50 protein-coding genes and 1 tRNA gene are annotated in these 45,471 nt (G+C 34.5%); 27 read left to right on the top strand and 24 right to left on the bottom strand.

Annotated elements, in window-relative coordinates; all coding sequences use genetic code 11:
• The 5 genes from JJQ98_RS07745 to JJQ98_RS07725 all read right to left on the bottom strand — a co-directional run.
• The coding region (locus JJQ98_RS07745; RefSeq protein WP_210670809.1) for an Arm DNA-binding domain-containing protein at positions 1-277 on the bottom strand (277 nt) is incomplete at its 3' end.
• Positions 278-456: 179 nt separating this feature from the next.
• A tRNA-Ser gene (locus tag JJQ98_RS07740) sits at positions 457-544 on the bottom strand.
• A 63-nt stretch (positions 545-607) separates the two neighbouring features.
• Entirely contained in the window at positions 608-1,354 is a 747-nt protein-coding gene (locus JJQ98_RS07735; RefSeq protein WP_151105136.1) for a fumarate reductase iron-sulfur subunit, read from the bottom strand.
• Entirely contained in the window at positions 1,351-3,324 is a 1,974-nt protein-coding gene (locus tag JJQ98_RS07730; RefSeq protein WP_054195823.1) for a fumarate reductase flavoprotein subunit, read from the bottom strand. Before JJQ98_RS07730 ends, JJQ98_RS07735 begins: the two co-directional genes overlap by 4 nt.
• Positions 3,325-3,332: 8 nt before the next feature.
• Complete coding sequence (locus tag JJQ98_RS07725) at positions 3,333-4,061, bottom strand: fumarate reductase cytochrome b subunit (protein ID WP_040500211.1); 729 nt, start codon at positions 4,059-4,061, stop codon at positions 3,333-3,335.
• Between the two features lie 206 nt (positions 4,062-4,267).
• Here JJQ98_RS07725 and JJQ98_RS07720 point away from each other — a divergent pair, with 206 nt between their 5' ends.
• The 3 genes from JJQ98_RS07720 (at position 4,268) to JJQ98_RS07710 (ending at position 6,442) form a co-directional block, all read left to right on the top strand.
• Positions 4,268-4,513, top strand: a complete 246-nt coding sequence (locus tag JJQ98_RS07720) for a NifU family protein (RefSeq protein ID WP_005023498.1) — start codon at positions 4,268-4,270, stop codon at positions 4,511-4,513.
• Between the two features lie 70 nt (positions 4,514-4,583).
• Complete coding sequence (locus tag JJQ98_RS07715; RefSeq protein WP_247596722.1) at positions 4,584-5,129, top strand: hypothetical protein; 546 nt, start codon at positions 4,584-4,586, stop codon at positions 5,127-5,129.
• Positions 5,129-6,442 (top strand): UDP-N-acetylmuramoyl-L-alanyl-D-glutamate--2,6-diaminopimelate ligase, encoded by a 1,314-nt coding sequence (locus JJQ98_RS07710; RefSeq protein WP_151105138.1) that lies wholly within the window; start codon positions 5,129-5,131, stop codon positions 6,440-6,442. Before JJQ98_RS07715 ends, JJQ98_RS07710 begins: the two co-directional genes overlap by 1 nt.
• Positions 6,443-6,447: 5 nt before the next feature.
• Here JJQ98_RS07710 and JJQ98_RS07705 read toward each other — a convergent pair whose 3' ends face one another.
• Together JJQ98_RS07705 and JJQ98_RS07700 are read right to left on the bottom strand one after the other, a co-directional pair.
• The gene (locus tag JJQ98_RS07705) at positions 6,448-7,707 is read right to left on the bottom strand and encodes a glutamate-5-semialdehyde dehydrogenase (RefSeq protein WP_151105139.1); all 1,260 of its coding nucleotides are present in this window, start codon (positions 7,705-7,707) and stop codon (positions 6,448-6,450) included.
• Positions 7,707-9,848, bottom strand: coding sequence for an RNA degradosome polyphosphate kinase (locus tag JJQ98_RS07700; protein ID WP_281728930.1), 2,142 nt, complete (start codon positions 9,846-9,848; stop codon positions 7,707-7,709). Before JJQ98_RS07700 ends, JJQ98_RS07705 begins: the two co-directional genes overlap by 1 nt.
• Before the next feature lie 146 nt (positions 9,849-9,994).
• On the opposite strand from JJQ98_RS07700, the gene JJQ98_RS07695 reads away from it, so the two are divergent.
• From JJQ98_RS07695 to JJQ98_RS07675, 5 genes are all read left to right on the top strand, one after another.
• On the top strand, positions 9,995-10,696 hold the full coding sequence (locus JJQ98_RS07695) for a toxin-antitoxin system YwqK family antitoxin (protein ID WP_151105141.1): 702 nt from the start codon (positions 9,995-9,997) through the stop codon (positions 10,694-10,696).
• Positions 10,697-10,776: 80 nt separating this feature from the next.
• Positions 10,777-10,965, top strand: coding sequence for a hypothetical protein (locus tag JJQ98_RS07690; RefSeq protein ID WP_151105142.1), 189 nt, complete (start codon positions 10,777-10,779; stop codon positions 10,963-10,965).
• A 57-nt stretch (positions 10,966-11,022) separates the two neighbouring features.
• Complete coding sequence (locus JJQ98_RS07685) at positions 11,023-11,211, top strand: hypothetical protein (RefSeq protein WP_151105143.1); 189 nt, start codon at positions 11,023-11,025, stop codon at positions 11,209-11,211.
• 57 nt (positions 11,212-11,268) lie between these two features.
• Positions 11,269-12,087, top strand: coding sequence for a DarT ssDNA thymidine ADP-ribosyltransferase family protein (locus JJQ98_RS07680; RefSeq protein WP_151105144.1), 819 nt, complete (start codon positions 11,269-11,271; stop codon positions 12,085-12,087).
• Positions 12,088-12,153: 66 nt separating this feature from the next.
• Positions 12,154-12,954, top strand: coding sequence for a DarT1-associated NADAR antitoxin family protein (locus JJQ98_RS07675; RefSeq protein WP_151105145.1), 801 nt, complete (start codon positions 12,154-12,156; stop codon positions 12,952-12,954).
• A 35-nt stretch (positions 12,955-12,989) separates the two neighbouring features.
• Here JJQ98_RS07675 and rplS read toward each other — a convergent pair whose 3' ends face one another.
• The 6 genes from rplS to ffh form a co-directional block, all read right to left on the bottom strand.
• A complete protein-coding gene (gene rplS, locus JJQ98_RS07670) occupies positions 12,990-13,346 on the bottom strand; it encodes a 50S ribosomal protein L19 (RefSeq protein ID WP_005023483.1) in 357 nt (118 codons plus the stop codon).
• Positions 13,336-14,040 (bottom strand): tRNA (guanosine(37)-N1)-methyltransferase TrmD, encoded by a 705-nt coding sequence (gene trmD, locus JJQ98_RS07665; RefSeq protein ID WP_005023480.1) that lies wholly within the window; start codon positions 14,038-14,040, stop codon positions 13,336-13,338. The genes rplS and trmD overlap by 11 nt, the downstream gene beginning before the upstream one ends.
• Positions 14,040-14,591, bottom strand: a complete 552-nt coding sequence (rimM, locus tag JJQ98_RS07660) for a ribosome maturation factor RimM (protein WP_054198631.1) — start codon at positions 14,589-14,591, stop codon at positions 14,040-14,042. Before rimM ends, trmD begins: the two co-directional genes overlap by 1 nt.
• Positions 14,591-14,830, bottom strand: coding sequence for a KH domain-containing protein (locus tag JJQ98_RS07655; protein ID WP_005023473.1), 240 nt, complete (start codon positions 14,828-14,830; stop codon positions 14,591-14,593). The genes rimM and JJQ98_RS07655 overlap by 1 nt, the downstream gene beginning before the upstream one ends.
• On the bottom strand, positions 14,830-15,057 hold the full coding sequence (rpsP, locus tag JJQ98_RS07650; protein ID WP_040500204.1) for a 30S ribosomal protein S16: 228 nt from the start codon (positions 15,055-15,057) through the stop codon (positions 14,830-14,832). Before rpsP ends, JJQ98_RS07655 begins: the two co-directional genes overlap by 1 nt.
• Positions 15,058-15,157: 100 nt before the next feature.
• Complete coding sequence (gene ffh, locus JJQ98_RS07645; RefSeq protein WP_005023469.1) at positions 15,158-16,498, bottom strand: signal recognition particle protein; 1,341 nt, start codon at positions 16,496-16,498, stop codon at positions 15,158-15,160.
• Between the two features lie 361 nt (positions 16,499-16,859).
• Between ffh and JJQ98_RS07640 the strand changes: the two genes are divergently transcribed.
• The 3 genes from JJQ98_RS07640 (at position 16,860) to polA (ending at position 21,038) form a co-directional block, all read left to right on the top strand.
• Positions 16,860-17,261 (top strand): Fur family transcriptional regulator, encoded by a 402-nt coding sequence (locus JJQ98_RS07640; protein ID WP_151105146.1) that lies wholly within the window; start codon positions 16,860-16,862, stop codon positions 17,259-17,261.
• 334 nt (positions 17,262-17,595) lie between these two features.
• Positions 17,596-18,333, top strand: a complete 738-nt coding sequence (locus tag JJQ98_RS07635) for a TerC family protein (RefSeq protein WP_005023460.1) — start codon at positions 17,596-17,598, stop codon at positions 18,331-18,333.
• A 17-nt stretch (positions 18,334-18,350) separates the two neighbouring features.
• Complete coding sequence (gene polA, locus JJQ98_RS07630; protein ID WP_151105147.1) at positions 18,351-21,038, top strand: DNA polymerase I; 2,688 nt, start codon at positions 18,351-18,353, stop codon at positions 21,036-21,038.
• A 5-nt stretch (positions 21,039-21,043) separates the two neighbouring features.
• On the opposite strand, the gene JJQ98_RS07625 is transcribed toward polA, so the two are convergent.
• The 5 genes from JJQ98_RS07625 to JJQ98_RS07605 are packed head-to-tail and all read right to left on the bottom strand — an operon-like array spanning position 21,044 to position 27,011.
• Complete coding sequence (locus tag JJQ98_RS07625; RefSeq protein ID WP_238320782.1) at positions 21,044-21,598, bottom strand: thermonuclease family protein; 555 nt, start codon at positions 21,596-21,598, stop codon at positions 21,044-21,046.
• Positions 21,595-23,145: a dipeptide ABC transporter ATP-binding protein gene (locus tag JJQ98_RS07620; RefSeq protein WP_151105148.1), complete on the bottom strand. Its 1,551-nt coding sequence runs from the start codon at positions 23,143-23,145 to the stop codon at positions 21,595-21,597. The genes JJQ98_RS07625 and JJQ98_RS07620 overlap by 4 nt, the downstream gene beginning before the upstream one ends.
• The gene (locus JJQ98_RS07615) at positions 23,132-24,151 is read right to left on the bottom strand and encodes an ABC transporter permease (protein ID WP_151105149.1); all 1,020 of its coding nucleotides are present in this window, start codon (positions 24,149-24,151) and stop codon (positions 23,132-23,134) included. The genes JJQ98_RS07620 and JJQ98_RS07615 overlap by 14 nt, the downstream gene beginning before the upstream one ends.
• Before the next feature lies 1 nt (position 24,152).
• Entirely contained in the window at positions 24,153-25,190 is a 1,038-nt protein-coding gene (locus JJQ98_RS07610; RefSeq protein ID WP_005023449.1) for a microcin C ABC transporter permease YejB, read from the bottom strand.
• A 9-nt stretch (positions 25,191-25,199) separates the two neighbouring features.
• Positions 25,200-27,011 (bottom strand): extracellular solute-binding protein, encoded by a 1,812-nt coding sequence (locus tag JJQ98_RS07605; RefSeq protein ID WP_054195813.1) that lies wholly within the window; start codon positions 27,009-27,011, stop codon positions 25,200-25,202.
• A gap of 127 nt (positions 27,012-27,138) precedes the next feature.
• Between JJQ98_RS07605 and JJQ98_RS07600 the strand changes: the two genes are divergently transcribed.
• Complete coding sequence (locus tag JJQ98_RS07600; protein WP_065830701.1) at positions 27,139-27,687, top strand: hypothetical protein; 549 nt, start codon at positions 27,139-27,141, stop codon at positions 27,685-27,687.
• A 77-nt stretch (positions 27,688-27,764) separates the two neighbouring features.
• Here JJQ98_RS07600 and JJQ98_RS07595 read toward each other — a convergent pair whose 3' ends face one another.
• Both JJQ98_RS07595 and dnaJ read right to left on the bottom strand, forming a co-directional pair.
• On the bottom strand, positions 27,765-29,108 hold the full coding sequence (locus tag JJQ98_RS07595; RefSeq protein ID WP_151105150.1) for an SLC13 family permease: 1,344 nt from the start codon (positions 29,106-29,108) through the stop codon (positions 27,765-27,767).
• A 23-nt stretch (positions 29,109-29,131) separates the two neighbouring features.
• The gene (dnaJ, locus tag JJQ98_RS07590) at positions 29,132-30,241 is read right to left on the bottom strand and encodes a molecular chaperone DnaJ (protein WP_151105151.1); all 1,110 of its coding nucleotides are present in this window, start codon (positions 30,239-30,241) and stop codon (positions 29,132-29,134) included.
• Between the two features lie 137 nt (positions 30,242-30,378).
• On the opposite strand from dnaJ, the gene recR reads away from it, so the two are divergent.
• From recR to JJQ98_RS07570, 4 genes are read left to right on the top strand one after another with little or no spacing between them, the layout of a single operon-like run.
• Positions 30,379-30,951, top strand: a complete 573-nt coding sequence (gene recR / locus JJQ98_RS07585) for a recombination mediator RecR (RefSeq protein WP_005023439.1) — start codon at positions 30,379-30,381, stop codon at positions 30,949-30,951.
• Between the two features lie 16 nt (positions 30,952-30,967).
• The gene (locus JJQ98_RS07580) at positions 30,968-32,170 is read left to right on the top strand and encodes a potassium/proton antiporter (protein WP_179853921.1); all 1,203 of its coding nucleotides are present in this window, start codon (positions 30,968-30,970) and stop codon (positions 32,168-32,170) included.
• 57 nt (positions 32,171-32,227) lie between these two features.
• On the top strand, positions 32,228-32,902 hold the full coding sequence (locus JJQ98_RS07575; protein WP_060661902.1) for a hypothetical protein: 675 nt from the start codon (positions 32,228-32,230) through the stop codon (positions 32,900-32,902).
• 5 nt (positions 32,903-32,907) lie between these two features.
• Positions 32,908-33,657 carry a TIGR02757 family protein gene (locus tag JJQ98_RS07570; protein WP_065826635.1) on the top strand — a complete coding sequence of 250 codons (750 nt, stop codon included), beginning with the start codon at positions 32,908-32,910 and terminating at the stop codon, positions 33,655-33,657.
• Here JJQ98_RS07570 and flgK read toward each other — a convergent pair.
• The 4 genes from flgK to JJQ98_RS07550 are packed head-to-tail and all read right to left on the bottom strand — an operon-like array spanning position 33,654 to position 36,477.
• Complete coding sequence (gene flgK / locus JJQ98_RS07565; protein ID WP_054198621.1) at positions 33,654-35,483, bottom strand: flagellar hook-associated protein FlgK; 1,830 nt, start codon at positions 35,481-35,483, stop codon at positions 33,654-33,656. The genes JJQ98_RS07570 and flgK overlap by 4 nt on opposite strands.
• A gap of 16 nt (positions 35,484-35,499) precedes the next feature.
• The gene (locus JJQ98_RS07560; RefSeq protein ID WP_054195808.1) at positions 35,500-35,955 is read right to left on the bottom strand and encodes a hypothetical protein; all 456 of its coding nucleotides are present in this window, start codon (positions 35,953-35,955) and stop codon (positions 35,500-35,502) included.
• A 29-nt stretch (positions 35,956-35,984) separates the two neighbouring features.
• Positions 35,985-36,230, bottom strand: a complete 246-nt coding sequence (locus JJQ98_RS07555; RefSeq protein ID WP_005023428.1) for a flagellar biosynthesis anti-sigma factor FlgM — start codon at positions 36,228-36,230, stop codon at positions 35,985-35,987.
• 52 nt (positions 36,231-36,282) lie between these two features.
• Positions 36,283-36,477 (bottom strand): hypothetical protein, encoded by a 195-nt coding sequence (locus JJQ98_RS07550; RefSeq protein WP_005023426.1) that lies wholly within the window; start codon positions 36,475-36,477, stop codon positions 36,283-36,285.
• Between the two features lie 189 nt (positions 36,478-36,666).
• On the opposite strand from JJQ98_RS07550, the gene JJQ98_RS07545 reads away from it, so the two are divergent.
• The 11 genes from JJQ98_RS07545 (at position 36,667) to leuC (ending at position 45,380) form a co-directional block, all read left to right on the top strand.
• Complete coding sequence (locus JJQ98_RS07545; protein ID WP_104719634.1) at positions 36,667-37,899, top strand: peptidoglycan DD-metalloendopeptidase family protein; 1,233 nt, start codon at positions 36,667-36,669, stop codon at positions 37,897-37,899.
• Positions 37,874-38,485 (top strand): NUDIX hydrolase, encoded by a 612-nt coding sequence (locus JJQ98_RS07540; RefSeq protein ID WP_005023420.1) that lies wholly within the window; start codon positions 37,874-37,876, stop codon positions 38,483-38,485. Before JJQ98_RS07545 ends, JJQ98_RS07540 begins: the two co-directional genes overlap by 26 nt.
• Positions 38,475-39,134 carry a hypothetical protein gene (locus JJQ98_RS07535; protein ID WP_005023418.1) on the top strand — a complete coding sequence of 220 codons (660 nt, stop codon included), beginning with the start codon at positions 38,475-38,477 and terminating at the stop codon, positions 39,132-39,134. Before JJQ98_RS07540 ends, JJQ98_RS07535 begins: the two co-directional genes overlap by 11 nt.
• Complete coding sequence (gene lpxB, locus JJQ98_RS07530; RefSeq protein ID WP_151105152.1) at positions 39,127-40,260, top strand: lipid-A-disaccharide synthase; 1,134 nt, start codon at positions 39,127-39,129, stop codon at positions 40,258-40,260. The genes JJQ98_RS07535 and lpxB overlap by 8 nt, the downstream gene beginning before the upstream one ends.
• Before the next feature lie 79 nt (positions 40,261-40,339).
• Entirely contained in the window at positions 40,340-40,810 is a 471-nt protein-coding gene (greA, locus tag JJQ98_RS07525; RefSeq protein WP_151105157.1) for a transcription elongation factor GreA, read from the top strand.
• An 8-nt stretch (positions 40,811-40,818) separates the two neighbouring features.
• A complete protein-coding gene (dut, locus tag JJQ98_RS07520) occupies positions 40,819-41,250 on the top strand; it encodes a dUTP diphosphatase (protein ID WP_005023412.1) in 432 nt (143 codons plus the stop codon).
• An 11-nt stretch (positions 41,251-41,261) separates the two neighbouring features.
• The gene (locus tag JJQ98_RS07515; protein ID WP_151105153.1) at positions 41,262-41,852 is read left to right on the top strand and encodes a tetratricopeptide repeat protein; all 591 of its coding nucleotides are present in this window, start codon (positions 41,262-41,264) and stop codon (positions 41,850-41,852) included.
• Entirely contained in the window at positions 41,842-42,852 is a 1,011-nt protein-coding gene (locus JJQ98_RS07510) for a hypothetical protein (protein ID WP_060661898.1), read from the top strand. The genes JJQ98_RS07515 and JJQ98_RS07510 overlap by 11 nt, the downstream gene beginning before the upstream one ends.
• A gap of 4 nt (positions 42,853-42,856) precedes the next feature.
• Positions 42,857-43,495 carry a type III pantothenate kinase gene (locus JJQ98_RS07505; RefSeq protein ID WP_005023406.1) on the top strand — a complete coding sequence of 213 codons (639 nt, stop codon included), beginning with the start codon at positions 42,857-42,859 and terminating at the stop codon, positions 43,493-43,495.
• Complete coding sequence (gene hisG, locus JJQ98_RS07500) at positions 43,492-44,109, top strand: ATP phosphoribosyltransferase (RefSeq protein WP_005023405.1); 618 nt, start codon at positions 43,492-43,494, stop codon at positions 44,107-44,109. The genes JJQ98_RS07505 and hisG overlap by 4 nt, the downstream gene beginning before the upstream one ends.
• Positions 44,110-44,111: 2 nt before the next feature.
• A complete protein-coding gene (gene leuC / locus JJQ98_RS07495; RefSeq protein ID WP_060663417.1) occupies positions 44,112-45,380 on the top strand; it encodes a 3-isopropylmalate dehydratase large subunit in 1,269 nt (422 codons plus the stop codon).
• Positions 45,381-45,471: the final 91 nt, after the last annotated feature.

Below are 45,471 nucleotides of genomic sequence, written 5' to 3'. Positions count from 1 at the left end.
TATTAGCACTATTGATTTGTAGATTTTCGCCTCTTTCTAACTTTAAATTTAATTCACTTGCTTTTGCTCTTGCTTCTGCTAAAGAGATTGCAGGGTATTTACCTAAACTGATATTATATATTTTGCCATTCTTTTTGTATCTATAATAAAAAGAAATACTGCCACCTTTTTTGTTTGGCGATACATTGGCATAATGATTTTTTACCAAAGAATCTTTGTGATAATCCTGCTTGTCTTTTGGAAGTGCTTTGAGTTGCCTGTCATTAGTGAATTGCATAATGTATCCTTTTATGTATACCGCAAAATTTTTTATGTATACTATCATATATACTTTTGATATAACATAAAGGCAAATCAATAGAAATCACTAGGAATAGATAGGATAGATTAAACATCGTATTTTACGCAGTTTGTGGAATAAATGGAAACAAAAATAAAAGGATAGAAAAGTAGTTCTGGCAGAGAGGAAGGGATTCGAACCCTCGAAGGCTTGCACCTTACACGCGTTCCAGGCGTGCTCCTTCAACCACTCGGACACCTCTCTAAAGCTGGAATTTTATCCTAATAAAAATAAGAAAGCATTGAATCCCAAAAGGGATTCTAAAAATTATTTTGCAGTTGCCATTTTTCTTCTTAAATAAGCAATTTTGCTTTGTAGTGGTAGATTTTTGGGGCAAACATCATGGCAAGCAAGTAAGCTCATACAACCAAAAACACCATTGTCATCACCTATTAATTCATAATAATCAGCATCTGTGCGTTCATCATGTGGGTCAAGCATAAATCGAACAACCCGATTTAATCCCGCCGCCCCTACGAAATCTTCACGCATTAGTTTAGTTCCACAAGATGCAATGCAGCAACCACATTCAATACATCTATCAAGCTCAAAAACTTCTTGTGCTACTTCAGGCTCTACGCGTTCTTCGAGCTGGCTCATATGTTCTTCGCTTTTTTCTTGTGCATGAATCCAGCTCTCTACTCGCTTGCTCATACCATTAAACCAATTTCCGGTATCTACGGATAAATCTTTGATGAGTTTAAATGCAGGAAGTGGCATAAGTGTGATAATGCCATCAGGAAAATCTTTGGTCAAAGTTCTGCAAGCAAGTCTTGGGCGTCCATTAATCATCATTCCACAACTTCCACAAATTCCCGCACGGCATACAAAATCAAAACTCAAATCTGGATCAAATTGCTCTTTAATCATATTTAAAACAATAAAAATTGTCATAGAATGTGCTTCTTGCAATTTATATTCCACAAAATGTGGTTTTGAGATTGCACTATTTGGATCAAATTTTAGTACCCTAATTGTCAATGTTCTGTTGCTATTCTCTACTGCTCCACTCATTGTTTATCTCCTATTCTTTGGTTGCGTGCTTTGTAATATGATTGTAATTCAAATGGCATCAATGCTTCTTGAATCTCATAGCGATCTTTGCCTTCTGCTTCCATTTTTGTGCGAATATTATCGATTTCTTCTTGTCTTTTTAGACTTTCTGGATTTTCAATAATCATTCCCTTAGCTCCGTATCCTCGGAATCCCGGTGCAATTTCCATTGTAGAAATATCTAATGGTTCATAAGTAATGGTTGGCAAGGTTTGATTTGGATCTTCCCAAGAAGTTAAGGTGCGTTTTAACCAATTTAAATCATCGCGTTTAGGGAAATCTTCTCTACTATGTGCTCCACGGGATTCTGTTCTATCTAATGCGCCTTTAGCAACACATAATGCGATTTTTAGCATTTTTGGGACACGATAAGCTTCTTCTAATTCTGGATTTGCGTGCATTCTTTTGGTTTTAATGCTGATATTTTTTGAGCGAATATAGAGCTTTTCTAACTCATCAACAGCTTCTTGCAAATGTTTTCCATCTCGGAAGATTCCTACTTTATCTCCCATTATTTCTTTCATTTTGTTTTTGATTTCAAAAACATTCTCTCCATTTTCTTTGGCAAGAATATCTTCAAGATACTTTTGCTCTTTTTGCAAAAATTCTTCTACAAGTTTGGTTTCAATATCTGCATAAGTTTGTTGGCAACTTTCTGCAAAATAATCACCGATAATCATACCACTTACCACCGCTTCGCTGACTGAATTTCCGCCAAGGCGGTTAAAGCCATGCAAATCCCAACAAGCAGCTTCACCAGCAGAGAAAAGCCCCTTTAATGCACTTTCGCCTTTGTGGTTGGTTCGGATACCTCCCATAGAATAGTGTTGCATTGGTTTAACAGGAGCCCATTTTTCTGCAGGATCAATCCCCGCAAAACATTCACAAATTTCTTGCACATCTCTTAAATTTGTCTCAATGTGTTGGCGTCCCAAAATCGAAATATCTAGCCACAAGTGTTCTCCATAGGGAGATTTTACACCTTTGCCCTCACGGATTCTTTGAATCATTCTACGAGAAACAACATCGCGACTTGCTAATTCTTTTTTTTCTGGCTCATAATCGGGCATAAAGCGATATCCATCAACATCACGCAAGATTCCACCATCACCACGACAACCTTCAGTAAGCAAGATTCCACTTGGGAAAAGTGCAGTTGGATGGAATTGTACTGCTTCCATATTGCCAAGTTTTGCGACACCTGTTTCAAGAGCAATCGCAGTTCCTGTTCCTTCACAAATCACAGCATTTGTAGTATCTTTGTAGATTCTTCCATAACCACCAGTTGCGATGAGAGTTCCTTTTGCGACATAGGCAATTAATTCTCCTGTGATTAAGTCTCTAACTATTGATCCATAGCATCGACCATCTTTGTGAATAATCGCAATTGCTTCTTTTCTGTCGTGGATTTCTACATTGTGCTTTAATGCTTCATTTGCCACTGCAAAAAGCATTGTATGCCCTGTGGCATCAGCTGTGTAGCAAGTTCTCCACTTTTTAGTCCCTCCAAAATCTCTTGAGTGAATTAACCCATGTCTAAAATCTTCTTCGGTGATAGTTGTTTTTTGGGCATTGATAACTGCAGTTCTATCCCCTTTTTTGATTCTTGTCCAAGGCACTCCCCAAGCCGCTAATTGTCTAATAGCCTTTGGTGCGGTTGTTACAAACATTCTTGCTACTTTTTGATCGCACCCCCAATCGCTTCCTTTTACGGTATCAGCAAAGTGTAAATCTTCATTATCCCCATCGCTCATTTTGGAGTTACCAAGACTTGCTTGCATACCGCCTTGTGCTGCTGCTGAGTGACTTCTTTTGACTGGAATAAGACTTAAAACGATTGTGCTTAATCCTTTTTCTTGACAGGCTACTGCAGCTCTAAGACCTGCTAATCCTCCACCAATTACTAATGAATCACAATATACTATTTTCATAAAAACTCCTATAAACTTTTTCCAAGAGCAATCCAAGTGAAATCTGCAATAAATGCAATTACCCCAAGAATAATAAATACTGAAAATACTGCGATTTTCACATTTCTTCTTTTAATGTTGCTTTTTGCAGTTGTTGAAGCTTCAAGCGGAATCCATTTGATAATCACGCGATATAAACCAATGCTTGCATGCAATACCATTACTACAAGTAAAACAAGATAAAATTCTGCTAAGTTTCCTTCTACAAATCTTGCTGCTGAAGTTAAAGCATTAATATCGGTAGAATTGAAGAGAATAGTGACTAAATGCGCACTACCCAAGAAAAATAACGCAAAACCCGTGAGGAATTGTATCCACCAAAGTGTAGTATCGCAATGTTTCATTAAAGATTTATGAGTCTTAAAAATCATTAATTGTTGAAAATTTGCTGGAAACTTTCTCATTGCCAAAAATGCGTGAGCTACGAAAAATGCACTGATGATAATAACAACAAATGTTGTAAGCAGTGGAATACCTTTGCCAAAAATCAATGAACCTTCACTAAAGGCAACCACGGCATTAAACGCATCAACACCAAAAAGGATTGAGGAAGTAAAACACATATGAAATAAAATAAAAATCGCTAAAACTAGCCCTGTAATACTCTGCCACATATCCCAACGCGCAGGATTCTTCCTTTTTTTTCTTTCTGAAGTTATTTTTAGATAACTTTGAATCACTACTTCATCATTTTGCATAAAATCCTCCTATTAAAGTAGTAAATATACTAAGCGCTTTCCGCACAAACTCCCTTCCTTTATGTAATCCAAATTTGCATTATAAAACAATAATGAATAAAATTCCATAAATATTGCAAATTTTTAATAATTAGTAGAAAATAATCTAAACTTAAGAATTAATAGAATATAAAACATAAAAAAACCAAAAGTGCAAGGAGAAGGCAATGTTTGTCTTTAGTGACCAAGAGCTTTTAAAGCCTGTGGAGATGGTAATAGAAAAGGTTCGCCCTATGTTAATTAATGATGGCGGGAATGTTACATTGCTAAAAATAGAAAATGGAAAGGTTTATGTGCGATTAGAGGGTGCCTGTAAGGGCTGTCCTAGTAGTTCCCAAACATTAAAATTTGGGATTGAAAGGGCATTGAAAAATGAGATTCACCCCGATATTGAATTAATCAATGTAGGCTAAAATGGATTTGACTAAACAATTTTTAAAATTTCTAAAAAAAGCAAATGATTTTTTTCAAAAAGGGAAGTATTTGGAATGTCTTGAGGCTTGTTCTTTGGCTAATGGAATCCTTCAAGGGATTCAAGAAGATTCTAGCATTCCTGTAAAAAAACTCTCATTTTTGCAAATGCTAACTTTGCTTGCAGATATGGCATTAGAGCACCAAGAAGAAGCTAGGGCTTTGTATGAATATTATCAAGTGATTAAAAAAACAAAAAACGCTCCAAAAGAGATTATTAAAATGATTGAAAATTGCGATAGGGATGTGCTGATGCTCAATCTTGCAATTCAAAGAATTCAAGAAGCAGATATTGATAAAAATGATGGAATCTTATACAAAGATTTTCAAAAAGTTGTGAATAATGTTGGATTTAAAGAGGCTTTTGAGGATTTGATGTTTAGCACAAAAATTATTTTTACAAATAAGGGAGATTTTTTGTTTTTTATGCAAAATCTTATTGATTATGGGTTTCAAGATATTGCAATTAATTATTTTGAAAATATTGGAAATATTCTTTTTTTGGACAGGGATTTTCTAAAAATTTATAAACGAATTTTGAAATCTGGAGAATGTTGATGAAAATTGCTCTTAAGGGTGCAAGTGATTTTAAGTTTTTGAGTGATGATTCAAGGGAAAATCCAAAAGATTGTGCCTTTTTGGTTACTCAAAGTTCGCAAAAATATTTTCAACAAGCCAAAGATAATGGTTTTGAGATTTTTATCACCCCGCAAGATTTGAAAAAATATTTGGATTTGAATCTCAAATTAATTGGCATTACGGGCACAAATGGCAAGACCACAACAGCAGCAATGATATATTCTATTCTTTTGGATATGGGTTATAAAGTTGGCTTATTGGGGACAAGAGGATTTTTTGTCAATGGCATTCAAAAGCGTCAAAAAGGGCTTACAACGCCATCTTTGCTGGAAGTTTATACAGCTATTAATGAAGCAAGGCAAGAAGATTGCGAATTTTTTGTAATGGAAGTTAGCTCTCATGCTATCGTGCAAAATAGAATTGAGGGCTTAGAGTTTGCTTTGAGGATTCTTACAAATATTACAAGCGATCATCTTGATTATCATAAAACATTAGAAAATTATATTGCTACCAAAAATTCCTTTTTTGCTACTCCAAAAGATGAAAAACTTATCAATAAAGATGAGAAAAATGCTCAATATTCTTTGCAAAATACAATGACTTATGGAATTGAATCTAATGCAACTTTTCACATTAAAGCTTATAGTCTAAAAGGGGGAATCACAGCACAAATTGCTTATGGCAAGGAAGAAGCTATGCTAAATGCCTATCTTTTTGGCAAACATAATCTTTATAACGCCCTTGCTGCTATTGGTGCAGTGAAAATACTCACCAAATCACCTCTCCAGATGATTGCAGACAAATTAGAAAATTTTGGCGGAGTTTTGGGGAGAATGCAGGTTGTGAATGAAAAACCCTTGATTATTGTTGATTTTGCACATACACAAGATGGAATGGAGCAGGTTTTTCAATCTTTTTTGCACCAAAAAATTGTAGTTATCTTTGGTGCTGGGGGCGATAGGGATAAGACAAAACGACCTAAAATGGGGTATTGTGCAAGTAAATACGCAAGTAAAATTTATATTACAAGCGATAATCCGCGTAGTGAAAATCCAAAAACGATTATGCAAGAAATTCTCAATGGAATCCCTAAAGATAAACAATCAAAAGTATTCTTAGAAGAGAATCGTGCCCTAGCCATTCAGAGAGCTATTAAAGAGCTTTGTGATGATGAGGTGCTATTGGTGCTTGGTAAGGGCGATGAGAAATATCAAATCATTGGAGATGAAATGTTGCATTTTGATGATGTTGAAGAGATACAAAAATCCCTTCAATTGTATTTTAAGCAATAATAAGTTTATTTCCTTATTTGTCCATTGCCTCGAATTTTGTATTTGTAGCTTGTAAGAGAATCTACTCCCATTGGACCTCTTGCGTGGAGTTTTGAAGTCGAGATGCCAACTTCTGCCCCATAGCCAAACTCTCCCCCATCGCTAAAACGCGTAGAGGCATTGACATAAACACACGCACTATCAATTTTGTTTAAAAATTCCTCTGCTATGCTATAATCCTCGCATAAAATAGCCTCACTATGCCCACTTCCAAAAGTTTGTATGTGTTGGATTGCCTCTTGTAAATCTTGCACGATTCTAAGATTTAAAATGTTTTCATTGTATTCAATATGATAGGATTCTAGCGGGATTAATTGGCATTCTATATTGTTTTGACTTAGAATCTCACATGCTTTCTTGCAGCCTTTGAGAATGGTATCTTTTTGCTTGAGTGCTTGAGCGACTTTGGGCAAAAATTCCTCTGCAAAGCTAGAATCAATAAGCAAAGTTTCACAAGCATTGCAGGTGCTGGGGCGTGAAGTTTTTGCATTAATGATTATTTCAATGGATTGTTCTATTTTGCAACTATGGTGAGCAAAAATATGGCAAACTCCCTTATCGTGCTTGATAATAGGGACTTTGGCATATTGACTAACAAAAGAAATCAATCCTTCTCCACCGCGTGGAATGAGTAAATCTACATATTCTTTAGCCTCCAACAGCTCTTTTAACTCTTCTCTATTTTTCATACTAGGCAGCAAAACAATCGCTTCTTGTGGAAGGTTGTATGTTTGTAAAACTTGAGAGAAAATTTCCACAATAGCTTCATTAGAGTTTTGTGCTTCTTTGCCCCCTTTTAAGATACATACATTGCCACTTTTGAAGCAAAGCCCAGCAGTATCACTTGTAACATTTGGTCTTGATTCATAAATAATTGCTATTAAGCCAAGTGGAACGCTTACTTTTTGTATCTCTAAACCACTTGCATTGCAAAAACCACTTAAGATTCTATTCAAAGGGTCTGGAAAATCTGCAATTTCTCTTAAGGAATTTGCCATATCAACAATGCGTTTTTCATTGAGCATTAACCGCTCTAGCATAGCGGAATTGAGATTGTATTGTTTGGCGTTTTTTAAATCTTTTTGGTTTGCTTCTAGGATTTTTAGGGTTTTGTTTTCTAAATTTCTTGCACAATCTCTTAAGAAATTTTGCCTTATTGTGTGTGGGAGCTGGGAGAGAATGTTTTTTGCTTCTTTGGCTTTTTTCAAAGTTTCATAAAGTTTCATCAGTTCTCCCTAAACATTCTTCGTGCGAGTTTTTTGGCTTTTACTTCCTCTTCTTCTCGTTTTAATGAAGTGTAAGTTGCGTTAGTGTAGTCCTCTAAGATTTTTTGGCTATTGATTTTTTTGCCATCAATAGGGCTTAATTTTTTATATTCTCCATTGCTTTGAAGTTCGTGTGCTTGAGAATTGTCTTCACTTTGGAGGCGAATTATGCCAAAAAGTTTATCTGCGAGATTTTTTTCAAATACCGGTGTCATTAATTCCACTCTGCGTTCCAAATTTCTAGGCATTAAATCTGCACTTGCAAAGTAGATTTGTGGAGTTGCATTTTTGAAATAATAAATACGGGCGTGTTCTAAATATTTCCCCACAATAGAAACGACGCGGATATTTTCACTCACTCCCTTGATGCCTGGTTTCAAACAACAAATTCCACGCACGATTAAATCAATCTTAACTCCAGCATTAGAAGCCTCATAAAGTGCCAAAATAACATCGGTATCCACGATAGAATTTGCTTTTAGGATAATTCTTCCCTCACTTCCCATTTTAGCCTCATTAGCGATTAATTCTAAAATCTTTGGTTTGATTTGCAAGGGTGCTGCAAGAAGCGTGTTGAGCTTGGATTTGTGTGAGAATCCAGAGAGGTTGTGAAAAAACTTGATTGCATCTTGGGTAAATTCTTTTTTGGAAGTCATATAGCTAATGTCTGTGTAGATTTTGGCGGTGCTTGGATTATAATTGCCCGTGCTTAAATGCACATATTCACGCAATTCTTTGTCTTCTTTTTTGATTACAAGTGCGATTTTGGCATGGACTTTTAGCCCGGGGACTCCATAGATTACATGTGCGCCAGCTGATTCTAGGGCTTTTGCCCAATGTAGATTGTTTTCTTCATCAAATCTTGCTTTTAGCTCTACTAGGGCAGTTACTTGCTTGCCATTTTCGGCTGCTTCAATGAGTGCTTTTACAATGGGTGAATTTTTGCCTACACGATAAAGTGTCATGCGAATAGAAAATACATCGGGATTTTTGGCGGCATTTTGGATAAAGCTGACAATGGGGTCAAAACTCTCATAAGGTTGGAATGAAAGAATATCTTGTGTATCTAAAATAGAAAAAATATTTACATTAGAATCTAAGGGCGGTAGAATCTTTGGCGTGTAGTTTGGAAATGTAAGTTGGGCGAAATTTTTGTTCCCCACAATTTCCCATAGAATGCTTGAATTCATCGGCACTTCGCATTCATAAATATCTTCAGGAGAAACGCGGATATAATTTGTAATAAATTTTTTGAGTTCATTATCTGAAGTTTTGCCGATTTCTAAGCGGATAATCTCTCCCTTTCTACGAGATTTTAAGCCCTCTGTCATCAAAGCTAAGAAGTCATCGCCTTCTTCCTCTTCTATTTCAATATCTGCATTTCTTGTCACCCTAAAAGCAGTCCAGCTTAGCACGCGAAAACCCGGAAATAATTCACTTGTAAATTCTGCTACAATGCTATCTGTCAAAACATAAATATCCCCAAGCTTGATAAATCCCGGAAGCATTCTTGAGATTCTTGTCATACCAAATTTGATTTCATTTGGATTATCAAGGCTTTGAAGTTTTAATGCCAAAACATAGCTAAGATTATTGAGGTGCGGGAATGGGTGAGTGGCATCTACAGCAATAGGCACTACGATGGGATAGAGGTGATTCATAAAATAAGTTTGCAATTCTTTTTTTTGGGATTCTTCAACTTCCTCATAATTTTTGATACAAAGCCCGAGTTTTTTTAGCTCACTAATGATTTCAAAATAGCAAGATTCCAAAAGCTTTTTTTCATTTTTCAAATAAGTCCGAATCTCATCTAACTGCTCTTTTGGAGTTAGCCTATCTGCCCCGCTTTCTGTGATTCTAGCGGCATATAGTCGCTTCAATCCAGCAACACGCACCATATAAAATTCATCGAGGTTTGTCCCATAAATGGCGATGAATTTTAGACGCTCTAGAAGTGGATTTTCTTTGTTTTGGGCTTCGCTTAAAACTCTAGTGTTGAATCGCAACCAAGAAAGTTCGCGGTTAATGAAGTTGGAAGGTTGATTCAAAGGATTTGTCATTTTTGTCCTTATTTGGAAGTTTTTATAATTATACCTTAGCATTGTAAAAATATCCAAAAGATTTTTGATGAAAGTTTTGAAAATTATCTTGGGGGTGATTTAAGCAAATCTTAATGGGGGGGGGGGGGCAGAATTATAAACTTGATTTCATGCTGTTTGTTTGAAACAAAACCAATGAAGGAGATTTGATGGAAATTATTTTGGCGTTAGCACTTTTTGTAGGGGTTATAGTATGGGCTATTGGTAGCAATAATGCGGATAAAAAAGTGACAATTAAAAAAGAATATTATCCAAAGGGGAGATTAAAAACTGAAACCCCCTATAAAGATGGAAAAATCAATGGAATTGCAAAGGCTTATTATGAAAGTGGAAAATTACTATTGGAAAAACCTTATAAAGATGACAAAGCAAATGGAATTGCAAAAATTTATTATGAAAGTGGAGGATTACTACTGGAAACACCTTATAAAGATGACAAAGCAAATGGAATTGCAAAACTTTATTATGAAAATGGAAAATTAAAAGAGGAAACTTCTTTTGTAGATGGTAAAAAAAATGGAATTGCAAAAATTTATTATGAAAATGGAAAACTACAAAGGGAAATCCCCTACAAAGATGGTAAAAAAAATGGAATTGCAAAAATTTATTATAAAAATGGAAAAATAGATCAGGAAGCCACTTTTGTAGATGATAAAGCAAATGGAATTCAAAAACTTTATGATGAAAATGGAAAAATACAACAGGAAGCTACTTTTGTAGATGACAAAATAAATGGAATTGTAAAAGTTTATGATGAAAATGAAAATTTAAAAGTTTATGATGAAAATGGAAAGTTAAAAAGCGAGACAGGTTATAAATATGATTTGGAAGTTTGGAGTAAAGATTACTGATTTGAGTAGTGATTGACCAAAATATCCAAGCAAGGCAAATGGAATCGCAAAATAATATTAAAAAAATCAAAGGAGTTGTTATGGAATTTTTAATCTTGGTGGTTGGTGTTATTGTCGCATTATATGTTTTAAATCTTAGTATTATTAAGAAGTTTCGACGCAATCTTAGCAATGACATTGAAAGGTCTATCATGAAAAACTATAAGCCCTTTACCGACGAAGAAAAGAAAAGATGGCAAGAGATTTTGAAAGAGATTGACGATAGATAAAAAATCGTAAAAAATATTTAGGGAATTTTATACAAAACTTTAATCAAAGGAGTTGTTATGGAATTTTTAATCTTGGTAGTTGGTGTTATTGTTGCATTATATGTTTTAAATCTTAGTATTATTAAGAAGTTTCGACGCAATCTTCGCAATGACATTGAAAGGTCTATTATGAAGAGCTATAAACCCAAAACCGATGCTGAAAAGAAAAGGTGGCAAGAGATTTTGAAAGAGATTGACGATAGATAAAAAATCGTAAAAAATATTTAGGGAATTTTATACAAAACTTTAATCAAAGGAGTTGTTATGGAATTTTTAATCTTAGTGGTTGTTGTTATTGTTGCGTTGTATATTTTTAATCTTGGTGGCGTTAAGCAGCACAGACGCAATCTTCAAGATGAAATTGAGAAGAGTTTAGATAAAAGCTATAAGCCCTTTACTGCCGAAGAAAAGAAAAGATGGCAAGAGATTTTAAAAGATATTGAAGCGGATAAGAGAAATAAAAACTATCGTAAAAATGAAGAGCAAGAAGCCTATCATAAAAAGGACAATTTAAAAGAGAAAGCTTTTGATGGGGTGCCACAAACTAACTATTATCCAGAAATTAAGAGGTTTTTGGAGAAAAGAGGGATAAAATACCTCGTGCATTTTACTGATGCGGCTAATATCTCTTCTATCAAAAGGAATGGTTTGCTTAGTAGAGCCTTTTTGCAAAGAAGAGGAATGGAATTTAGATTTAATGATAATGCGAGATGGGATAAGAGATTGGATTATATTTCCCTCTCTATTACAAATCCCAATAATTATGTTTATCAAAGCTTTGTGAAGAAGGGAAGTATCCAAAGGGGAGCGTTTATTTATATCGATGCTAGTATCCTTTATAAAGAAAGCAATGATAGGCTTTATTGTGTAACCAACGCTGCTTCTACTAAATGTCCAAAAGGTAGGACATTATCGGATTTAGAGCGAATGTTTGATGATGTGGTGTATTTTGAGACAACAAGAGGAAAGCAACAGGTAAAAAGATATAATAAAGCAGCCAATGAGCCAACCTATGAGCAAGCAGAGATATTGTATCAAGGATCAATAGATCCAAAATATATCATACGCATTGAGTATTCTTAGCCTATGAATGATGATTTGGATGATATTCCTTTCTAGTAGCGTTAGAAAATAAAAGGAGATAATGCAATGAGCAGACAAAAAAAGCAACCAAGAAGCAAAAAGCTTTGTTTTATTAATCAAGCTAATGGAGTTTTGGAAAAGGAATTTGAGTTTGATTATTTTGGTGGATTTGCAATAGGGCAAAAACAGAAGTGTATTTGTTCTCTACACGATGAAATTCTCAAACAATACCCTAATTCCAATATTTTGGAAGTTTCTACAAAATCTCCCAATAAAGAGCTAGGGTTTCAACTTAGTGCCTTTAATCTCACTTTGCAAGGCGTTTGTATCGAGGATATTTTTCAAACTGCAAAAGTTTTTGTCAATAGTGATGGCTATTGTGAAGGATTTGATGAAATCAAAGAAAGAATATTCAATGATGAAATAAGGCTAGATGCAACCAATAAAACCGATAAAGAAAAGGCAAAAAAGATTTATCAACAGCTAAAAGCGAGTGGTTTTTGGGATACAAAATCAAAAAGGGATTTAAATAAGCTTTATTTGATGCTTTATCCACAATCCCAGTTGGATTATTTTGATTACAAAGGCAAGCAATATCCCAATGAGCCTAAAACCTTGTTTTATGATTACATTTATATCCAAGCATTGAGAGAGCACAAAATAGATTTATCAAAATACAATGTTTTTACTGATATTGAGTTTGGCAAAAATTCAATCAACTGCCAAGCAAGAAGTTGTGCATTGTATAATTATCTTATTCAAAATGGTGAATTAGAGCATTATCTTGGAGTAATGGAAAATATAGAAACACAAGATAATAAAAAAGAAATAGAGAAACTTTATAAGGAAGTTTTTGTATTGATGTGAAGCTTGAAGTAAAAATGAAAGCAGAAGCTAAGAGATTATTTTCTAATCTCTTTAATCCTTGCAGATTTTCCGCTTCTAGTGCGTAGATAATAGAGTTTTGCACGTCTAACACGACCGATTTTAAGCACCTTGATACTATCAATACTTTCTGAATAAATAGGGAAAATTCTCTCAACTCCAACGCCATTAGCACCGATTTTTCTAATCGTAAAAGTCTTGCCTGTGCCAACCCCGCGTAAAGAAATACAAATCCCTTCGAAATTTTGGATTCTTGTTTTGTCGCCTTCTGAAATACGAATCCCAACCCTCAAAGTATCTCCAGCTTTAAATTGTGGAATCTCTTTTCCTGCCATTTGTGCATCTTCAAAATGTTGAATGTATTTATTTCTCATTTTTTAACCTTTGTTTGTATTGCCAATAGAGGTCTAATCTATGGAATCTAGTTTTTGCCTCTGATGCTTTTAATTTTAAGTCGCAAATTTTAGCATGATTTCCCTTTGAATACTCTGAAGGAATACTTAAATTTTTAAAAATATGAGGTTTGACAAAATTTGGCGCTTCAAGCAAAAAATCTTCATAACTCTCGCCCTTTAGAGATTCGCTATTGCCAAGCACCCCATTAATTTGCCTTGCAATGCTATCACACAAACAAAGTGCCGCAAGCTCACCACCTGTCAAAATAAAATCCCCTATGCTAAAAACTTCATTTGCATAAAGCTCAATCAATCTTTCATCAAATCCTTCATAACGCCCACAAACAAAAACAATATGCTCTTTTTTTGCCAAACGCCTAGAATCTTTGTGGTTAAAATTTTTCCCACAAGGTGTTAAAAAGATAATATGTGCTTTGGAATCTTGATTTTTGATAGATTCTAATGTATCACTCAATGCAAAAGGCTCTAGCACAAGCCCAGCACCTCCACCAACTTGATAATCATCAACTTTCAAAAATCGATTTTTGCTAAAATCTCTTGGATTTATGTATCCAACAGAAATTTTTTGATTTTTTATAGCACGGCACAAAATCGAATCGCTAAAATACGATTCTAATAAATGCGGAAATAGGCTCACAAAAGAAAAGTGCATTAGCTATTTTCCAAAATTTCTTTACAAAAATTTGTATGGATTATCTTGGGGGTTGTGTGGATATCCACTTCTTTGATATAGCGTTTTTCATAAGGCACTAGAAAGCTTTTTGGGAATCCTTTGGCTTGTAAATCGTGGCTAGTTTTTATTGATAAGAAATCTTTTTGCCCAAATCTTTCTATTTCGCATACTTCCCCCAAAATTTCTTCTGATTCAAGTATTTTGCTCCCTATAATCTCAAACCAAAAAAATTCATCTTCTTTTAATTTGCAATGTTCTTTGGTGAAATCTTGTGTTGTGTAGAGTATGAGGTTTGTGAATTGTTTTGCGATTTCTCTTGAATTAATTTGAGTAAATTTTATGCGAGAGTTTTCTTTGTTGTAGGATTGTATTGTCAAATCACCTATTTGCGAAAAATAAGTATCGCCCACTTTCAAAACTTCGGGAAAGTCTGTTAATAAATGCAAAAGGACTTCCCCTTTTACACCTACTGGGCGACCAATTTTTGCGACACTTACCCAATCTTTTTGTATTTTGTGTTTTTGAAGCATTATTCGGGTTTTACAATCACTCTGTATGAATTCCCATCTTTTGCTTTTAAACCAGAAATAATGGTTTTAATGGCACTAATCATTTTGCCATCTTTTCCGATTAATCTTCCAGCATCTTGTGCAGAAGAGATAATCTCTATTTCATAAAAATTTGTGTCCAATTCTTTTTTATGAATTTGTATTTTTTCAGGTTCATTGACAATTTTTTTGACATATAATTCAACGAATTTTTCAACCATTATTTTGTGATTGCCTGCACTCTTTCGCTCATTTTTGCACCAACGCTTGTCCAATATTTCAAACGCTCTGCATCAAATTTCACAGTTGAAGGTTCTGTCAAAGGATTGTAATAGCCAATAGATTCAATCCAACCCCCATCTCTTTTTTTTCTACTATCTGTTACTACGATTCGATAAAATGGTTTTTTCTTGCGTCCCATTTTTGTTAGACGAATAACTGTTGCCATAAGCAAACTCCTTAAAATAAATCTAATTTTACAGACATAAATCTGTCTAAAAATGAAATTTTATTCTTTTTTAGACAAACTTATGCTTAAAGAGAAAAGATTATCTCTTTAAACCTCCCATTCTCGCATCTTTCATCAAAGCCATTAGGTCGCTCATTCCGCCTTTTGATGAGAATCTTTTCGCCATTTTTGCGGCATTTTCAAATTGTTTTAAGAATCGATTCACATCACTTACATCAACCCCAGCTCCAAGTGCTATGCGTTTTTTGCGACTACCATTTAATAAATCGGGATTTTCTCTCTCTTTGGGCGTCATTGAATTTACCATTGCTCTTATTTGTTTGATTTCTTTGGAATTGTCCAAATCAACATCTTTTAAAGCACCAGCCATATTTCCAAGCCCCGGAAGCATTGAAATGATAGATTGCATAGAGCCAATTTTTTTGATATTGTCCATTTGTGCTAGAAAATCATTGAAGGTGAATTTACCCTTTTTGATTTTTTTGGAAATATCTTTTGCTTCTTTTTCACTGATAATCGCTGCTGTTTTTTCGGCTAGTGAATGAATATCTCCAGCCCCCATAAGCCTACCAACGATTCTTTGGGGGATAAAAACTTCCAAATCAGGAATCTTCTCTCCCACCCCAATAAAACGCAATGGAATTCCGAGTTGATGTGCGATAGAAAGAGCGATTCCGCCTTTGCTATCTCCATCAAATTTGCTTAAAATCACTCCGCTTAAATCCATTTTTTCATGGAAAATCGCAGCACTTTTCACACCATCTTGCCCACTTAGGCTATCTACAACATAAAAAATTTCATTAGGTTGGATAGAATCTTTAATCCCTTGTAATTCCTGCATTAAATCTTCATCAATAGCCAAGCGTCCCGCACTATCTACAATTAATACATCATAAAGCCCAGAAATAGCCTTTTCTTTAGCAGCTATTGCAATTTCAATAGGGCTTTTATTTTCTTCATAGAAAAAATCCACTTCTACTTGCAAACTTAATTGTCTAAGCTGCTCAACTGCCGCTAATCTTTGCAAATCACACGCAGCTAGCAAAACTTTTTTTTGTTTGTTTTTGAGGTAGTTTGCTAGTTTTGCTGTGGTTGTGGTTTTACCACTTCCTTGCAAACCAGCCATTAGGACAATTGTTGGGGGTTTGGGAGCAAAAATAAAACCATAATTTCCCGGTGCGGTTAAGATATGTGTTAAAGATTCTTTTAATGCGTTTAAAAAATTTTCCTTTCCAATTCCGGCTAATTTTGTTTTTTGTTCTATTTCTTCTAAAAGAGATTTTAGAACTTTGTAATGAACATCAGATTTTAAAAGAGTTTTTTTTAATTCATCTAATGCTCTTTTTAAGGCTTTTTCATCATCTTGAAAGCGAATTTTGTTAATCGCACTTTGAAAACTTTCTGTAATTGCACCAAACAAGTTTTTATCCTTAAGAAATCAAATTGGTAAATTTTATAAAATTTTTTGGCTTAGATTCTATAAAATTTTAACTTTAAATACAATAAAAACTTTTATCAAATAAGACAATTTTGGGCTATATTTAAAGTTTTGTTTGCTTTGATGGATTAGGTTTGCGTATTTTAGAAAACAGCAAAATTTTAATTCATTTAAAGAAATAATTTTATTGACAAAAAAATATTTTATTGTAAAATAAAAATTTAGTTAATAAAAGTTATCCTAAATAATTATAGGAGCTTCTGTTTTGAAAAATGTATAGAATCTTGAGTGTTTAGAGGCTCTTATAGTTTTTGGGAGTTAAAATATTTAAAGGAATTTATTGATGTTTGAAGAAGTTTTGAAGCAAAATAATTTAAAAATCACTCCACAACGCGTTGCAATTTTGAAAGAAATCAAAAAAAGTGGGCATATTAGTATTGAAGAAATTTATGAAAATATCAAAGAGATTCATCCTTCAATTTCCCTAGCAACAATTTATAAAAATCTTACTTCTATGCAAGAGGCTCATATTGTCGATGAAGTTAAACTTCCCAACCAAAAACAACGCTATGAGCTTGTCAAACAACCTCATATACATCTTATTTGCGAGAAATGCGGAAGTATTATGGATATACATTTTGATAATTCTATTGAAAGACTTAAAAAAGAATGTGAAGAGCAAACTTATTATAAAGTCAAGGATACTTCTATAGCTTTGCTTGGTGTTTGTCCAAAATGCCAGTGATTTGGTTTTTGTATGACTTTGGCTTTGTTGCCATGAAGATTGGTAGCAGAGAAAGCTTGATTTTGTAGTTTTGTAAAATTAGATTATAAAACAATATAATGGCATATAAATTTGAGATTTAGAAATGTATAGAGTATCTAAAACTTATTTTTGAGTGCTAATTAATGCTTTTGTAAAATTTAAAAATTTAGAAAACATTGAGTATAATAACGCCCAAAATTTTAATGTAGCATTTGTTTGTTGAGCGAAGAATAACTTAAGAAAAGTTATTTAGGACTCAACAAAAGCTTTGGAAGTTTGATTTTGCATCATAAAATTAATAAAGGAATAGTAAATGTTTGAATGGATTTTTAGTGCTGAGATGTGGATAGCCTTAGCGACTTTAATTGGGCTAGAAATAGTGCTTGGGATTGACAATATTATTTTTATTGCGATTTTGGTTGGTAGGCTTCCAAAAGAACAAAGACAGAAAGCTAGAATCTTTGGTTTGAGTTTGGCAATGATTACGCGTTTATTGTTGTTGCTTTCTTTGTTTTGGATTATGAAACTAACTACCCCATTATTTAGTGTGTTTTCTCAAGAGATTTCTGGACGAGATATTATTTTGATTTTGGGGGGATTGTTTTTGATAGCAAAATCCACATTGGAGATTCATCATGATATTGATAATGCTGGGGAAAAAAGTGATGAAGATATACTAAAAGAAGGTGCAAAGAGAGGGTTTTTTAGTGTGCTTATTCAAATTGCTATTTTAGATATTGTATTTTCATTGGATTCTGTAATTACAGCAGTTGGTATGGTAAGCAATATCGAGATTATGATGATTGCGGTAATTGTTGCTGTTGGCGTAATGATGATAGCAAGTAAAAGCATTTCAGAATTTGTAGATGAGAATCCTACTATAAAGATTTTGGCATTAGCATTTTTGATTTTGGTGGGAGTTACTTTGGTGGCTGAGGGCTTAGAGTTTCATATTTCCAAAGGTTATATTTATTTTGCTATGGCGTTTTCTTTGGGGGTTGAATCTATCAATATTTACATTAAGAAAAAGCGTTTGCAAATCAAAGGATAATTAATTTTTGGAGAAATATGAGAACTTTAACGATTATTGATACTTTTGGATTTTTATTTCGTAGTTATTTTGCATTACCGCCACTCAAAAATCATGAGGGGTTTCCCACTGGTCTTTTGACGGGATTTGCAAAGCTAATTATGCAACTTCATAGAGATTATCCTAAGGATTATTTGGTTTTTGCCTTGGATTCCAAAGGCGAAAATTTCCGCAAACAAATTGATCCTCTTTATAAGGCAAATCGCCCAGAAATGCCACAAGATTTGAAGCTCCAACTTGAAGTGGCGATTAAATGGGTTGAAGATATGGGGTTTAAAAATATTAGCATTGAAGGATATGAGGCAGATGATGTGATTGCCTCTATCAATAAACAAGCTAATCAATTAAAAGTTAATGTAAGAATTATTAGCCACGATAAAGATCTTTATCAGCTTATTGATAGAGATACCTTTTTGTTTAATCCTTCCAAAAAAGAGGAGATTAGGGAAGAGGAATGTATAGAAAAATATGGGGTTAGTCCTAGCCAGTTTGTGGATTATCAAAGTATCGTTGGAGATAGTGTTGATAATGTCCCGGGTGTCAAAGGTGTGGGTGCAAAAGGTGCAGCGAGTTTATTGGGGGCTTATCAAACTTTAGATGGAATCTATGAAAACATTGAAAAAATCCCGCAAAAGCGCATAAGAGAATTATTGCTTGCTTCCAAAGAAGATGCCTATCGCAGTAGAGAGCTTGTGCGATTGAGAGATGATTTATTGGGAGATTTTGATTTGAGCAAATGTGAAATGCCTCAAGATTGCCCATTGTTGAATATTTTAGATTCGCTAAAACACTATGATTTAAATAGCATTTTAAAAAAACTCCATAAAAATCCCATTACCAAAAAGAAAATAGTCCAAAAACAGAGTATGCAAGAAAATACGCAGGAAAAACAATTTATTTATAAATCCCATTTGATTAATACTGATGAAAAATTAAGAGAACTTTTATCCACATTTACGCCAGAAGATATTTTTTCTTTTGATACTGAAACGACTTCTTTGGAAGTAAGGAGTGCAAAGATTGTTGGATTTTCCTTTAGTGTCAATGGAGTGGATTCTTATTATGTCCCTATTGCTCACAATTATTTGGGAGTTGAAGAGCAGGTTAGTTATGAATGTGCTAAAGAATTTATTGAATATATTTTTGGCTGTAAATATGTGATTGGGCATAATCTTAAATACGACCTTGAAATTTTAAAGACTAATTTTGATTTTGTTTTGCAAGATTTTTCCAAAATCCGAGATAGTATGCTTTTGGCGTGGCTTTTGCAAAGTGACGCATTGTGCAATTTGGATTTTTTGATGAAAAAATATTTTAATCATGAGATGATACATTATAAGGATATTGTGCATAAAAAAGAAAATTTTTCTCAAATTTTGATTCAATATGCTTGCGAATATGCAAGTGAAGATGCAGCGGCTTGCTACCAGCTGTATTTTAAGCTTAAGGGATTAGTGGATGAAAGGTTGATGGAGATTGCTAAAAATGTAGAATTTCCATTCATCCAAAGTTTAATGAATATGGAATTGATAGGCATTAAGATTGATTTGGAGTTTTTTCAAGAATTGATTTTGGAATCAAGAGAGAGGTTGCATCAAATCTCTGAAGAAGTTTTTGCTTTAGCTAATAAGCGATTTAATCTCAATTCGCCTCAACAGCTTGCAACGATACTTTTTGAAGAGCTTAATTTGCAAGCAGGCAAAAAAACAAAATCCGGCTTTAGCACCTCTGAATCGGTTTTAAATTCGCTTTATGATACGCATCCAATTATTCCAAAGATTCTTGAATATAGGGAATTTTTTAAGCTTTATAGCACTTACATTGAGCCTTTGAGCGAGCATGCAAAAGCGGATTTGCAACATAGAATCTACACTTCTTTTATGCAAACAGGAACGAGCACTGGGCGTTTGAGCTCTAAAAATCCAAATTTGCAAAATATTCCAGTCAAAACAGCACAAGGGAGACGTATAAGGAGGGGATTTATCGCAAAAGAAAATCACCTTCTTGTTAGCTTAGATTACTCGCAAATTGAATTGCGTCTTTTGGCGCATTTTTCAGAAGATGAAGCCATGATTGAAGCTTTTTTGAAAGATGCAGATATTCATTTGGAAACTGCCAAAAAGATTTTTGGTGAAGATATGGCACAAGAAAAACGCGCAATTGCAAAAAGTATCAATTTTGGTTTGATTTATGGAATGGGTCCAAAAAAGCTTTCAGAAACATTGAAAATTACTTTTCAAGAGGCAAAAACTTATATCCAAAATTATTTTACTTCATTTCCGACAGTTAAGGAGTTTTTGAAGAATCAAGAAGAGTTTATTTTGGAGAATGGATATTCTAAAACATTGCTTGGAAGAATGAGGAAATTTGATTTTGAGGGAGTGCAAGAGTATCAAAAAGCGGCTTTTTTGAGGGAGGGAATCAATGCGATTTTTCAAGGGAGTGCAGCAGATATTATTAAAATGGCAATGAATGCTATTACAAAGGCTAATTTAGAATCTAAGCTATTATTGCAAGTGCATGATGAGCTGATTTTTGAAGCACCCAAAGAGATAGCAAAAAAAGAATCCGAGGAAATTGCAAAGATTATGGAAAATATCACAACTTTGAAAGTCCCTTTAAAATGCACTATTAGCATAGGCGAGAATTGGGGAGAGCTAAAGTAAAATTCCTATTTTTGGGATTCTTGTGCAATTTGCCTTAGAGTGCTTTTGAGGCATTCCATTTCTTGATTCCATTCTTTCCATAAGCCCCTTTTTTGACTTCTTGCAAGATTTTCTAAAATTTCTAGTTTTTCAATTATTTCTGGCTGGCTAGTGTCAAAATATTGCACCACCCCATATCCATCTTTGATAATTTCTTCATTAAAGAGATTTCCTCCATTTTGCAAAAAGCACCAACCATTTTGGTAATGTATGGTGTATTGTTGCTCCAAAAAAATTTTATTTCTCACATAATTCATTGCAAAATGCCGCATTTCCTTAATGGCTTTTGGTGTGATTTGGCAATCTCTTTTGAAATCTTTACTTGCTGATGCCACTCCATAGAGCTGACAATATAGCATTCCATTATCTTTGGAATATACGCTAAATACAGCGGGTGCATAAATATTTTTTAGAATAACGCGTTGGGTTATGGGTGTGAAAACAAAAGAATAAAGATGCAGCACAGCAAGGCTGGATATTAGTCCTATCATAAAAATTTTTTTAATCAATTTTTGTTTCAAATTCCACTTGCCTCCAAAAGTTTTTTGACATAAGCATTTTTGGGATTTGCAAAAACTTCTTGAGTATCGCCTCTTTCTAAAATTTCTCCCTTTTTTAGGACAATTACACTTTGACATAAACTTGCAATCACGCTTAAATCGTGGCTAATGCAAATATAGCTTAAATGGTATTGTTTAGCAAGTCTCAAAAGCAATTCCAAAATTTGTTTTTGCGTATTTTTGTCTAATGCACTTGTGGGCTCATCAAGCAATAAAATTTTGGGTTTTAGGACGAGGCTTCTAGCAATGCTTATTCGCTGTCTTTGTCCTCCGCTTAACTCATTTGGATAGCGTTCTAAGAAGCTTTCATCTAAGCTGACATCTAAAAGAGCTTGAGTGATTTTTGTTTGATAGTTTGGAATCTTGTGGGCTAATAGTCCTTCTTTTAGAATCTGGGAAATTGTCATTTTGGGGTTGAGTGAGCTAAAAGGATCTTGAAAAATCATTTGAATATTCTTTCTAAAATCTCTCAAAGATTCTCCTTTGAGGCTAAAAAAATCTTGTCCTAAGAGCTTAATTGTGCCATTAGATTCTATTAAGCGGCAAATGGCATTCCCTAGAGAAGTTTTGCCGCTGCCAGATTCACCAATAATGCCTAAATTTTCGCCTTCTTTGAGTTGAAAACTAAGGGGTTTTAGGGCTTCAAATTTTTCTAATGCTTTACCCCAAAAATTTTTTTTGACAATGTAAGATACCCCAAGATTTTCCACTTCCATAATTGTTTTGCCAAAATTTTTTTGCGTGTTGTAATGGAAGGTTAGCGATTCTACTAAGAGCTTAGTATAAGGATTTTTGGGACTATTAAAAATAGAGCTTGTATCCCCGCTTTCTATAATCTTGCCCTTTTTTAGGACAAGGATTTTTTTGCAGAGCTTAGAGACAGCCAAGAGGTCGTGGCTAATAAACAAAATACTTAAGTGGAGTTTTTTTTGCAAGAATTGCAAAAGTTCAAGGATTTGCTGTTGGGTTGTAGAATCTAAAGCGGTGGTTGGTTCATCGGCAATAAGGATTTTTGGAGAATTTGCAAGGGCAATAGCAATGCAGATTCGCTGTCTTTGTCCCCCGCTTAGTTCATGTGGATAAGAATCAAGCACTTTTGGGGGAAGAGAAACATTTTCTAGCAGTTCTAAAATTCGTTTTTGGAGTGTATCTTTGGGGCAAGTGGGATTGTGGATTAAAATAGCCTCAGTGATTTGTTTTTTGATTTTGTGTAGAGGATTTAATGCGCTAAGTGGTTCTTGAAAGATATAGCTAATTTCTTTGCCACGAATTTTTTGCATTTGCTTTTGGGAGAGATTTAAGAGATTTTGCCCTAGAAAATCAATTGTTCCGCTTTGGTGTTGGATATTTGGAAGAAGTTGCAAAATAGCATTGCCAAGCATAGATTTTCCGCTTCCTGATTCTCCAACAATTCCTAGAATCTCGCCTTTTGGTAATTCAAAAGAAATATTTTCAAGGCAGAAATTTGCAAGTTTTAAGCTTAGAGATTCTACTTTAAGAATTGTCATTTTCGCTCCTTAGGGCATCTCTTAAGCCCTCACCAATAAAAACCAACAAACAAAGCAAAATACTTAAAATAAAAAATCCACTCAACCCAAGCCAAGGGGCATTAAGGTTGTTTTTGCCTTGAGAGAGAATCTCGCCCAAACTTGCACTAGGTGGAGGCAATCCAAGCCCAAGAAAATCTAAAGATGCTAGAGTAGTAATGCTTCCACATAAAATAAAAGGTAGATAAGTTAGCATTGCTATAAGGGCGTTTGGCAAAATGTGATAGAAGATGATTCGCCAATGACCAACCCCAAGCATTTTTGCTGCTTTAATGTATTCTAAATTCCTCACTTTTAAAAATTCAGCCCTTATAAAAGGCACGAGTGCAATCCAAGAAAAAAGTAAAACAATCAAAAGGATTGTCCAAAATGTTGGTTGCAATAAGCTTGCAAAAATAATAAGAATAAATAAAATCGGCATTCCGCTCCATATTTCTATAAGCCTCTGTCCAAATAAATCTACCTTGCCTCCAAAATACCCACAAATTGCTCCAACTAAAAATCCAATGATAGAACTAAAAAAAGTCAAAATAATCGCAAAGAGGATAGAAGTTTGTAAGCCATAAAGTAGGCGTGCTACAATGTCTCTTCCCAAATCATCTGTCCCTAGCCAATTAGATAGAGTAGGTGGAGTGGGGGCGGGAGAGGGTAGGTTGTAGATAATAGTATCATAAGAATAAGGGATAAGAGGCATAATAAAAAAGCCTTTTTGGCGGATTAAATCTTGCAAATAAGGATCGTTGTAGTTTGCATCACTTTCAAAATCTCCGCCAAAAGTAGTTTCTGGATAGTTTTTGAAAATAGGAAAATAATTTTTGTTGTCATAGCGTATATACAAAGGTTTGTCATTAGCGATAAATTCCGCACTTAAACTGACAAGAAAAATACCCAAAAATATCCATAAAGAATAAAATGCTTTTTTGTTTTTTTTGAAGGCTGTGTAATGTCGAGTTGTGAAAAATCCCATATTATGCCTTTTGAAAATGGATTCTTGGATCAATTAAAGTATAAAGCAAATCGCTAATGAGAGTTGCAATCAATCCAAAAAGTGTAAAAATATACAAAGTCCCAAAAATTACAGGATAATCACGAGTGATAATGGATTCATAGCCTAATAATCCTAAACCATCTAATGAAAAGATAATTTCTATCAATAATGAACCCATAAGAAAAATTCCTAATAAAGCAGCAGGAATAGAAGAGATAATTAGCAACATTGCATTGCGGAAAATATGGCGATAAAGGACTTGTTTTTCGCTCAAACCTTTAGCAAAGGCGAGCTTAACATATTGTTTGGAAATTTCTTCTAAAAAAGAGTTTTTAGCAAGCAATGTTAAGGTTGCAAAGCCACCAATGCTTAGTGAAATGACAGGCAAAGTAATGTGCCAAAAATAGTCTTTGATTTTCTCCATCAAAGAAAGCGATTCAAAATTATCACCCACAATTCCTCGCAAAGGAAACCAGCTAAAATAAGTGCCTCCTGCAAAAAAGATGATTAAAATCAAAGCAAAGAGGAAAGTGGGAATGGCATTGCCTATGATAATAAGTGTGCTTGTAAGATTGTCAAAGGGAGTGCCATTGCAGATGGCTTTTTTGATGCCAAGTGGAATTGAAATAAGATAGATTAGTAAAGTGCTCCAAAGTCCAAGGGAAATAGAAACCGGAAGTTTTTCTAAGATGAGATTGACAACAGAGGTATTTTTATAAAAGCTATCTCCAAAATCAAAAACAATATAATTTTTTAACATCAAAAAATAACGCTCCAAAAGAGGTTTGTCAAAACCATAAAGTGCATTGATTTTAGCAATAGTTGCCTCATCTAAACCTTGATTTTTATAAGTGCTTCCGCTAGAAACTTCACCTTGTAGATTGTGTGATTCTAGTTTGGCTATCATTTGCTCTACCGGACCTCCCGGTGCTGCTTGGATAATGAAAAAATTTAAAGTAATAATGCCAAGAAGAGTTGGGATAATCAATAAGAGGCGTTTGAAAATATAGGCTCCCACAAAACTTCCTTAGCGTCTAAATGAAGGATATTTTTCTTGAAGTTTCAAAAGTTTTTCTTCATTAACCCACCAAGTTTCAAAACCAACATTGTAAATGGGGGTAATTTTGGGATGTTCTAAAAAATTCCAAAAAGCTACCCTAAAGGTTTTGGTGTGAAAATGAGGGATTACATAATAATTCCACAAAAGTACTCTATCAAGCGCTCTTGTTGTTATGAGTAATTCTTGATAGTTTTTAGCATTGATTACTTTTTCAATCAAAGAATCTACCACAGGATTTTCTATGCCTGCATAATTATAGCTTCCCTCGGCTTTGGCAGCACTTGATCCCCAAAAGAATCTTTGTTCATTTCCCGGTGAGAGACTTTGAGGGAAAACCGCCACAATCATATCATAATCAAAAGTCCTTAAGCGGTTAATGTATTGACTGACATCTACAAGGCGAATTTTCATTTCAATTCCAAGAGATTGCAAATTTTTGGCAAAAGGAACAGCCACTCTTTGCATAGCTGGGGAAACCAATAAAAGCTCAAAGACAAAAGGTTGATTGTTTGGATTATAAAGCTTCCCATTTTTCATTGTGTATCCTGCTTCTTTGAGCAGGTTTTGTGCTTTTTTGAGATTTTCTCTATTGCTGCCATTGCCTGTGGTTGTAGGTAGTTCAAAGCTTTGTGTGAAGAGTTTTGGAGGGAGATTGTTTTTAAAAGATTCTAGAAGTTTTAATTCTTCGCCCAAAGGCACTCCAACGCTTGCGAATTCTGAATTGTCAAAAAAGCTTTTAGTTCTTGAATATTGATTGTAAAAAAGATTCTTATTGCTCCATTCAAAATCAAAAGCAAGTCCCAAAGCTTCCCTTGTTTTAATATCTTTGAAGAAATCCTTGCGTAGATTAAAAACAAAGCCTTGCATTCCGCTAGAGAGAGAGTGCAAAATTTCTTGCTTGATAATCTCACCTTCTTTAAGTGCTTTGCCTTCATAGCCCAAAGCCCAATTTTTCGCACTCATCTCTTGTCTGTAATCATATTTTCCAGCTTTAAATGCCTCTAGTGCTACTGAATCATCTTTGTAATATTCAAAAGTGATTCTATCAAAATTGAAATGTCCAATGCGTGTGGGGTGATCCTTTGCCCAGTAATTTTCTACTCTTTTGTAGGTAACACTGCGTCCAGCATCAAATGATTCAAGTTTATATGGACCGCTTCCTAGCGGGATTCTAAGTGAGTTTGAATGAAAATCTATCCCTTCATAATAATGTTTGGGAAGAATTGGTAAATCCCCTAAAATCAGGGCTAATTCGCGATTGTTGGAATCTTTGAAATTAAAGCGAATGGTATATTTATCAACCACAATAGCTTCTTTGATGTCAGCATAATAGCGCGCCATGGAGGGATTTTCCCCTCTAGCAAGAGTGTTAAAGCTAAATTCCACATCAAAGGCAGTAATTTCCTTGCCATCATGAAAACGAGCATTTTCATTTAAATGGAAGATTACAAAAGTATTGTCTTTTGCTCTTTGGATTTGTTTGGCTACTAATCCATATTGACTGCTTGGCTCATCATAAGAACGCACCATTAAAGTATCATAGATAAGATGCAAACCTTGCGCACTCGTGCCTTTTAGCAAAAAGTCATAAAAGCTATCAAAAGTCCCAATTGCATATTCTTTGATATGCCCACCTTTTTGGGCATTAGGATTGACATAATCAAAATGCTTGAAATTTTTGTATTTTACTTCCCCATTGATAGCAAATGCATTATTGCTATAAGTATCAGCCGCAAAAAGAGAGAAGTTTAATAAAAACAAGAATAATAAATAACGCATAAGTTTTCCTATTATTTTAAGGGTTTTTGGATTCTATCAAATAAAAGATTATTTTTACTTAACATTATATTCACATTTTTTAAATATAATTCAAACCTTCAATTTTGTTTGTATAAAGGAGTTTTTGATGACAAAACAATTTCGCAATCTTCACATCTATCTTAGCTTGTTTTTCTTGCCGGTTGCTTTGATGTATGCACTCACGGGTGTTTTATATATTAGTGGATTTGACCAAGATAGCGGAGCGACAAAAAACACTTATATCCTCAATGCGGAGATTCCTAAGGGCGGAGAAATTGATGCAATGTTGAAGTATTTAGAAGAAAATAATTTGCCTCTACCTGCAAAAACAGAGCCAAAACCTAATAAGAGTGGTGCATTGAGTATTGGTGGCACACATTATTCTGCAAGTATCGCACAAAGTGGGGAGAATCAATGGACTATTAACACTACTAAGCGTTCGTTGATTGGGGATATGATTATGTTGCACAAGGCAAAAGCTAAATGGTATTTTAATGTTTTAGCCATTGGTTTTGGTATTACGATGGTTTTGCTTTACCTCTCTGGATTGATGATTACTCTTTTTAACTCTAAGAAAAATAGAAATATTCAATATGGGACAATTTTGGCAGGCTGTCTTGTAAGCATTGTTTTGGGCGTTTTGAGTGTTATGTAATCAAGAATGGGTTTTTCCATTCTTGAATCTGCATTGCTTTTATTCTTTCAAATAATGCGTAAAAAGTTTCTTAAAACTCACCAAACCAAAGAAGCAAATATCGTAATTAAAACAATTGAAAATAAATTAACCCATACGCCATATTTCATCATTTCTATTTGTTTGACATAGCCTGTTCCATACACAATTGCATTAGGTGGAGTTGCCACAGGTAGCATAAAAGCACAACTTGCACCAAATCCAATTACAAGTGGCAAGATATGTTCTGGCATTCCAATAGCTTCGCCAACTACTCCAAAAATCGGCACAAGTAGGGCAGCACTTGCTGTGTTGCTTGTAAATTCGGTTAGAGCAATGATGAAAAAGGCTACTACAATAATGATAATTAGCCAATGGCTATTGCCAAAGATTTGTGCTACACCATTTGCCAAAACCGCACTAGCTCCAGAATCTTTTAAAATCGCACTCAAAGCTAATCCCCCACCAAAAAGCCACAAAACACCCCAATCTGTATTGTTTTGAATATCTTTCCAAGTGGCTACTTTGGTAACCCCAATAGCAATGGCACAAGCAAGGGCAATAATGGTGTCTAAATCATCAATACCCCCCAAAAGAGAACTGATTTTTGCACTCAATATCCATGCAAGTGCAGTGAGGGCAAAAATGATTAGGGTAATGGTTTTTTTGTGATTCCATTGTGTGTTTTCTAATTCTATGCTAAATTGAGTGTTTAAATTAGGCTTCAAAAGTAAATACAAAATAATAATGCAGCTAGGTAACATAATTAGCATAAATGGTATTCCAAGCTTCATCCAATCAAAAAAGTTCATTTGCAAATATGCAGCTGCAATTGCATTTGGTGGGCTTCCAACCAAAGTTCCAAAGCCTCCGATACTTGCACTATATGCCACACCCAAAAGCACAAACACAAAAGTATTGCGGTCTTTGTCTATTTTGAGATTAGATAGAATACCAAGTGCCAAAGGTAGCATAATAGCAGCAGTGGCAGTGTTGCTAATCCACATTGAAAGAAGGGCAGTAACACAAAAGAGCAGGATAATAGCTAAGCTCATTTTGCCTTTTGCTAAGTAAATGAGATAATTTGCAATGAAACGATCTAGTGCTTGAATATGCAATGCACTAGCAATCGCAAAACCTCCAAAAAACAGGAATATCACCGGATCAGCAAAAGTTTTTAATGCACTAGAGGTATTTTCTAAGCCAAAGATTACTGCCAAAAAGGGCACGCACAATGCAGTAATGGCAGTATGGGTAGCTTCTGTAATCCACAAAATCCCCACAAAAATCAAAATGCAAATCCCGATGTTTGCATTTCTCTCAAAGGGCAAAAAAGTATATAAAAGCGCAAAGATAAGAATATCAATTGCAATAATAATTAGAGATTTTTTTATTGATTCCAAATCAATTTCCCCCTATTTTTGGATTATTTGAACCAATTTTTGATTTTATCTACTAATCCTTCTAGGCAATTAATGGGTTTTGCCTCTTCATACCCAAAAGATTCGTGTAGTTGATTAAGAAGTATTTTTTGTTTTTCATCAAGTTTGGTTGGATAGGTGATATTAACAACAGCGATGAAATTGCCTCTTTTGTTGCCATTGACACTTTTTACACCTTCACCATGAAAAACAAATTGTTGTTTATCTTTGACACCTATTGGAATTTTTAGCTCTAATTCTTTTGTAAGGGCTGGAATCTTGATTGTTCCTCCAAGCATTACAAGCGTGAAAAATACAGGAATTTCTAGGTAAATATCATTGTGATGGCGAATAAAATGTTCATCTTCTTGCACAAAGATTTCAATGTATAAATCTCCCCTTGTTCCATCGGGCATAATATTTCCATGTTTTGCTACGCGAATTTGATTGTGGCTATCTACACCTTCAGGGATATTTACTTCAAACTTTTCTTTTTCCTCTTTGTAGCCCTTGCCGTGGCATTTATCGCAGTTTTCTGCTATCATTTGTCCGCTACCATGGCATTTAGAGCAAGTTTGTGCAAAAGTCATAAAGCCTTGTGAGAAAGTTTCTCTTCCACTTCCTTTGCAGGCACTACAAGTAGTTACTTTGCCTTCCTTAGCTCCCGTTCCTTTGCAAGATTCACAAGATTTTTTATAAATAATTTCTATTTCTTTTTTGCAGCCAAATACAGCTTCTTGGAAAGTCAATTCTACTTCTATGCCCAAATCACGCGAATATTTTTCATTCTTTTTGGTTCTTTGTCCAAATCCGCCAAATCCTCCACCAAAAACAGAATTAAAAATATCAAAAATGCTACCTTCCATATCACCAAACCCAAAGCCGCTACTCTCTAAGCCTTTTTTGCCATAAGTATCATAGATTTGTCGTTTTTCTTTGTCGCTTAAAATTTGATAGGCTTCATTGACTTTTTTAAACATTTCTTCTGCTTCTTTGTCGTCTGGATTCCTATCTGGGTGATATTTTAAAGCCATTTTGCGGTAGGCTTTTTTGATTTCATCTCCACTTGCATTGCGTTGTAATTCTAATATTTCATAATAGTCAAATTCTTCCAAAAAAAGCTCCTATAAATTGATTGTTTTTTTATCTTTATTGTATCTAATAATACTTTTATTAGTTATTAAATAATCCTTAGATAGAATCAACTAAAAGCAGTTTGTAAAAATATCCAAATAAAATCCAAGGCATTTTAATGAAATCTATTCCAGAAAGTTTTGCAAAACTTGTAGAATCTTTAGAAAAGCTTCCAAGCATCGGAAAAAAATCTGCTATGCGTCTTGCTTATTTTTTGGCTTTTGAAGATAAATTAAGTGCCTTGCAAATTGCTCACAATATTGAATCTTGTATGCAAGAATTGCGGATTTGTGAAGAATGCTTTGGGATTAGCAAAGAGCCAATTTGTGAGATTTGTTCTAATTCTATGCGAAATAATGGTGAGCTTTGCATTATCGCAAGCCCCAAAGAGATTTTTTTGCTTGAAGAAAGCGGAGAGTTTAATGGTAAATATTTCGTGATTACTTCCTTAGAAACTTTGGATATGAAAGCGTTAGAAAGGAAAATCATCAAAAATAATATTAGGGAAATTATTTTTGCATTAAGTCCTTCTTTGAGTAGTGATAGTTTGATGCTATATTTGGAGGATAAACTTAGCCATTTGGATTTGCAATTTACCAAAATTGCACAGGGAGTGCCAACAGGAGTGAGTTTAGAAAATATCGACCAGCTTTCTATTATACGAGCTTTGCAGTCGCGTGTAAAAATTTAATCTCAAGGAATATGGAATGACAATTGCCCAAATCGTTGCAAATTTTAATTTCTACATTGTTATTATCGGAGTAATCTTATTTATTAGTGTTTATGCAAGTAAAATTTCAGAAAAAATTGGAATTCCTTTATTGCTTATATTTCTTGGGATTGGAATGCTTCTAGGAAGTGAAGGGATTGGTGGAATCGAATTTGATAACGCATTATTAACTCAAGCAATCGGCACTATGGCTTTGATTTTTATTTTATATAGTGGAGGTTTGGATACTTTTTGGGAAGAGGTTAAGCCAGTAGCATTACAGGGGTTCGTGCTTGCAACTATTGGAGTTTTAATCACTGCATTTGTGATGGCGTGTTTTATTTATGTGATTTTGGATTTTACTTTTTTGGAATCTTTGCTTTTGGGCTCTGTTGTTTCTTCTACCGATGCAGCAGCGGTTTTTATGATTTTGCGTTCTCAAAAAATTAAATTAAAAAATAATATTCGACCGCTTTTGGAATTAGAATCTGGAAGTAATGATCCTATGGCGATTTTCTTAACCATTGTTGTTTTGCAGCTTATTACTATGCCAGAGGCAAATTCAATGAGTGAGTGGTTGTTGTATTTTATCATGCAATTTGCAATTGGAGGTTTGCTTGGAATTATTTGTGGGTATCTTTTCCCTAAAATTTGTCAATACATTAATATTTCTCAAGCTGGGCTTTATCCTCTTATTAGTGTGGCATGGCTTTTTATGATTTTTGGACTTTCTTCGCTTTTAAATGGGAATGGCTATTTAAGCATTTATATTGCTGGAATTGTTACAAACAAATTTGCCTTCCCTAATAAAGCACATATCATTTCATTCCATGATGCCATTGCTTGGATGATGCAGATTATTGTGTTTTTAGTATTAGGATTGCTTGTTTTTCCATCAGAGCTTCCTAGTGTTGCAATACAGGCTTTGATACTTTCTTTTGTATTGATATTTATTGCTCGTCCTATTAGCGTATTTGCTTCATTGGTTAAGAGTAGATATAATTTCAAAGAAAAAGCTTTTATTTCATGGGTTGGTTTGAGAGGGGCGGTGCCTATTATTTTGGCAACTTATCCTTATGCGTATAAACTAACAAATTCTCATATGATTTTTAATATGGTGTTTTTTATGGTGTTTATTTCTGTGCTTTTGCAGGGTATTACACTTGGTTTTGTAGCGAGAAAATTGGATATTGTAGAGTGAGGATATTTTGGAATCATTTTTGCTAGAGGTTTTAAAAATTAAAAGGGGGATAAAGTGATGAAAATTGTATTTTTTTTGGCATTGTTTGTTAATCTATTTTTTGGTTATGAAGCCTATCAAAATACAGCTTCTTCCCCGCAAGCTTCTTATCATCCACTTTATGAAGAGCGACGCAATCGTTTGCTTGGGGTGTATGGGACTTTTAATAAAGTAGAATCAGATGCTAATTTGAATATTTCAGGTTTTGCCTCACAAAATCACGATTTGAGTGAAAAGCCATTTGGTTTTGGTTTGCAAATGGGATATTTATTAAGTCAAAATCATAGAATCCTTGTAAATTTTGAAAATACTTTAAAGAAAAATGGCTTTTCTTATCGTAGTTTGACTTTGGGGTATGCCTTCACTCCAAGAATACCAAACACCCAAAAATGGCGTCTTTTGCTTGGCGTAAATGCTGGAATTGCGTTTGGTAGCTTTGATTCTGGAAGTTTTGTCATCAATGATAGTGCGATGGGAAAATTGGATTATACCGGGCTAACTTATGGAGTAAAAGCTGGGGCGATTTATGAAACGAGGTTTGGTGAATTAGAATTTGGCATTCAATCAAGGCGATTAGATTTTGGCGATGAAAGTAGCAGCGTTATTATCAATGATACACCAACAGGCACAAATTTGGATTTGAGTGAAACTTCTAATACAGGATTTTTCTTTGGTTATAATTTCCTTTTTTGATAAAAATGCACTCACCCATCAAACTGCCCAAAAGTCTTTCTAAAAAGTTTCTCTATCATCTTTTAGAAGAGCAATATGAAGCCTTTAACCATTACCATGCTATTTCTATTGACTATCCCGACCCATTAGGCATTGCAAGAAAATTTAAGAATGAAAAAGTCGCACTTTTTTGTGCTTTATTTGCTTATGGCAATGCAAGGGCGATTGTGAGGTTTTTAGAAGCTTGCAAACTAGATTGTCTTCAAGAATCGCAATTTACTCAATGCACACTTAAGCCCTATCGTTTCCAAACAAGAGATGAGATACAAGATTTTTTTGAAGTGCTTTTGGAGGTTGAATCTCTTTATGGGATTTTTTATAAGCATTACAAAAAAGATTCTCTCTTAAAAGGCATTGAATCTTTGCAATATTTGTTATACCAAAAACTTAGTAGAACAACTTCGGGTTTGGAGTTTTTAATTGGCAAACCTCAAAGCAATTCCCCTTTGAAGCGGTGGAATATGTTTTTGCGTTGGATGGTTAGAAAAGATTCTGTGGATTTGGGAATGTGGGAAGGGATTAGAACGAGTGATTTGATTTTGCCATTAGATACTCACACTTTTAGGGTATGCCAAAGATTGGGAATCTTAAAAAGAAAAAGTTATGATTTAAAAGCTGCTTTAGAGGCAAGCGAGTTTTTGAGGGGATTAAATCCAAAAGACCCTATCAAGTATGATTTTGCGCTTTATAGGATAGGGCAATTAGGACTCATCTAGCTTTTGATTCCAAGTAGTGTATTTAGCATTTCATCGATTGTAGAGACCATTTTGGCATTAGCACTATAACCACTTTGGTATTTAATGAGATTGACCAATTCATCATCTACTGAAACCTCTGAAATTGCTTTGTATTCTTGTTTGATAGAGACATATACTGCTTCTTTAGTTTCTTGTGTGATTTGAGTGCTTTCTGTTTGTGAGGCGACTTTGCTAGCAATAAAGCGGAAATATCCACTAATAGTTTCATTTTGTATATTGCCTTCAGAATCAGTAAAAGTGATTTTGTTATATTGAAGTTGTTGCATCATATTTGCCACTTCAAAATTGCCATCTACTGCTTCTCTATATGCGTGGATTAAGGTTGGATCATTTTTGTAAGATTGTGCAAGTTGAATATTGCTTGCATCATTGCCATCAAAGAATCGATTCACCCCAAATGCTCCAGCGAAATTTGTCCCATTATCTTGGATAGAAATGTAAATCTCTTCGGCAGGATTCTTAGAGGTAATAGCAAAGGTTTTTGTATCATTGTTGAAAGTTGCTACAAACCTATCATCAAAGTCATTACTTGCATTTGCATCGCCGTTGTCATCAACATTGGCATTTAGTTGGTCTAGGATACTTTGCATATTAGTTAGCCCATCAATATTGACTGTTCTTGTGCCTATCTCTTCGCCTTGTTTATTATACATAACCACTTTAAAGCTGCCATTGTTGATATTGTAGCCACTTGTTGTGAGTGCATCTTGGATATTGATATTTAAAACATCACTTCTTGCTTCTAATTGAGAGCTTTGTGCATAAATATTATTAGTAGCTTCAATTAAGCCATTAGCAAAGGTATCTAAGTCATTGATATAGACTTGTAGTTTGCCTAAAGTTCCATTGCAGGTTAAGACATCTTCTGTGCGAATTAAATCTAAAATTGCACCTACTTTTCCATCGGTGAGTGAATTTGTGAGATTGAATTCTTTGTGGTCGCTTCTTAGGTATTTAATAGAATAAATTCCACTTTCATTTTGGGAATTATCAAGAGTAAGCGGGTGAAATGAAGTGCCATCTACAATAGATTTTCCACCAATAGTGAGGGTGTATCCTTCTTCAAAATCAGCAATGTTTTCATCTACGCACGCACTTCCTTTAAGTCCTTCTTTGAAAACATCACAACCAATGAGATTGTTAATTTCAAATTCATATTGATCTCTTAAATCCCGCAAATCATTTGCTTTTTGATTAAGTTGTTGATTTTCGTATTCTGCAATTTTTTTGTTAATCTGTGCTATTTGTTCTCCCAAGCGATTGACTTCATCAACAGCTACTTTGAGTTCATCATTAAGACGTTGTTGGAGATTAACTAAGCGTTCTCTTGTGGCTGAAATATTATTTGCAAGTGTAGAGGCTTGTTCTGCAAGTGCGATTTTTTGTGCAGAATCACCAGCTTTGGTTGATAAATCTTTCCAAGCATTAAAGTAGTTTTGCAAATCGTTATAAATACCAACCCCATCTACTTCTGGATAATAAGAGGAAGCTTCTTTAAGCCCGGAAAAACTTGTATCATAATAAGTTTTTTCCATACTTGCTTTTTTGTAGCGAGAAAAAGTAAATTCATCATGCACCCTCTCTACAGTCAAAGTATCAAGCCCTTGTCCAATAGCATAGTTTGAAGAAACCAAAAGGGGAGTTTGTGCTGCACTTCTTACTACTTGTCGTGTATAAAATTCATTGTTGGCATTAGCAATGTTGTTGCTTACTGTATCTACCATTACTTGATGCCCGGTTAATCCGGTATAAGGCGTGTTTAAAGAAGAAAGTAATCCACCCATAATTTTTCCTTGCTATTTATACTTCGGTTTTAAGAAAGGAAGAATTGCTTAAGGAGCTTTTTTTGTATCCTTGTTGTTCAATAGGGATAATATTCCTTAAAAGTGAATTGTAAAATTCAGAAACTGCCAAAGACATTTTGCCAAAGCGGTAGTTTAGTTTTTTTAGTTCTTCAAGTTTGTCATGAAGTTGGGCAGTAAATTCACTCGCACCTTCTCCCAAAAGCTTTTGTTTGTCCTCATAAGTTAAGTCAGCAAGTGTGGCATTTGGATATTCTTTGCGTAGTCTATCTTCTATACTTTTTGCATAGGCTTCTTTTTTGCGGATAAAAGAGCTTGTAAGTTCTTCTTTTTGTGGGATTCTTGCAAAAATGGATTCATTATTTGCTACTTTGATATCAGAAATATCTTGTTCAGTAATAGCGATTAAAGCTTTAATATCTTCTAACGCATCTTTTAAGAATTGCAAAGACATAGAATAACTCCTAAAATTTGAAATTATTTCTATCTAAGCAATTCTTGTGCCAATTTCTCTGCACTCCCCTTTAAATTAATTTGATAAGTGCCATTTTTGATGGCATTTTTGATTTCTTCTACTCTCGATGAAGAAGCATTTGTTTTTACTTGTGAGTTTTTTTGTTTTTCTTCAACCTGTTCATTTTTAGCCCCATTAATCTGTGCGGTGTTTTTATTGTTTGCTTGATTAATGGCGCTAGAAAAGGCGGAATTGCTCATTAAATGGCTAATCATATTTTCCCTTTCTTAAAATTTATATCGCATAAATCGACTATTTTTAAAAAAACTAAAGTGCTTTTTTAATACTTTTTGAAATATCTTGTAAAAATTTCTCTGTATCGGTTTTTGGTGGAGCTATATATCCATCGGTATTGTATAATGGAACATCAGAGCCGCCAATTTTTATTGCATATAAAATCACAAAAAGCATAAAATAAATAAACAATCCAAAACTAATAGAAGGCACAAACCAATCTTTCATTTTTTCCTCTATTATTTAGGTTTATTTCTAATGAGATATTCACTTAAATCTAAATGGAATTTAATTTTTAAACTAAAAGTATAGCAGATTTTTCTAAAATTTTTGGTAAAAAGCCGTATTGTATCTTTAAAAGTCGCTTTTATTGTGGTATAATCTACATTTATCATCAAAATTATTAGGGTGCTTTTAATGAATTTTTTTATTTTTTTATTAAAAAGTTTGTGTTGTTTTGTTTTTGTGTTATCTAGCTTGCAAGCAGCAGAGATTAAAGAAAGTAAGTGGGAAAATGGTCAGACATTATTAACATTTTTTGAAAAAAATTCTATCCCTTTGAATGTTTATTATGATTTAGAAAGAGAAGATAAAGAGCTAGCTGATGAGATTATTAGCGGCAATACTTTTTATACTCTTTATGATGGGGAGACTTTGCTACAAGCGTTGATTCCTATTGATGAAAATTCACAACTCCATATTTATAAACAAGGTGATAGTTATGGAATGCGTGCGATTCCTATTGTTTATTTTCAAAAAGAACGCACCATAGCACTTTCTGTGGAAAGCTCCCTTTATAATGATATTGTCAAATACACAGGCGATACACTTTTGGCTTCAGATTTTATACAAGCTTACAAAGGCAGTATTAATTTTAAACGACAAATTAAAAAGGGAGATAAACTTGCTATTATTTATGAGAGAAAATATCGCTTAGGCAAGGTTTTTGGTAGCCCTCTTATCAAAGCTTCTACCCTAGAAACAAGCGATGAACAAAAATATGTTGTGCGTTATGAAGATGGACATTTTTATGACTTACAAGGAAATAATCTCAACAAATATCTTTTTATGATTCCGCTTAATTATAAGCGGATTTCCTCTAGTTTTTCTATGGGGAGAAAACACCCTATATTAGGATACAAACGCCCCCATTTAGGCACAGATTATGCCGCACCAAGACATACCCCTATCAAAGCAGCTAGTCAAGGAAAAGTGATTTTCGCAGGGACAAAGGGCGGATATGGAAAAACCGTGATTATCCAACACGAAAATGGTTATCGCACACTTTATGGGCATATGCACAAGATTAATAAAGGAATCCGCACGGGGGTTTATGTTTCACAAGGCAAACAAATAGGGACAGTGGGTAGCACTGGATTGAGCACAGGTCCTCATTTGCATTTTGGTCTTTATCGCAATGGCAGTGCATTAAATCCCCAAAAACATCTTAGGATTGCTACAACCAAACTTAAAGGCAAAGAAAAAGAGCAATTTTTGTTTTTTGCTAAAGATTATAAAAGCAAGCTAGATACTATTTTGGCAACTTATGCAGAATATGAGCCTTTTAAAGTAACGCAAAATTCTTATATTGTTTATCTCACACAAAATAGTGAAATACAAGATGATGAAACCTCCAAAAGAAATAACTAATATTCGCTTTTGTGCATGTGAATCTTCTTTGTATATCAAACCCAAAAGAATGCTTTTTTGTGAAAATGGCAAAGAAAGAAGCTGGGATATCATAGAAGCACATGATAGTGTGGCTGTGTTGCTCTATCATCCAAAAAAGGATTCATTTGTGATAGTCAAGCAATTTCGCCCCGCAGTTTTCTTAAAAGAAACTATCCGCCAAACTCAAAATCTAAAAAGCGAGATTGGTTATACTTACGAGCTTTGTGCGGGTATTACAGATAAGCCAAATAAAACACTCAAAGAAATTGCACAAGAAGAAATACTAGAAGAATGCGGATATAATGTAGAATTAGAAAATATCGAAAAAATTACAGAATTTTATAGTTCAGTGGGTTTTGCTGGGAGTAAGCAAACATTGTTTTTTGCCACGATTGATGAGAAATGCAAAGTCCATCAAGGAGGTGGGGTAGATGATGAAAATATTGAAGTTATTTTTATTCCACGCAAACAAGCTTATGAGTTTATTTTAGATGAATCTTATCCCAAAACTTCCGGGATTATGTTTGCATTTTTGTGGTTTTTAAAGGAGAGGAATGAAGCATAATTTTGCTTTGCAAGAAATTACAAAAAAATTAGACGAGATTAAAGAAGTATGGCAGATTTATGAGATTTTTGAAACCCAAAAAAAACAATTTGAAGAAGAATATGAAATATTATCACAACAAAGAGAAGCGTTGATAAAAAATTCTAATGAAATTTCTGCCAAAAATGCTTTATTGCTTTCGCAAAACAAAGAATTAGAAATTAAAAACAAAGAGTTAGAAGCTCAAATTGCCCAAAAAAATAAAATCATTCAAGAAATGGATTGTGTGCAAGAAACACAAAAAAATTGCCAAGAAACTATACCAGCAGATTCGCAAAAGGATTTACAAAGCGATTTTTTAAATCTTCAAACCCAATGTGAAAATATTCATTCCTCTTTATCGCAGCTTAAAATTACCTTGCCTCCCAAACCTGTGGCATTAGAGAGATTAGAGGTTTCTTATCAGAATTACCAGAAGCTTTTAGCCAAGCCGGCTAATTCCTATGTATTGTTAAGCCAAGCACAAGAGATTTATGAGCAATTAGAAAATCTTATTGCTACCTTCAAATCTTTAGATTTAGAGACTTCTAAGATTTTATTAGAAATTCGCGATTTAAAAGATTATTTTTGCTTACATTCCAAAGCCTCACAAGAATCCAATCTTGAATAAGCCTATCAAAATCTTTATTTCCGCATTAGAATATTCTGCAAATATCCATTTATCTTATCTTATCCAAACTTTGCAAAAGCAATATGGGGAATGCCATTTTTATGGGATTTTTGATTCTAAGATTCTCGGATTTTCTAGTAATTTTAGCCCAAATGAGTTTAGAATTATGGGATTTAGCGGTGTTTTAAAGCTAATTCCTAGATTCTTTAAAATAAAAAAAGAGCTCATTGCATTAGCCAAACAATGTGATATTGCAATCTTTATGGATTCTTCTTCTTTTAATATTCCTTTGTTAAAGGCTTTGAGTGGGGATTTAAATAAACCTTATTTGGTTTATTATATATTGCCACAAGTGTGGGCGTGGAAAGCATATCGAGCAAAGATACTCGCACAAATTTGTGATGAATTATGGGGAATCTTGCCTTTTGAGAGTGCTTATTATCCCAAAGAGGCAAACATTGCTTATGTGGGACACCCGCTTTTAGATGAGATTCCATTTTCAAGGGAGGGTAGGGTAGATACAGGCATTATTGCCTTTATGCCCGGTTCAAGAATATCAGAAATCAAAGCGCTTTTTCCTATTTTTAAAAGCCTTGCCAAAAAATTAAAAGCTTTGCATAAACAGCCATTATTGATTGCTCCCAAACATTTTGAAAATTGCGATTTATCTAAAATTTATGGCGATTTAGAGGATTTTAGCATAGTGTATGATACTTATGAAGGGTTGGCAAAATGTGAGTTTGCTTTTGTGTGCAGTGGCACAGCAACCTTAGAATCTACACTTCTTGGTATCCCAACAATTCTTGCTTATAAGGCTAGGAAGCTGGATTATTGGATTGCAAAAAGCCTTGTTAAGCTTAATTATATCGGACTTGCAAATATTTTTTTGGAGTTTTTTTATTTTGGTTCCCCAAAGGACAATAAAACCCCTCAAAATTTCCCTATTCACCCAGAGTTTTTGCAAGAAGAAGTAAATCCTAATACGCTTTTTTGGGCAATGCAAAATTATGATTATTCCAAATTTTTTGCCCAAAAAAAGATTCTTTTGGAGTATTTAAAAAATGGCAGTGCAAAAAATTGTGTCCAAAAAATTGAAAATTTTGCAAAAAATATGTCAAAAAATTAAAAAACTAAAGTGCTTTTTAATCCTCTTTGGTTAGTATTATAAATTATTTTCAAAGATTTGGAGTTTAGAAGTGCAACCAATGACAGAATACGGCTATAATAAGCTAATTAGTGAATTAAAAAATCTCAAAGAAGTAGAACGCCCCAATAATATCAAAGAAATTGACGCAGCACGAGAGCATGGCGACTTAAAAGAAAATGCCGAGTATCACGCAGCACGAGAAAGACAGCTTTTTTTGGACGCACGCATTAATGAGCTAACTCAGCTTGTTGCAGAAGCACGCGTGATTGATCCAAGCACGATTGACCATGATAAAGTGAGCTTTGGCTCGACTATCACGCTAGAGGATTTGGAGAGTGAAGAGCAGTTTTGCTATACCATTGTTGGTGCCACAGAGAGCAATCCAGACAAGGGGCTTATTTCTTATCATTCGCCTTTGGCAAAACAGCTTTTGGGCAAAGTTGTTGGCGATGAGGTAACTATTTCGCTTCCAAAGGGCAAAGTGGATTATGAAATCTTAGAAATTTGCTATAAAAAAATCGAGTTTTAAGGATAACAATGGCAACTTTAAAAATCAAAAAACTCACTCCAGAGGCAATTTTGCCAAAGTATCAGACTTCAGGTTCAGCGGGATTTGATTTGTGTGCGATTCAATCAACGACTATACCAGCAGGAAAATGGGCTTTGGTGCCTACAGGGTTGGCTTTTAGTTTCAAAGAAGGCTATGAAGTGCAAGTGCGTCCAAGAAGCGGTTTAGCTTTGCAATATGGAATCACTCTTCTTAATACTCCCGGCACAATTGATAGCGATTATCGCGGAGAAATTAAAGTCATTATGATGAATTTAGGAGAAGAGGATTTTATCATCAATAAAGGTGACAGAATCGCACAAGCGGTGCTTTGTAGAGTAAAACAAGCAAAAATCAAAGAAGTCCAATCACTAGATAGCACTAAACGCGGAAAAGGCGGATTTGGTAGCACAGGAAAATAAAAGGAGAAATTTTGAGTTTAAAGCAAAATGTAAATTATATCAAAGAAGAAATCAACAGCGATGAGAAAATGTTGGAGGGATTGATAAGAATTGAAAGTTGGTATAAGCGTTATAAAATCCCTTTGATTATTTTAGTAGCACTTCTTGTAGTTGGCGGAGTAGGGTATAGTTTAAATAATTATTACCAAGAGCAACAAAGTCAAAAAAATGCACAATTCTATCAAAAAGCACTTATGGGCGATGAAAATGCAATTGCAAGCCTAAAAGATTCTCAAAGCAAACTTTATGATTTGTATCTTTTCCAAAAAGCGCTCAAAGAACAAGACGCCAAGACGCTTAAAACCCTTGAATCTTCCAAAGATCCAATGATAGCCAAACTCTCCAAACAGCAAAATGCTAGTTTGGATAAGAATCTCCAAGAGTTAAATTCTAGCAATTCGACAGATTTGGGGTATTTTGAAGCGGCTTATTTGGAAATACAAAAGGGCAATATTAAAGAAGCAAAAAGTATTTTAGCCAAGATTCCAAGCGATTCGACTATCAAAGAAATTGCCAATGCCTTAGAACATTTAACCATTAAAGGAATTAATAATGCAAAATAATCTTATAAAATTTCTAATAGGTACTTTGTTGCTTTTTTTGATAAGTGGTTGTGGTTCAAAATATTATTTCGAGCCTAAAGACGAAGAAGTCAAAGATAGCGTTGCTTATAGCGATTCTTTGCCTAGTGATATTATTTTTATCACTCGCGATGGAGCGACTTTGGCAAATGGGCAGTTTATTACCAAATATTCGCAAATCCCAGAAGCTACTCTTCCTAAAAATGGGCGTTATTTGGGAGAATCAGAAAAATATTATCTTGCCACGACAAACAACAAAGAGCTTTTATTGATTGACAAAGAAACCCATTCCCAAAATATCATTGCATTAGAGGGAAATCCTATCAGTGTAGCATTAGACAATAATCTAGCAGCAATCATTTTTGATAATAATTCTTTTGTATTGTATGATTTGCAGTTAGGCAAAGCAATGTATAAACAAGAAAGCACCCCAGCCCCTACCAATAACACCCTCATCGCTTCGCCTTATTTTTTGAGTGATATTGCAATAATCCCAACTCTTGATGGTAAGCTTGTAATCGTAGATAGAAATAATTTCAAAATGATTCGCAATATCGTAGTCAATGGGGATAAACACTTCAACAATGTTATTTTTCTTGAAGCAATCAATGATAGAATGGTTGCAGCAACCCCCAAACGAGTGATTTCTGTCAGTCCAAATGTGATTAATACCTTTGATGCTAATTTGCAAGATATTTTGTTTTTTGGGGATCAAATTGTGCTTTTTACCACAGAAGGTGAAGTGATTCTAACCGATAAAGATTTAAATGAAATCAAACGCCAAAAATTCCCCTTTGCACATTTTACCGCAGCAAACCATGGTGAAAAAATCGTGATTTTAGAAACACGCGGTTATATGATTACCCTAAGCAATGATTTAAGCAATTATGAAATTTACTCTTTACCCAACAAGATAGACACACCCGCATTTTCAGGGACAGGAAAGATTTTTGTAGGTGATGAGATTTTAGAAGTGAAGTGAAGCAATGATACTTTGTGATATTGGAAATTCATTTTTGCATTTCTATTATCGCGGTAGAGTTTGGAGAGAAGCCAAAACGCAACTCACTCCAAAAGACCCAAAAGAAGTGATTATTTTTATTAGCGTTAATGAAGATTCTGCCAAGTCTCTTTTGGATTCTCACCCTTATTGTTTTGATCTTTTGCCTTTTGTTTCTTTGGATACAAATTACAAAGGCTTAGGCGTAGATAGAATCGTTGCTTGTAATGCTATCACAGATGGCGTAATTGTCGATGCAGGAAGTGCGATTACTATAGATATTATGCACCAAGCAATCCACTTAGGCGGTTGCATTATGCCCGGCATATCGCGTTATAGAGAAATGTTTAGTTCCATAGCGGTATTAGATTGTGAATTTAATCTTGGCGTTGCATTAGATACCTTCCCCCAAAACACAAAAGACGCTGTTTCTTATGGTATGTTGAAATCTATTCTTTTGATGATAGAGAATCTCTCCAAAGGCAAAAAGATTTATTTTACCGGTGGTGATGGTAAATTCCTTTCGCGTTTTTTTGAAAATTGCATTTATGATGATTTACTTATTTTTAAAGGAATGCAAAATATTATTACAAATAAAATTATCTCCAAAGGAATCCAATTATGATAAAAGTTGCCTTGCCTAAGGGTAGAATCGCACAAGAAGCATTGAAGATTTTTGAGGATTTTTTGCAAACTTCATTGGATTTTGAAGATAGAAAATTGATTTTAAAGAAAAAAGATTTTGAATTTATGCTTGTAAGAAGTCAAGATGTCCCGGTTTATGTCGAGCGAGGGGCGGCAGATATAGGCGTAGTGGGCTTAGATGTTTTAGAAGAGAAACAAAGCCGCTTAGTGAGGTTGCTTGATTTGGGGTTTGGGAAATGCAAAGTCGCCATCGGTTCGCCTAATGATTATGTTTTGGATTTTTCTAAGCCCAAACTAAAAATCGCTACCAAAATGGAGAATATCACCAAAGCTTATTTTGCCAAAAAAGCCATAAGTGTTGATATTATCAAGCTGTATGGTTCTATTGAGCTAGCACCTCTTGTGGGAATGGCAGATGCGATTGTGGATTTGGTAGAGACAGGTAGCACACTTAGGCAAAACAATCTCAAAATTGATGAGGTGATTATGGAGGTTAGTGCGTATTTGGTGGCAAATTCTAATAGTTTTTATGCACAAAAGCGTGAGATTTTAGAGATTCAAAAGTATTTTAAAAATTTTATCAAAAAGGATTAGCTATGGGACAAACAATTACCGAGAAGATTTTTTCAGAACATGTAGGCAAAAAGGTTTATGCAGGGGAAATCATAGATTGCCCCATTGATATGGTGATTGGCAATGATATTACCACGCCTTTATCTATCAAAGCTTATGAGCAAAGCGGTGCGGAGAATCTAGCAAATCCCGATGGTTTTTGTATCGTAATGGATCATTTTATCCCCGCAAAAGATATCGCAAGTGCAAATCAAGCGCGTATTAGCCGAGATTTTGCCAAAAAACACAAACTCAAATACTTTTTTGATGAAAAAGATATGGGGATAGAACACGCACTTTTGCCAGAAAGAGGCTTAGTGGTAAGTGGTGATGTGATTATCGGTGCAGATTCGCATACTTGCACGCATGGTGCTTTGGGGGCTTTTAGCACAGGTATGGGAAGCACAGATTTAGCCTATGCAATGATTACAGGCAAAAATTGGTTTAAGATTCCAAGTGCGATAAAGGTAGAGTTCATCGGCAAGCCTGCCAAACACATTTATGGCAAAGATTTGATTTTGGAAGTGATTAGACAAATTGGCGTAGATGGTGCATTATACCAAACATTAGAATTTTGCGGAGAGGGCATAAAGTATCTAGGAATGGATGATAGATTTTCTTTGTGTAATATGGCGATTGAAGCAGGGGCAAAAAATGGAATCATCGCCCCAGATGAGATTACAAGAGAGTTTTTGAAATCTCGCCCTTTCTTGCGTGCGAATCCTAGAGAGTTTTATTCAGACGCAGATGCAAACTACACCCAAACAATCCAAATTGATATTAGCAAGCTAGAGCCGGTGATTGCCTATCCCTTTTTGCCTAGCAATGGCAAAAGCATTTCTCAAGCCATAAAAGATGATTTGAAGATTGATCAAGTGTTTATCGGCAGTTGCACTAATGGGCGTTTGAGTGATTTAAAAATCGCAAGTGAGATTCTAAAGGGCAAAAAGGTTCATCAAGATGTCCGCCTCATCATCACACCCGGCACACAAAACATTTACAAAGAAGCCCATAAACTAGGCTACATTGATATTTTATTAGAAGCAGGGGCATTGATTTCTAATCCTACTTGTGGTGCCTGTCTTGGCGGATATATGGGGATTTTGGGAGACAACGAACGATGTGTTTCTACGACTAATAGAAATTTTGTAGGGCGAATGGGAGCAAGAAACTCTGAAGTTTATCTCGCAAACTCTGCAGTGGCAGCCATAAGTGCGATAAAAGGCAAAATCGCTGACCCAAGAGAAGCATAGCTCTTTTTTGAGGGTATAAATAAACGAATACGCTATAAATTTATTTTTGCAATCGTTATCAATATCCCCAAAAACGCATTATGCCCCCCCC

Origin of the sequence: Helicobacter pullorum NCTC 12824 (assembly GCF_017979475.1) — a bacterium.
Taxonomy (GTDB): Bacteria; Campylobacterota; Campylobacteria; order Campylobacterales; family Helicobacteraceae; genus Helicobacter_D; species Helicobacter_D pullorum.
This window is presented reverse-complemented; position numbering and strand designations above follow the sequence as displayed.

Coding starts and splice junctions, on each gene's coding strand:
- JJQ98_RS07680 (WP_151105144.1), top strand. CDS start 11,269: ATGGAATTTTTAATCTTAGTGGTTGTTGTTATTGTTGCGTTGTATATT.
- JJQ98_RS07615 (WP_151105149.1), bottom strand. CDS start 24,151: ATGGGATTTTTCACAACTCGACATTACACAGCCTTCAAAAAAAACAAA.
- JJQ98_RS07725 (WP_040500211.1), bottom strand. CDS start 4,061: ATGCAAAATGATGAAGTAGTGATTCAAAGTTATCTAAAAATAACTTCA.
- JJQ98_RS07690 (WP_151105142.1), top strand. CDS start 10,777: ATGGAATTTTTAATCTTGGTGGTTGGTGTTATTGTCGCATTATATGTT.
- JJQ98_RS07605 (WP_054195813.1), bottom strand. CDS start 27,011: ATGCGTTATTTATTATTCTTGTTTTTATTAAACTTCTCTCTTTTTGCG.
- dut (WP_005023412.1), top strand. CDS start 40,819: ATGGCAACTTTAAAAATCAAAAAACTCACTCCAGAGGCAATTTTGCCA.
- JJQ98_RS07730 (WP_054195823.1), bottom strand. CDS start 3,324: ATGAAAATAGTATATTGTGATTCATTAGTAATTGGTGGAGGATTAGCA.
- JJQ98_RS07550 (WP_005023426.1), bottom strand. CDS start 36,477: ATGAAAGATTGGTTTGTGCCTTCTATTAGTTTTGGATTGTTTATTTAT.
- JJQ98_RS07555 (WP_005023428.1), bottom strand. CDS start 36,230: ATGATTAGCCATTTAATGAGCAATTCCGCCTTTTCTAGCGCCATTAAT.
- JJQ98_RS07640 (WP_151105146.1), top strand. CDS start 16,860: ATGTTTGAAGAAGTTTTGAAGCAAAATAATTTAAAAATCACTCCACAA.
- JJQ98_RS07570 (WP_065826635.1), top strand. CDS start 32,908: ATGCACTCACCCATCAAACTGCCCAAAAGTCTTTCTAAAAAGTTTCTC.
- JJQ98_RS07655 (WP_005023473.1), bottom strand. CDS start 14,830: ATGGTTGAAAAATTCGTTGAATTATATGTCAAAAAAATTGTCAATGAA.
- JJQ98_RS07580 (WP_179853921.1), top strand. CDS start 30,968: ATGACAATTGCCCAAATCGTTGCAAATTTTAATTTCTACATTGTTATT.
- greA (WP_151105157.1), top strand. CDS start 40,340: ATGACAGAATACGGCTATAATAAGCTAATTAGTGAATTAAAAAATCTC.
- JJQ98_RS07695 (WP_151105141.1), top strand. CDS start 9,995: ATGGAAATTATTTTGGCGTTAGCACTTTTTGTAGGGGTTATAGTATGG.
- recR (WP_005023439.1), top strand. CDS start 30,379: ATGAAATCTATTCCAGAAAGTTTTGCAAAACTTGTAGAATCTTTAGAA.
- flgK (WP_054198621.1), bottom strand. CDS start 35,483: ATGGGTGGATTACTTTCTTCTTTAAACACGCCTTATACCGGATTAACC.
- JJQ98_RS07575 (WP_060661902.1), top strand. CDS start 32,228: ATGAAAATTGTATTTTTTTTGGCATTGTTTGTTAATCTATTTTTTGGT.
- hisG (WP_005023405.1), top strand. CDS start 43,492: ATGATAAAAGTTGCCTTGCCTAAGGGTAGAATCGCACAAGAAGCATTG.
- JJQ98_RS07710 (WP_151105138.1), top strand. CDS start 5,129: ATGAAAATTGCTCTTAAGGGTGCAAGTGATTTTAAGTTTTTGAGTGAT.
- trmD (WP_005023480.1), bottom strand. CDS start 14,040: ATGCACTTTTCTTTTGTGAGCCTATTTCCGCATTTATTAGAATCGTAT.
- JJQ98_RS07685 (WP_151105143.1), top strand. CDS start 11,023: ATGGAATTTTTAATCTTGGTAGTTGGTGTTATTGTTGCATTATATGTT.
- JJQ98_RS07705 (WP_151105139.1), bottom strand. CDS start 7,707: ATGAAACTTTATGAAACTTTGAAAAAAGCCAAAGAAGCAAAAAACATT.
- JJQ98_RS07620 (WP_151105148.1), bottom strand. CDS start 23,145: ATGACAATTCTTAAAGTAGAATCTCTAAGCTTAAAACTTGCAAATTTC.
- JJQ98_RS07545 (WP_104719634.1), top strand. CDS start 36,667: ATGAATTTTTTTATTTTTTTATTAAAAAGTTTGTGTTGTTTTGTTTTT.
- JJQ98_RS07700 (WP_281728930.1), bottom strand. CDS start 9,848: ATGCTAAGGTATAATTATAAAAACTTCCAAATAAGGACAAAAATGACA.
- JJQ98_RS07635 (WP_005023460.1), top strand. CDS start 17,596: ATGTTTGAATGGATTTTTAGTGCTGAGATGTGGATAGCCTTAGCGACT.
- JJQ98_RS07540 (WP_005023420.1), top strand. CDS start 37,874: ATGAAACCTCCAAAAGAAATAACTAATATTCGCTTTTGTGCATGTGAA.
- polA (WP_151105147.1), top strand. CDS start 18,351: ATGAGAACTTTAACGATTATTGATACTTTTGGATTTTTATTTCGTAGT.
- JJQ98_RS07535 (WP_005023418.1), top strand. CDS start 38,475: ATGAAGCATAATTTTGCTTTGCAAGAAATTACAAAAAAATTAGACGAG.
- JJQ98_RS07675 (WP_151105145.1), top strand. CDS start 12,154: ATGAGCAGACAAAAAAAGCAACCAAGAAGCAAAAAGCTTTGTTTTATT.
- JJQ98_RS07560 (WP_054195808.1), bottom strand. CDS start 35,955: ATGTCTTTGCAATTCTTAAAAGATGCGTTAGAAGATATTAAAGCTTTA.
- JJQ98_RS07505 (WP_005023406.1), top strand. CDS start 42,857: ATGATACTTTGTGATATTGGAAATTCATTTTTGCATTTCTATTATCGC.
- JJQ98_RS07735 (WP_151105136.1), bottom strand. CDS start 1,354: ATGAGTGGAGCAGTAGAGAATAGCAACAGAACATTGACAATTAGGGTA.
- leuC (WP_060663417.1), top strand. CDS start 44,112: ATGGGACAAACAATTACCGAGAAGATTTTTTCAGAACATGTAGGCAAA.
- JJQ98_RS07720 (WP_005023498.1), top strand. CDS start 4,268: ATGTTTGTCTTTAGTGACCAAGAGCTTTTAAAGCCTGTGGAGATGGTA.
- rplS (WP_005023483.1), bottom strand. CDS start 13,346: ATGAGAAATAAATACATTCAACATTTTGAAGATGCACAAATGGCAGGA.
- JJQ98_RS07600 (WP_065830701.1), top strand. CDS start 27,139: ATGACAAAACAATTTCGCAATCTTCACATCTATCTTAGCTTGTTTTTC.
- rimM (WP_054198631.1), bottom strand. CDS start 14,591: ATGCTTCAAAAACACAAAATACAAAAAGATTGGGTAAGTGTCGCAAAA.
- JJQ98_RS07510 (WP_060661898.1), top strand. CDS start 41,842: ATGCAAAATAATCTTATAAAATTTCTAATAGGTACTTTGTTGCTTTTT.
- rpsP (WP_040500204.1), bottom strand. CDS start 15,057: ATGGCAACAGTTATTCGTCTAACAAAAATGGGACGCAAGAAAAAACCA.